This is a genomic window from Streptomyces sp. NRRL S-1022, assembly GCF_000720135.1.
Lineage (GTDB): Bacteria > Actinomycetota > Actinomycetes > Streptomycetales > Streptomycetaceae > Streptomyces.
The window spans coordinates 1-57,671 of record NZ_JOIU01000026.1; the positions used below are offsets into that span (position 1 = coordinate 1).

Here is a 57,671-nt window from a genome sequence, read left to right on the forward strand (position 1 = left end):
ACGCCCACCCCCGAGCCGACGCCGACCCCCACACCGACGCCGAAGCCGAAGCCGACACCCAAGCCGACGCCGACGCCCCGGCCGCCCAGGCCCGCTCCGGCACCCCCGGCTCCCTCCGCGCCCCGGCCGACGCCACCGCCCGCCCCACCGCCGGCGCCCGAGCCGGCCCCCACGCCGAAGCCGGTGCCCAAGCCCGTGCCGCGGCCCTCCGTGACCCCGGTGAGCTACCCGGCGTACCACCCGCACGCCGTCAGCCACCACACCCGCGGTCACACCTCGCCCGTCACCTACGTCCTGCTCATCACCATCCCCGCGATCGTCGCCGTCGCGGCGCTGCGCCCGCGCTGACGCGCCGGCCGCTCACTTCTGGAGGCACCAGTTGTCGGATTGGCTTGTTCTCGTCCTCGCGATGCTGGGGGCCTGCGGCGTGGTGGTCGTCATCACGCTGCTACGGCACCGGACGGCCGCCGAGGACGAGGATCCGAGCGAGACCCCGGACGTCATCGAGTACATGACGATGTGGATCGGCGTCATCTACGCCATCGTGCTGGGGCTGGCCATCGCGGGCGTCTGGGAGGCCCGCAACTCCGCCCAGGACTACGTGCAGACCGAGGCCCAGGCGCTGCACGAGATCTCGGAGCGGGTCCGGGTCTACCCGCCCGACATCCGCGACCGCGTCCGCGCCGACGTGGACGCCTACGTGGGCTACGTCGTGCACACCGAGTGGCGCGCGATGGCGGACAAGGAGCAGGTCACGGACCGCGGCGCCGAACTGCTGCAGACGGTGCGGGCGGACGTCACCGACTACCGGCCGCGCGACGACTTCGAGGCGCAGGCCTACCAGCCCCTCCTGGACCAGCTGGCCACCGCCGACCAGGCGCGCAACGCGCGGGCCGACGCCACCGGGGCCACCATGCCCCCGGTGGTGTGGTGGGGTCTGCTGGCCGGGGCGCTGATCACCATCGCCATGGTGTTCGCGCTCCAGATCCGGCGCACCCGGCGCGAGTTGGTGCTGGCCGGACTGTTCTCCGCGACCATCGCCTTCATGCTGTTCCTCATCTGGGACTTCGACGCGCCCTACAGCCGCGGCATCGCGGTCACCGCGGAGCCGTTCCTCAGCCTGTTCCCGGGCGCCGGCGGGTAGCCCCGGCCGGCACGGCGGCCACGACAGGCCTTCGCCCCCGCTTCCGCGAGGAACCGGGGCGAAGGCCTGTCGACGTGCGTGGGTCGGGGACGGGGGCGGATCCGGTGGCCTCGGCGGCGCACCGGGAACTCAGACGCGCTTCTCGTGCCGACGGCGCACCCAGAAGGCGCCCCCGCCGATCACGGCCGAGGCCACCAGGCCACCGCCGATGGCCATGTCGGTGGGCGTCGCGCCGCCGGTGCGGCTGCCACCGAACCCGCCGTTGACACCGCCGATCACCGTGAAGGCGTCCCGGCGGGTGATGGTGCGGCCGTCGCAGCGGACGGTCACGTCGTAGCGGCCGCGGCGGGCTTCGCGGTCGACGGTGGCGACACCCCGCGCGGTGTCGTCGCGGAACGACTCCAGCCGGGTGACACCGAAGGCGTCGGAGCTGGCCGTGCCGCTGCGGCAGCCGTTCACGATGATGGTGACGCGGCCGCCGGCGGGCACGATGTCGGGCGTGACGAAGATGTCGCGGGAGTTGCCGAAGCCCTCCCCGCGGTCCCCTTCCCCGCCGCGTCCGTCGCCGCGTCCGTCACCGCGCCCGAAGTCGTCCCCGCGGTCCCCGCGCCCGTTGTTGCCGCCCTCACCGCCACGGCCGTTGTTGCCGCCCTCACCGCCACGGCCGTTGTTGCCCCCCTCGCCCCCGCGGCCGTTGCCGAAGCCCCCGCGGCCGTTCCCGTTGAAGTTCCCGTTCCCGTTCCCGTTGAAGTTGCCGTTGCCGTTGAAGTTGCCGTTGCCGTTGCCGTTGCCGTTGAAGTTCCCGTTCCCGTTGAAGTGGCCGTTGCCGCCCACGTTGCCGGTGCCGGGGATGACGCCGCCCCCGCTGAAGGTGCCGATGTTGCCGGTACCGGGCACGATGACGGTGGTGTTGTCGCTGCTGCTCGGACCGCCCCCGTTGCCCATGCCGTCCGCGACAGCCACGGGGGCGGCGAGCCCGAGCACGGCGACCGTGGTGCACGCCGCCGCCAGGGCACGTTGGTTGCGCATGTAATCCTCCGCGGGAGGTCACCGGGTCCCGTCCCCGGTGGATCGGCGAGAAATCACCTCCCGTACAGACCCTGGGACGCGCGGAACACGCCCGCATGTCGAGAATGGTCCGTCCTGGTGATCCGACACGCCGTCGGACAACCACACAATCCGATATCGCCGCAGGTCACGGACCGTCAGAAAATTCCTGGGAACGGCAACTCGGATGGCTCACCGAGCGTGCGGGCGGCCACCCGTTCGCCGATCGCCCCGTCGCCCGTCGTCCGTGCGGGACTTAGCGTTTTCCCATGCGCGACGGGCGTGGCGGCGACCGTGTCGAGAGGGGATGGCGAATGTCTGCGTCCAAGCTGGCCGAGCTGGCCGAAGAGGAGGAGCGGCGGAGGAAGCGCGCCCCCTGGGGCGTGATAGCGCTTGTTCTGCTGACCGGTCTGGCCCTGATCCGCAACGGTTCCGGGGAGTTCGACGTCGGCCCGCCGCAGCCCGCCTCGGCGGCGGCCCCGGACAGCCGCGCCACGCTGGGCACCTTCGCGCCGGCGCCCACCGCCCTGCCGTTCTCCCCGGTGCAGCGGGTCCGCATCCCGGCGATCCGGGTGGACGCGCCCGTCGTGCAGGTCGGGCTGGACGCGGACGGCTGGGTCGCCGCGCCGCCGCCGGAGAACCCCGGCGTGGCCGGCTGGTTCACCGGCGCGGTGTCGCCGGGCGAGAAGGGCACCGCGGTCATCGTCGGCCACGTCGACAACAAGCAGGGCCCCGCCGTGTTCTACGGCCTCGGGGCACTGACGAAGGGGAACCAGGTCGAGGTCCTGCGCCAGGACGGGCGGACCGCGGTGTTCGAGATCTACGGCGTCGAGGTCTTCGCGAAGAACAACTTCCCCGGCGACCGCGTGTACGGCTCGAAGGGGACACCGGAGCTCCGGGTCATCACCTGCGGCGGCGGTTTCTCGAAGCAGAACGGCTACGAGGGGAACGTCGTCGTCTTCGCCCGCCTGGCCGCGGTGACGTGAACCGCCGCGGCCCGGCGGGACGGTGGGGTCCGGGGACCGTCAGGCGCGCCGGGGCGGCACGGTGAGGCGGTACCCGGAGTCGATCAGGTAGGGCAGCCACTCCCGGATCGCCCGGACGGTCTGCGTACGGTCGCCACCGGCGTCGTGGGAGAGCACCACGACCCCGGGGGCGGCGCCGCTCTCCACCCGGTCGACGATGGTGTCGGTGCCGGGCTCCATCCAGTCGGTGGTGTCCACGGTCCAGGCCATCGGCTCCATGCCCATCTGGGCGCCCAGCTGGAACGCGGCGCGGTTCCAGGCGCCGTAGGGTGCGCGGAACCACTGCGGGCGCTCCCCGTAGGCGTCCTCGATGGCGTCGCTGGTGCTCTCCATCTCGGCGCGGATCTCATGGCGGTCCAGTTCGGTGAGCAGCGGGTGCGTCCAGGTGTGATTGCCGACCACGTGGCCCTCGTCGGCCATCCGGGCCAGCAGCTCCCGGTTCTCCACGACGCACTCGCCGCACACGAAGAACATCGCCCGTACGCGGTACTTGGCGAGGGTGTCCAGGATGTGCGGGGTGTACTCCGGGTTCGGGCCGTCGTCGAACGTCAGCACCATGTGCCGGCCGCGTCCGGAGACCTGCAGGATGGGTTCGTCACGCACCTTCAGCCTGCGGGGCGCGGCGCGCGGCGGGCCGTATCCGGTGAGCGGCTGGAGCCGGAAGGCGGAGGGCTTGAGCGCCTGGCGGGCCTGCGGGCCGGCGACGGGGGCCGCCGCGGTCCGGGCGGTCTCCTCGCCGCCCGCCACGACGACCCCGGCGGTGCCGGCCGCTCCCAGAGCCGCGACGCCGGCGAGGAGCATCCGGCGCCGCGTGAACAACTGATCCTTCTTCATGATTCATCAGTCGCCCGACACCGCTCCGGCGCACTCCGACGGCACCGGTGCGGCGGCGGAATGCACCCGGACAGCGCAGTGGCCGCACGTCCCCGGAACACCTGTCCGGGCGCGGTCCCTTCGGCGCACGCGCGTCAGCGGCGGCGCACGAGCGGGAACGGGAGCGTCTCGCGGATCGTCAGACCGGTGAGGAACATGACGATCCGGTCCACGCCGAGGCCGAGGCCGCCGGTGGGGGGCATGGCGTAGGCGAGGGCCTGGAGGAAGTCCTCGTCCAGTTCCATGGCCTCCGGGTCGCCGCCGGCGGCCAGCAGCGACTGCTCGGTGAGCCGCCGGCGCTGTTCGACGGGGTCGGTCAGCTCCGAGTAGGCGGTGCCGAGTTCGGTGCCGAAGGCGACGAGGTCCCAGCGTTCGGCGAGCCGCGGGTCGGTGCGGTGCTGCCGGGTCAGCGGGGAGACGTCGGTCGGGAAGTCCTTGTAGAAGACGGGCGGTCCGGTCCGGTGCTCGACCAGCCGCTCGTACATCTCCAGCACCACGTCGCCGGGTCCGTCGTCGGCGGTGTACGGCACCCGGGCGCGGTCGCACAGCCGGTGCAGCCGCAGCAGTTCGGTGCCGGGGCCGATCTCCTCCCCGACCGCTTCGGAGATCGCCCCGTACACGGTCCTGACCGGCCAGGTTCCGGAGATGTCGTACTCCGTGCCGTCCTTGCGGACCACCGGGGAGCCGAGGGCGGCGGTCGCCGCGGCCTGGATCAGTTCGCGGGCGAGGTCGAGCATGACGTCGTAGTCGGCGTGGGCCTGGTAGGCCTCCAGCATGGTGAACTCGGGGTTGTGCTGGTGGGAGACGCCCTCGTTGCGGAAGGTGCGGCCCAGTTCGAAGACCTTCTCCAGGCCGCCGACGCACAGCCGCTTCAGGTACAGCTCGGGGGCGATGCGCAGGTACAGGTCGAGGTCGTAGGCGTTGATGTGGGTGGTGAAGGGGCGGGCGTTGGCACCGCCGTGGATCTGCTGGAGCACCGGGGTCTCGACCTCCAGGTAGCCGCGGTCCAGCAGGCCCTGGCGCAGGGCCTGCACGGCGGCGGAGCGGGCGCGGACGACGGCGCGGGCGTCGGGGCTGGTGATCAGGTCCAGGTGGCGGCGGCGGACCTTGGCCTCGGGGTCGGTCAGGCCGCGGCGCTTGTCGGGCAGCGGGTGCAGGCATTTGCCGGTGAGCTGCCAGGAGGTGCCGAAGACGGTGGGCTCGCCCCGGTCGGACCGGCCGGCGCGGCCGGTGACGGTGATGAGGTCGCCGATGTCGGTGTCGGCGGTGAAGCGGTCGAGGGCCGGTCCGCAGCCGTCGCGGGTGAGGGCGATCTGGTGGTCGCCGGACCAGTCGCGCAGCACGGCGAAGACGATGCCGCCGAAGTCGCGGACCAGCAGAACGCGTCCGGCGACGGTGACGTCCGCGCCCGGCGGGACGTCGGCGAGGGCGTGGGTCGGTGCGGGGACGCCGACCGGGTAGGGGTCGGTGCCGGCGGCGCGCAGCCGGTCGAGGGTGTGGTGCCGGACGCGGACCTGGTCGGGCAGGCCCGCGTCCGGGGCGGCGGGCCCGGCCTGGTCCCCTCCGTCGAGGCCGAGCGCCTGCGCGGACGGCGGGACCACCGCTCGGGCGGACCGCCGTCCGGTGCCCGGGTGCCCCTTTCCCCAGAGTTTGCGCATGCTGGGTACGGAGACGAAGCCCTCGGCGATGGCGGAGGCGAGGCCGATGCGGGCGAGGGCGGCGGTGTCGCCGTAGCAGAGGAAGCGCGGGTACCACTCGGGGCGGTACTTGGCGTTGGAGCGGTACAGCGCCTCCAGCTGCCACCAGCGGGAGAAGAACAGCAGCAGCCGGCGCCAGAGCCGCAGGACCGGTCCGGCGCCGATGCGGGCGCCCTCCTCGAAGACCGACCGGAAGGCCGCGAAGTTCAGCGAGACGCGGCGGACGCCCAGTTTCGGCGCGGCGGCGCACAGTTCGGCGACCATGAACTCCATGACGCCGTTGGGGGCGGCCCGGTCACGGCGCATCAGGTCCAGGGAGACCCCGTCGCGGCCCCAGGGCACGAAGGACAGCAGGGCGAGCAGCCGGCCGTCCTCGCCGAGGGCCTCCACGAGCAGGCAGTCGCCGTCGGCGGGGTCGCCGAGCCGGTCCAGGGCCATGGAGAAGCCGCGCTCGGTCTCGGTGTCCCGCCAGGCGTCGGCCTTGCCGACGATCTCCTCCATCTCGCGTTCGGTGAGGCTCGCGTGGCGGCGGATGCGGCAGACGGCTCCGGTACGGCGGACCCGGTGCACGGCCTGCCGGGTGACGCGCATCTCGCGGCCCCGCAGGTCGAAGGAGGCCACGTGCACGATGGCCTCGTCGCCGAGCTGGAGGGCGCCCAGGCCCGCGCGGGCGCAGGCTCGGGCGCCGGCCTCGGAGGCGCCGATCACGGCGGGCGCCCAGGCGTGCCGGCGGGCGAGGTCCAGCCAGGCGCCGATGGCGTGCGGCCAGGCCTCCGGGTCGCCCACGGGGCCCCCGCCGGCCAGGCAGACGCCGGCCTCGACGCGGTAGGTGACGGCCGCCTTGCCGCTGGGTGAGAAGACGACGGCCTTGTCGCGCCGGGTGGCGAAGTAGCCGAGGGAGTCCCGGTCGCCGTACGCCGTCAGCAGGGCGCGGATGCGGGCCTCCTCGTCGCCGTGCAGGGCGGCCTCCAGGCGCTGCGAGCGGAACAGCGCGGCGGCGGCGTTGAGCAGGGCGAGGGCGCCGAACAGGCCGAGGAGGAAGGTGATCTCGCGTGGCGGGCGGCCGGCGAAGGAGCCGGCCGAGACCAGTCCGCCGCACACCCGGTCGGCCGCCCAGGCCAGGTGCTGGCCCGCCGGGAGCGTGCCCGGGAAGAGCAGCACCAGGCCCCAGCCGAGCAGGATCGCCACGGCCAGCCCGGCCAGCAGCACGGCCAGCGCCCGCCACACGGCACCGCGGCGGGAGGCGGCGTAGAACTCACGGCGGGCCAGGACGAGCAGGAGCAGCAGCAGCGCGCACAGCACCAGGGACGGCAGTGAGGCGGCGTACAGGCCGGCGGCCGCGCCGAGCGCGTCGGTGAGGACGAGCAGGCCGAGGTAGACCACGACCAGCCACCAGGCGACCTTCTTGCGGGCGGCGGTGGCGCCGGCCAGCAGGAACAGGAAGACGGCGTAGGCGAGGTTGGCGCTGACGGGGACCAGGAGCAGGTCGAGGGTGCGGGCGACCGGGCGGAGCGGGCCGCGCAGCGGGGGGACGACCGCGAGCAGGGCGCACAGCAGGCCGAGCGCGGCGAAGAGGGTCGCGAAGGCCTCCGGGACCCAGCCGAGGCGCCCGCCGGCGGGCGGACGCGCCGGGGCCGTGGCGTCCCTGCCGGCGGCGGGCTCCGCGGTGGCGGTCATGGTTCCGACTCTAGGAAGGGGCGCTGCGGCTCGCCCGTCGAGCGGTCCGGGCAGCCGCCGCTTCTTCGGGAACGGTCGGTTCCGATAGCCTCACGGCCGTGACGGAACAGCACGAGCAGCACTCCCCCGCACACCGGTTCGAGCGGGGCACGGACGGTCCGAAGGTCATCGTGGCCGGGGTGGACGGCTCCGACTCCTCGATGCGGGCGGCCGCGTACGCGGCCGGTCTCGCCCGGCGCCAGCACGCGCTGCTGGCGGTGGTGTACGTGCAGCCGGTGCTCGCCGCCGGGGCGGCGCTCGGGGCGCCGGTGGCGGAGACCACCGACGAGATCGCCGAGGACCTGGTCGCGCAGATCAGGGAGGGTGCCGAGCGGCTCAAGGGGATATTCGAGGTGCGCTGGGAGTTCCACACCTTCCGCGGCGACCCGTACAACGGGCTGGTGAAGGCGGCGGACGAGCTGAAGGCGGACGCGGTCGTGGTGGGCGCCTCGGAGCAGGCCGGCCACCGGATCATCGGCTCGGTGGCGGTCCGCCTGGTCAAGACGGGCCGCTGGCCGGTGACGGTCGTACCGTAGGAAGCCACGGTCACGGGCGCCGGCCGGCCGCCATGCGTGGCGTCTTCCCTGCCGGCCCGTGCTGAGCCATCATGATCCGCCGTCAGCCGTTTGCCGTCGGCGAAGAGGTGAGGCGTATGGCCAAGCTCCGTGCGGGTGAGGGGATTCTCCGCCGCAAACCCATCGAGCACATCGAGGAGACCGAGGTCGGCGAGGGCACCCGGCTGGACAAGTCACTGGGGCTCTGGCAGCTGACCGCCATCGGTGTCGGCGGCATCATCGGCGCGGGCATCTTCACGCTGGCCGGCACGGTGGCGAACGGCACGGCGGGGCCCGCGGTGCTGGTGTCCTTCCTGATCGCCGGTGTCGCGAGCGCCTGTGCCGCGCTGTCGTACGCCGAGTTCGCCGGGATGATCCCGAAGGCGGGCTCGGCCTACACCTACGGGTACGCGGTGCTCGGCGAGTTCGCCGGCTGGTTCATCGGCTGGGACCTGCTGCTGGAGTACACCGCGATCGTGGCCGTGGTGGCCATCGGCATCTCCGGCTACTTCGGCTTCCTGGTCGAGGCGATGGGCGCGCACCTGCCCGCCTGGATGCTGGGGGCGCCCGGCACCGGCTCCGGGCACCGGGTCGACCTGTTCGCGGTCGTGCTGTGCCTGCTGATCGCGTGGCTGCTGACCCAGGGGATCCGCAGCGCGGCCCGCTTCGAGACGTCCGTGGTCGCGCTGAAGGTGCTGGTGGTGCTGCTGGTGATCGGCGTGGGCGTGTTCCACATCGATGCGGGCAACTACACCCCGTTCTTCCCGTTCGGCATCAGCGGGGCGTTCACGGGCGCCGCGACGGTGTTCTTCGCGGTGTTCGGCTACGACGCGATGTCGACGGCGGCCGAGGAGTCGAAGGACGCCCAGCGGCACATGCCGAAGGCGATCATCTACTCGCTGATCATCTCCATGGTGCTGTACGTGGCGGCGTGCCTGGTGCTGACCGGCATGCAGAACTACAAGGACATCGACAAGGAGAGCGGCTTCGCGACGGCGTTCAAGTCGGTGGGCCTGGGCGCGCTGGCGGACGTGATCGCGGTCGGCGCGATCATCGGCATCCTCACCGTGATGTTCACGTTCATGCTGGGCGTGACCCGGGTGTGGTTCTCGATGTCCCGGGACGGGCTGCTGCCCCGGTGGTTCGCCAAGACGCACCCGACGCGGCACGTGCCCACCCGTGTGACCTGGATCGTCGGGGTGGCCTCGGCCGCCATCGCCGGGTTCGTGCCGATCGGCGAGGCGGCCGAGCTGACGAACATCGGCATCCTGCTGGCGTTCGTGGTGGTGTGCACGGCGGTGATCGTGCTGCGCTACCGGCAGCCGGAGCTGCCGCGTTCCTTCCGGACGCCGGGGATGCCGGTGGTGCCGGCGCTGGGGGTGCTCTTCTCGATCTGGCTGATCACGTTCCTGCAGTGGCAGACGTGGGTGCGGTTCGCGGTGTGGTTCGTGATCGGCTGCGTGATCTACTTCGGCTACTCCTACCGGCGCTCGGTGCTGGCCACCGGGCAGCGCGCCGGCCGGCGCTGATCACTCCGCCATGACCAGGCCGTCCTGGGCGGCCCCCCGGCTGAGGACGACGTCCTTGATGCGGTCGCGCACCGCTTCCAGCTCGGCGCCCTGGGCGATGGCGTGGTTGAGGTCGAGGACGCGGCCGGCGTCGAGGTCGTACAGCTGCGGGACGAACTCGGCCTTGGTGACCCGCCAGGGCCCGCCCGGCCGGGCGGGCGGGGCGAAGGTGAAGCGGCCGAGGGTGGACTCGTTGCCGCGCGGGTCCTGGGCGCCGTCGCCGTTGTACATCTCGCCGGCGATCTGGTCGCCCATCCCGTAGACCACCCAGGTGCCGTTGACCTTCTCGTACGCCTGCGGGACGTGGGCGTGGGTGCCGAGGATCAGGTCGATGTCCGGGTGGCCGTCGGTGGCCGAGGCGGTGAGCCGCTGGGCGAGGGAGAGCTGGAGGCGGTCGGGCTGGTCCTGCCACTCGGTGCCCCAGTGCACGGAGAGCACGACCACGTCCGCGCCGCCCCGCCGGGCGGCGCGGGCGTCGGCGATCATCCGGTCGGCGTCGATGAGGTTCACCGCCCAGGGCTGTCCGGGCGGCATCGCGTTGCCGTTGGTGCCGAAGGTGTACGACAGGTGGGCGACCTTGGCGGAACCCGCCCGCAGGATCGTGACCGACCGGGCCTCGGTCTCGGTACGGGCGGTCCCGGAGTGCCGCAGACCGGCCTTGTCCATGGCGTCGAGGGTGCGCCGGATGCCGGCGGCGCCGTCGTCCAGGGCGTGGTTGGAGGCGGTGGAGCAGCCGTCGTAGCCGGTCGCGGCGAGGCCCGCGGCGACCTGCGGCGGGGACTTGAAGACGGGGTAGCCGGCGTAGTCGCCGTCGGCGCCGTAGACGGTCTCCATGTGACACAGCGCCAGATCGGCGCCGGAGACCACCGGTGCGACGCCGGCCAGCATGGGGCGGAAGTCGTGGCCGTTGCCGCCCGCGTCGTAGGCGGCCCGTTCGATGACGGAGGTGTGCGGCAGCACGTCGCCGGAGGCGACGAGGGTGAAGCCGGCGGGCGCGGCGGGCGCCGCGCGTCCCTGGGCACCGGTCTCCTCCCGGTGCTGGTTCTGGCAGGCCGCCCCGGCCGCGAGGACGGCGGTCAGGGCCAGAGCCACCTGCTGTCTGCGTCCGATCATCTCTTCACCCCAAGATTGTCGTATATACCGACGAACCCGTGACGGGCATATGGGTATGAATCTGATGTGCCGGATAAACAGCCCGGCTGGTGTCATTAGCCCATCCGGTGTCCCGGCACACCTCTCGGCCGACCGTTCGCCGACGCGATCGACCGCCCGTCGCACAACCGGGCCCGCCCCCTGTCCGCCGGGCCGCACCCTGCGCTGCGATACGGCCATGACGGCCGGAACCTCACTCACCCACGGGACGACGACCGCCGGGCACGAGCTGGCCGCGCTCCAGCGCGAGCACGGCGGCCCCCTGTTCGCCCTGCTGTTCAGGCTCTGCGACGGCGACCGGCAGCGCGCCGAGGACCTCGTGCAGGAGACCCTGGTGCGCGCCTGGCAGCATCCCGAGGCGCTGCACGCCGACGGCTTCGACTCGGTGCGGCCCTGGCTGCTCACCGTGGCCCGGCGGCTGGCCATCGACGCCCGGCGGGCCCGGCAGGCACGGCCGCCCGAGATCGGCGACGAGATCCCCGAGACCGCCCGGGTGACCGCCGACCACGCCGAACGGGCCGCGGCGATGCTGGACGTCCGGGAGGCTGTGAAGACACTCACGCCCGAGCACCGTGACGTCCTGGTACTCGTGTACTTCCTCGGGGCCAGTGTTGCGGAAGCGGCGCAGACCCTGGGCATTCCACCCGGTACGGTGAAATCCCGCGCGTACTACGCACTGCGCGCCCTACGCCGGGTCCTTCCGGGTTATACGGCCGACCTGCGGTGAAACCGGAGGCATGGTCAAACCTCGGTAAAGCGCCTTGCTGTGGCACCCGTTCGGGCAATGGGCTGTCCTCATCCGCGTTCCGGTCGGGGGCGGCCCCGGGTTTCGGGTGACGCGCACGTACCGGAGGAAGGCAGGAAGGGATGCTGCACAGAGGGCACGAGAGCACGGACGGCACCGGCGGCGGTGAACTGGCCGTACCCATGGCCTGGTTGTACGCCGAGTACATCGCCGACGAGCTGCTGCGCACCGGCGATCTGATGCCACCGACGTCCTTCGAGTTCCGGGCCGGCCGGGACGCGCTGGCACTGACCGTCTTCCTGTCCGACACCGACGGGGAGCTGTCCGGCATCCGGGTGATCTCCCAGCTGGAGAACTGGCTGTCGCTGACCGCCTACGACCAGCCGTGGCGGGACTGGGTGCGGGAGCGCATGGCCGAGCTGACCCGGCGGGCGGCCGGCTCGGAGGCCCCCGACCCCGACCTGGCGCTGGCGGCCGACGCCTGGCGCTGGCTGGAGGAGACCGAGCTGCTCGCCCCGGACCTGGACGCGGTGCCGGGCGGCGGGGTGTCCGGGGAGGACGACGGACCGAAGGTGTGGACACCGGCCTGGCGGCTGGGGCTGCCTCTCGGACACCTGGCGATCCACCTCTTCTGAACCTTCCGGAATTCACACCAATCCGCGGGCCGGGCCGCTCCGAATCTCTTGTCCGCGATTCTGTGCGCGGCTTGAGTGATTCGGCGGCCGGCTGCGTACGGGTGGGAGCAAGGAGTAACCCCACCCGCACCCATCGGCACGAGGATTCGGCATGAGGTCCCTGGAAAGGCATCGCGACGTCGGCGCGTACGCGCTCGGCGTGCTGGACGAGGCGGAGGCCTTCCGCTTCGAGGACCACCTCATGGAGTGCCCCCGCTGCGCGGCACACGTGACCGAATTCGGGTCCACGACCCGGCAGTTGATGCTGTACCGCCGGGCCACGCCACGCTTCGTGCACCCCATGGCACAGCCCGGCCCCCGGCTGCTGGACCGGCTGCTCGGCGAGCTGGCGCTCCGGCACCGGGCGCGGCGCCGCCGGCTGCTGTACGGACTGGCCGCCTCCGTGGTGCTGGCGGTGGCCGGCCCGGGCATCGTGGCCTTCTCCGGCCACCCGGAGCCGGCCGCGTCGCAGGTCACGGCGGCGACCGATCCGCGGACCGGGGTGTGGGCGCAGGTCACCTCCGCGGACCAGGACTGGGGCAGCGACCTGCGCCTGGAGGTCAGGGACGGCTCGGGGACGCACGCCTGCCGGCTGATCGCGGTCGGCCGCGACGGCAGCGAACAGGTGGTCGCCGGCTGGACCAACCCCGGCGACGGCAGCCGGGTCACCACCACGATGGGCGCGGCGGCCCTGCACCCGGACCAGATCGAGCGCTACGAGGTCCGCACGGCGGAGGGAAAGCGCCTGGTCACGGTCGAGGCACGGTGACGGTGCCCGGACCCGGCCGGCCGCCCGCACCGGGCCCGGCACGGCCCGCGTTCACTTCAGCAGGCGGGACAGCCGGCGGTCGGCCAGCGGCTTGCCGCCCGTCTGGCAGGTCGGGCAGTACTGGAGCGAGGAGTCGCTGAAGGAGACCTCGCGAATGGTGTCGCCGCACACCGGGCAGGGCTCGCCGGTACGGCCGTGGACGCGCAGACCGCTCTTCTTCTCCGACTTCAGCCGGCCGGCCGCCACGCCCCGGGAGCGCTCGACCGCCTCGGTGAGCGTCTCGCGCAGCGCCGTGTACAGCCGGTGGGTCTCCTGCGGGGTGAGGGACGCGGCCAGCTTGAACGGGGACATCTTCGCGGCGTGCAGGATCTCGTCGCTGTAGGCGTTGCCGACGCCCGCGATCAGCGACTGGTCGCGCAGGGCGCCCTTCAGCTGCCGCCGTTCGTCACGGAGCAGGGCGGCGAAGCGGTCCTCGTCGAAGTCGGCGGCGAGCGGGTCCGGGCCGAGGCGGGCGATGCCCGGCACCTGACCCGGGTCGCCGACGACGTACACGGCCAGCCGCTTCTGGGTGCCTGCCTCGGTGAGGTCGAAGCCCTCGCCGGTCTCCAGCGCCACGCGCAGCGCCAGCGGACCCTTGCCGGGCTTCGGCGGGCCGTCCGGCAGCCGGTCCTTCCAGTGCAGCCAGCCCGCGCGGGCCAGATGGACCACGAGGTGCAGCCCGCCGTCCGTCTCCATGTCCAGGAACTTGCCGTACCGGCGCACGGCGGTCACCGCGCCGCCCTCCACGGCGTCGACGGGCGGGTCGTACGTCTTCAGGACGCTGACGGCGACCGGCAGCACCCGCACCACCCGGCGGCCGACCAGGTGCTCGGCGAGGAAGTCCGTCAGCGCTTCTACCTCGGGCAGTTCCGGCATACGTCCAGGGTGCCATCCGGAACCGGGGACGCCCCGCGGGCCGCCCGGCCGTGCCTCACGGCAGCCGGAACTCGCACCACACCGCCTTGCCGCCGCCCCGCGCCTCCACGCCCCAGCTGTCGGCGAGCCGGTCCACGAGGAGCAGGCCGCGGCCGGACACCCGGCTCTCGCCGGCGTCCCGGCGCCGGGGCAGCGCGCTGGAGGAGTCCTCGACCTCGATGCGCACCCGGCGTCCGCCGCCGGACAGGGCCCGCAGGGTGACGATCGCGGAGCCCTCGGTGTGCATCAGCGCGTTGGTGATCAGCTCGTCGGCGGCCAGCTCGATCTCGTAGGCGCGCTCGTGGGCGCCCCAGGCACGGACCGCGGCGCGGATCATGTGCCGGGCCTGGACGAGGGCCTCCGGGTCGCCCGGGGCCACGTGCCGGCGGAGCCGACCGCCGGCGGGGGCCGTCCCGGGGACGCAGCGGCGCAGCAGGAGCAGGGCCACGTCGTCGTCGCCGCCCTGCTCCTCGGACAGCTGGATCAGCCGGTCGGCGAGGTCGCGCACCTCGTCCGGGCCGTCCGCGACGAGGGCGGCGAGGCGGCGCATGCCGTCGTCGAGATCGGTGCCGGGCTGTTCGACGAGCCCGTCGGTGCACAACAGCAGGGTGTGCCCCGGATCGAGTTCGAGGGTGGCGACCGGATACTCCAGCCGGCCGAACTCGGCGGACAGGCCGAGCGGCAGCCCGCCCTCGACGGTGATCCGGGCGCAGCTGCCGTCGCTGTGCCGGACGAGCGGGTCGATGTGCCCGGCGCGGACCACCTGGACGACCCCGGTGGACAGGTCGGCCTCGGCGTACAGGCAGGTGGCGAAGCGGTCGGTGTCGAGTTCGTGCAGGAAGGCGGAGGCGCGGGCCATCACGGTGGCCGGGGTGTGGCCCTCGGCGGCGTAGGCACGCAGCACGATGCGCAGCTGGCCCATGACGGCCGCCGCGTGCGTGTCGTGGCCCTGGACGTCGCCGATGACCGCGCCGACCCGGCCGCCGGGCAGTGGGATCAGGTCGTACCAGTCGCCGCCGATGTCCCGGCCCAGGGCCGCCGAGCGGTAGCGGACCGCGATGTCGGCGCCGCGGACGCTGGGGATGCTGCGGGGCAGCATGGCCTGCTGGAGGCCCTGGGCGAGGTCCTTCTCCTGTTCGTAGAGCATGGCCCGCATGAGGCTCTGCGCGATGCTGCTGCCGAGGGCGACCAGGACGGCGCGCTCCTCGGCGGAGAAGCCGCGCCGGTCGTCGTAGAGCAGCCCCATCGCGCCGATCGGGCGGGCCTGGGCGATCAGGGGCAGATAGGCGGCCGAGGTGATGCGCAGGTCCGTGAGGTGCGGCCAGAGGATCGGGTAGTCGGCGGCGAACTCCTCGGGGGACTCGATGAACCGGGGGCTGAGGGTGCGGACGACCTCGCTCATCGGGTACGGCTCGTCGATCCGGGTGATGCGGGTGCCGGGGACGGAGGCGCCGGCGGGTCCCTCGGCCACCAGCCGGATCCGGCCCGCCTCCACCAGGCCCATCACCAGGCTGGCCGCGCCCAGGTGGCGGACTCCGTGGGTGTCCTTGAGGACGTCGATGACGTCCTGGACGCTGCGGGCGTGGGCGAGGGCGGCGGAGATGACCTGGACGACGCTGGTCTGCTGCCGGAAGGCCTCGTCCTGGGCGGCTCGCAGGCTGCGGGCGGCGCTGTCGGCGAGTTCCTGGGTGGCGTCGCGGACGATGCCGACGACCCGGCGCGGGCGGCCGGTCTCGTCGCGCCGGATGTAGCCCTGGGTGTGGGTCCAGCGCATGCTGCCGTCGCGGCAGCGGATGCGGAAGTAGGTGCCGTAGTTCTCGCTGCCGTCCTTGATCGCGCGGGCGACGACCGCGTCCAGCCGGGCGGCCTCCGGCGGCGGCACCCGTACGGCGAGGGTTTCCGGGCGCTCGTCGTACTCCTCGGGCCGCAGGTCGAACACCTCGAAGGCCTGAGCATCCATGTGGAAGAGACCGGCGTCCAGATCCCAGTCGAAACTGCCCATGCGGTTGAGCGCGAGGACCGGGGCCGGATGTGCGGGCCAGTCCTCCGGGAGGGACAGGGCGCTCGCTCCCCGATCGGCCATGGGGCCCACACTGCCAGTATCCGGCCGATTCTTCGACTTGATCGGCGGCCTGACCGGGGGTTCAGGCGCCGGACCGGCCGACGGGACCGCCGGGGGCGGTGCCGGTCGTGCCGGGGGTGGCGGGGCCGGAGACGGCGGCGGACGGGTGGGCGCCGGCGCCGGCGGGCACGTCCTGGGCCCGGGGCGGGCCGGTGCCGCCGGAGGCGCCGGGCGAGGGGGCGAGGGAGAGGGCGGGACGGGAGGCGGGGGGCGGCGGGCCGGTCGCGGTGGCGGCCGGGTCCGGGCGGCCGGTGGGACGGTCCGGTGGCGCGGGGGCGGAGGGCGACGGCGGACTGCCGCCGGGGTCCGGGGAGGCGGGTGGGCCGCTGCCGTCGGGGCCGGGCGGCTCGGTGACCGCCGCTCCGGCGTCCGGCCGGCCGGGGTCGGCCGGATTGGTGGTGGCCCCCGGGGGCGCGGGCACGACCCGGTCGCGGCGGACGTCGGGGCCGACCCGGCGCTCGATCCAGGTGCGGGTCGCGGTGTCGACGATCGTGAGGCTGGTGACGGTGCGGGACGCCGGGGTCACCACGACCACCTGGTTCGGCCGGTAGCCGGCCCACGGGGTGCCGCGGGCACCGGCGCCGCCGCGGGTCGGCGCGGGTTCGTCGAGCGGGTTGCCGCAGGCGCAGCGCACCCGGGGCACGCCCCGGTTGTCGACGAGGACGGCGGTGCCCGCCTGGAGCACGGCCTGGTAGCGGGAGGCCGTGCGGGCGCGGTAGGCGTGGCTGGTGACGCGGGTGTCGGCGCCGAGGACCACCGGGGTCAGGCCGCGCAGGTAGTCCGGGAGCGCCGCCCGGGTGACGCCGGCCACCCCGGCGAAGGCGTCGGCCCGGGCCTCGTCCGCCGTCAGCCGGCGGATGTGCCGCTCGACGTCGCAGCCGGCCACGCGCGGGGAGCCCCGGTACAGCCCGGGTGTCGCGCCGGACAGCGTGCGCGCCGCGCGCAGCGGCGCCTCGACGTCGCCGCGCTGGACCCGGGGGGTGGCCGTGGGGGACCCGGGCCTCGGGGCGCCGGTGTCGGTGGACTCGGTGAAGGGCCCGGGCCCCCGCTCGGTGGCGGTCTGCAGAAGGACCAGCTCCCCCGCCGTGGTCTGCTTGACGCCGGTGCCCGCGCAGCCCGCGGCCAGGAGCATCACGAGGCACGCGCAGGCCGTGACGATGGATCGGGTGGGTATCCGCACCGCACACTCCGCATCACTGTGGGTGATTACGTCCTATTGTTGGCATTGCCCGGCTTTGCCTGGCAACTCGGGAACCGTCGTGACGAGCAAGGCGCCGGTGTCCCCGCTCAGGAGGCGCGCACAGCCGTGGACTGGTTCACCGCACCCGACTACTGGCTGAGCCGGCTGGTCCTCCAGCGGACCCTGGCCGCCCTGTACCTGGTCGCGTTCCTGACGGCGGCCCTGCAGTTCCGGGCCCTGCTGGGCGAGCGCGGGATGCTGCCGGTCCCCCGCTTCACCGCCCGGGTGCGGTTCCGGCGCGCCCCCAGCGTGTTCCACCTGCACTACTCCGACCGCTTCTTCGCGGCCTGCGCCTGGACGGGCTGCGCGGTGGCGGCGGCGCTGCTGGCCGGTGCGGACTCCGCGCTGCCGCTGTGGGCGGGGATCCTGCTGTGGCTGGTGCCGTGGGGGCTGTACCTGTCGATCGTCAACGTGGGCCAGACGTGGTACGCGTTCGGCTGGGAGTCGTTGCTGCTGGAGACGGGGTTCCTGGCCGCGTTCCTCGGCAACGACGAGGTGGCGCCGCCGGTGGTCGTGCTGGTCCTGCTGCGCTGGATCCTGTTCCGGGTGGAGTTCGGCGCCGGGCTGATCAAGCTGCGCGGTGACGCCTGCTGGCGGAAGCTGACCTGCCTGGACTACCACCACGAGACGCAGCCGATGCCGGGCCCGCTCAGCTGGTTCTTCCACCATCTGCCGAAGCCGCTGCACCGGGTGGAGGTGGCCGCCAACCACGTCACCCAGCTGGTCGTGCCGGTCCTGCTGTTCACCCCGCAGCCGATCGCCTCGGCCGCCGCCGCCCTGATGATCGTCACCCAGCTGTGGCTGGTGCTCTCCGGCAACTTCTCCTGGCTGAACTGGATCACCATCGTGCTGGCCCTGTCCGCGCTGCGGCTGCCGTCGACGGCGCCGTCCGTGCCGGCGGCGCCGCTGTGGTACGAGGTGCTGGTGCTCGCGGTCGCCGCGCTGCTGCTCTTCCTCAGCCACCGCCCGGTGGCGAACATGGTCTCCCGCCGCCAGGTGATGAACCGCTCCTTCGACCCGCTGCACCTGGTGAACACCTACGGCGCGTTCGGCAGCGTCAGCCGGGTGCGCTACGAGGTGGTGGTCGAGGGCACGCTGGACGACACCCCGCGCCCGGACTCCGACTGGCGGGAGTACGCGTTCAAGGGCAAGCCCGGCGATCCCCGGCGCTGGCCGCGCCAGTTCGCCCCCTACCACCTGCGACTGGACTGGCTGATGTGGTTCGCGGCGCTGTCGCCCGGTTACGCCGGGGAGTGGTTCGGCGCCCTGGTGGAACGCCTGCTGGAGAACGACCCGGACACGCTGAGGCTGCTGCGCCGCTCCCCGTTCCCGCCGGACACCCCGCCCCGCCATGTCCGGGCCCGGCTGTTCCGCTACCGGTACACGAGCTGGCGGGAGCTGCGGCAGACGGGGGCGTGCTGGGAGCGGACGTTCGTGCGGGAGTACCTGCCGCCGACGCGGCTGGCGAGGGTGACTCGGAGGCCGTAGCCCCGGGCCGCCGCGCCGGTCACGGCGGCCCCCCGCTGACGGGCTCCAGCAGGCCGGTCGCGCGCAGTTCCCGCCAGAAGGCGTCCGGGACGGGTGCCGCGAACCCGTCGGCGCAGTCGTGGACCTCGGCGGCGCTGCGGGCACCGGCCAGGACGCTCGCCACGGCCGGGTGTCCGGCGCAGAAGGCCAGGGCGGCGGCGCGCAGGGTGGTGCCGTGCCGGTCCGCCACCTCCTTGAGCCGCAGCGCGCGCTCCAGCACCTCCCGTGGCGCGCTCCTGTAGTCGTACGTCGCCTGGGGCGTCGGGTGGGCGAGCAGACCGGAGTTGAAGGCGCCGCCGATGACGACGGACACCCCGCGGCGGGCCGCCTCGGGCAGCAGTGCGGTCGCCGCGCTCCGGTCGAGGAGGGTGTAGCGGCCGGCGCAGAGCACCACGTCGACGTCGGTGTCGCGGACGAACCGGGTGAGCATCTCCGTCTGGTTCATGCCCGCGCCGATCGCGCCGACCACGCCCTGCGCGCGGAGTTCCTCCAGCGCCGGGTAGCCCTCCCGGAAGGCCTGTTCGGCGTGGTCGTCGGGGTCGTGGAGGTAGACGACGTCGGCGCGGTCGAGACCGAGGCGCTCCAGGCTCGCCTCCAGGGTGCGGCGGACGCCGTCGGCGGTGAAGTCCCAGACGCGGCGGTGGGCGGCGGGTACGGCGAAGCCGTGGGCCAGGTCGTCGCCGGTGCCGTCGGCCGGGTCCAGGCGGCGGCCGACCTTGGTGGAGACGGTGTAGGCGGCGCGGTCGTACCCGCGCAGGGCCTGGCCGAGCCGGCGTTCGGACAGGCCGAGGCCGTAGTGCGGGGCGGTGTCGAAGTAGCGGATGCCGCGCTGCCAGGCGGCGTGGACCGCCGCGTGCGCCTGCTCCTCGTCCACCGGGGTGTAGAGGTTGCCGAGGGCGGCGGCGCCGAAGCCCAGCGCGGTGACCTCGACGCCGCTGCGGCCCAGGGCGGTCACCGGTATGCCGCCGGCCGCAGCCGCAGGCCCCGCATGCGGCCGCCGACGGCGAGGGCGGTGCCGGTGGCGGCGCCGGAGAGCGGGCCGGCCAGGCGGGCGAGGGTCCGGCCGGTGCCGGACGCTCCACCGGTGACCTGGGCCCTCAGGCCCGTGAAGTCGCTCATGCGGGCTGTCCTTTCCGGGGGTCGGGGCCGGCGGCCCGGTAGGTGCCGCCGGCGAAGGCGCAGCGCGCGATCGCTCCCGGGCGCGGGGCGGCGCGGCAGCCGGGTGCCGGGGACGGCCGGGCGGTCGGGCATCGGCAGGTGCTGGAGGCCGGCCCCGCCCGCGAGCGGACGGACGGGCACCTCCCGCGGTCAGGTTCCCGCCACCGGCGGCGGCGCCTCCGGGCGCCCGCTCTGCGCCTCGGACCAGGAGCGCAGTTCGTTCGCGCCGACCTCCTCGACCACCGTCTGCAGGGCCTGCCGCGCCGCCGCGTCCCGTTCGGGCTCCGGCAGGAGCAGGTAGCGGTCGAGTGCCCGGCGCAGCGACTCCCGCGCCTGCGCGGCCAGCACCCAGCGCGAGCCGGCGCCGTACAGCTGGCGTATGCCGGTGCAGAAGACGGCACCGCCCGCGATCAGCGCGGTCAGCCAGGCGGGGGCGTGCAGACCGGCGGCGACGACGGTCACCGACGTCGTGAGGAGGGCGCCGAGCTCGGTGGCGTGGTGCAGCCGCCTGGCGCGGTCGGAGGCCCGCGCGTAGAACGACAGGTCCCTCCGGGCGAGGGCCAGCAGAGGATCCGGCTCCGCGGCCCAGGAGTTGTCGGGCACCCTTCTTCGTCGCATCGGCACATCATCGTCGCTGTGTCCGGGCCGGGGAAAGCCCGGGCGGCGGGCGGGGGCGGGTCGCGCCGGGCCCCCTTGCCCGCCGCGGTGTCACGCCCTGCGCAGCCTCAGGGTCACGAGTTCGAACGGGCGCAGCCGCACGGTGACGCGGTCGCCGTCCGGCACCGGCGGCCTGCCCTCGTCCCAGGGCCGCTCCAGCAGGTCCGTCGCCATGACCTCCGCGACCGCGAACCCGGCCGTCAGCGTGGCCCGGGCACGGCCGCCGTGGGCCTCGTGGAAGCGGACGACCACGTCCCCGCTGCCGTCGTCGGCGAGCTTCACCGCCGTCACCACCACCGCGTCGTTGTCGACCGTGACCAGCGGCGCGACCTCCCGGGCGCCGGTCAGGCGGCGTTCGGGCAGGTTGACCCGCCAGCCCTCGCGGACCGCGTCGGCGATCGAGGCGCCGGGCAGCAGGGCGTGCCGGAAGCGGTGCACGCCCTGGTCGGTCTCGGGGTCGGGGAAGCGCGGGGCGCGCAGCAGGGAGACCCGGACCGTCGTGGTGGTGCCGCGGTCGCCGTCGGCACGGACCGTACGGGTGACGTCGTGGCCGTACGTCGAGTCGTTGACGATCGCCACGCCCCAGCCGGGTTCCTCCAGGTGGACGAAGCGGTGGTTGCAGGCCTCGAACTTGGCCGACTCCCATGAGGTGTTGGTGTGGGTGGGGCGGAAGACGTGCCCGAACTGGGTCTCGGACGCGTACCGTTCGGCGTGCAGGTCGAGCGGGAAGGCCAGCTTCAGGAACTTCTCCGTCTCGTGCCAGTCGACCTCGGTGTCCAGGAGCAGCCGCCGCTCCCCCGGCGGCAGGGTCAGCAGCTGGGTGACCCGGGAGGAGCCGAAGGCCCTCACGACGCGTACCGAGGCGCCGTCCTCGCCGGCCGTGACCGACTCGGCGTCGGTGAGGTCGGTGACGGTGTTGCGGTAGAAGGAGTCGACGTCCCAGGCGTCCCACATGTTCGGGAAGTCGGGGTGCAGCTGGAGGAGGTTCGCGGCGCGGCCGGGGGCGACGGTCTCGCGGTCGGCGGCGGGGTCGTAGGCGGAGACGACCAGGCCCCGGGCGTCGACGGTGATCCGCAGCAGGCCGTTGTCCAGCGTGAACCCGCCGTCCTCGCGCGGGGTGAGCCGCGTGCGGCCCGTCACGGAGGGCGGGGCGGCACCACCCGCCGGGACGCCCTGGCCGGCGTGCGGGGCCGCGTTGAAGAGCAGCTCGGTGCCGCCCTCGCCGGCCAGGGCCCGCTGCGCCGCGCCGGTGATCCCGTCCAGCTCGGCGGCGATCCGCTCGTACGTCGCCCGCGCCTCCCGGTGCACCCACGCGATGGAGGAGCCGGGCAGGATGTCGTGGAACTGGTGCAGCAGGACCGTCTTCCAGATCCGGTCCAGCTCCTCGTAGGGGTAGCGGAATCCGGTGCGTACGGCCGCCGTGGCCGCCCACAGCTCGGCCTCGCGCAGCAGGTGCTCGCTGCGCCGGTTGCCCTGCTTGGTCTTCGCCTGGCTGGTGAGCGTGGCGCGGTGCAGTTCCAGGTACAACTCGCCGACCCAGACGGGCGGTTCGGGATACTCGGCCTCGGCCTTCTCGAAGAAGGCGCGCGGGGCCTCCCAGACCACGGTCGGGGAGCCCTCCAGGTCGCGCAGCCGGGCCGCCCTGGCGACCATCTCCCGGGTGGTGCCGCCGCCCCCGTCGCCCCAGCCGGTGGGCGCGAGGGAGTGCCGGGCCCGGCCCTTGTCCCGGAAGTTGCGTGCCGCGTGGGCGAGTTCACTGCCCTTCATCGAGCAGTTGTAGGTGTCGACGGGCGGGAAGTGGGTGAAGATCCGGGTGCCGTCGATGCCCTCCCAGTGGAAGGTGTGGTGCGGGAACCGGTTCGTCTGCGACCAGGAGATCTTCTGCGTCAGCAGCCACTTGGAGCCGGCCGCCCTGATGATCTGCGGCAGGCCCGCGGCGAAGCCGAAGGTGTCCGGCAGCCACGCCTCCTCGTTCTCGATGCCGAACTCGTCGAGGAAGAAGCGCTTGCCGTGCACGAACTGCCGGGCCATCGCCTCCGAACCGGGCATGTTGGTGTCCGACTCCACCCACATCCCGCCGGCCGGCACGAACCGGCCCTCCGCCACCGCCTTCTTCACCCGCGCCCACACCTCGGGCCGGTGCTCCTTCACCCAGGCCCACTGCTGCGCCTGGGACATGGCGAACACGAACTCCGGCTCGTCCTCGATGAGCGCGGTCATGTTGGACGTCGTACGGGCCACCTTGCGCACCGTCTCGCGCAGCGGCCACAGCCAGGCCGAGTCGATGTGCGCGTGCCCGACGGCACTGATCCGGTGCGCGGACGGCACGGCCGGGGCGGACAGCACGCCGGTCAGCCGGGCCCGCGCCCGGTCCGCCGTGCCGTTCACGTCCTGGAGGTCGACGGCGTCCAGGGCGCGTTCGACCGCGCGCAGGATGTCGTGCCGGCGCGCGGAGTCCACGGGCAGCTCGGCCATCAGCTCGCCCAGCACCTCCAGGTCGAGCACCAGCTGCCACACGGTCTCGTCGAACACGGCGAGGTCCATGCGGGTGAGCGTGTACTGCGGCTCGCTGCCGGCGGTGTCCTTGTCGCCCAGCGGGGTCGGCCGGAAGGGGTGGTAGTCGAGGACGACCGGGTTGGAGGCGGCCTCGATGTGCAGGCGCACCTCCTCGCCGCCCGCGACGGGAGCGCCGATCCGCACCCACTGGTTGCGCGGGTTGAGGCCCTTCACCGGGGTGCCGTCGGGCCGGTAGACCAGGCCCTCGCACTGGAAGCCGGGCATGTTCTCGTCGAAGCCCAGGTCCAGCAGCGCCTCGACGGTCCGGCCGGCCCACGCCTCGGGCACGGTCCCGGTCACCCGGAACCAGCTGGTGCCCCACGGGGCGCCCCACCGGGCGCCCACCTCGATCGGCCCGGGCTCGGCGGCGAGCCCCTCCGCGACCGGCACGGGCTCGCCGGGCGCGTGCCACACCTCGACCCGGAGCGGCACGGACTCGGGGTACACGGCGGGGCGGACACGTTCGTCGAGGACGCGCCTGAGGCGGGCTTCCACCAGCGTGCGGTCGTCATGCATGCGGGGTGCTCCCTGCGGGTTGCGGTGTTGACCAGGGGTGGGTGACGGTGACGGGGGCCGAGGCGTCGTAGAGCTCCCCCACCGCGCGTACTTCGAACCGTGCCACGCTCTCGCCCTGTTCGGGCCGCTGGCCGGCGACGAACCAGGCGCGCTGGCCGGTGGCGCCGAGGAAGCGGCGGGTTCCGTCGGGGAGGAGACGGTGCAGGGTGTAGTGGCGGACGGTGCCGGGGGCGGTGTTCCAGGCGAGCCGGAGGTCGCCGCCGTTCGCCGCGGTGACACGGGCGCCGGTGGGGGCGGCGGGCGGCGGCGGGGTGCCGTCGGGACGGACGGCGAGGCCGCCCAGTCGCCAGCGGACCGGGCCGTCCGCCGCGGTGAGGCGGACGCCGAGGGCGTGGACGGTACCGGACAGGCCGGTGAGCGGGACGGTCACGGTCCGCCAGCCGTCGGCCGGCCGCACTCGGCCCGCCTTGCCGACCGGGTCCACAGGCAGATACGTGTACGGCGGTGTCGCCCCCGACGCGCCCGGTTCGGCCGTCGCCACCGCCAGTTCGGCGCTCACCCTCCCAGACTCGCTCCGGAAGGTCAGGTCGACAACCGTGTTCACACCGATCGGCAGCCGGGTCGCGTACAGGTCCACCACCGCCGGCTGATCCAGACCACCGGCCACCAGCACGCTGCTCCCGCCCCGCCAGGCGTCGGCGAAGTCGAAGGCGACCGACGGCCGCTCCCCCGCCGTCCGCACCACCCAGCGCCGTGACGGCAGCCGGTCCTGGAGCCCCAGGTGGTTCCACGGCGCCGCCGAGACGACGGCCCCCTCCTCGTAGAAGCGCAGCCCGTGCCCGGTGTTGAACACGGACGCGAACGGCACCGAGGTCACCGTCGACCGGTCCGCCACGGAGACCGCCGGCGCCCGCCACGGATCACTCGGGTCCGGCCGTGCCGGGTCCAGCGACCGCCCGGTCCAGAACCGGTCGTCGGCCGCGTGGAAGTCCCCGGGGGTGCGCCGGTCGGCGGGCAGGTGGTTGCGGGTCCACTCGGGCCGGTAGAGACCGAGCGAGGTGACGTGCGGTCTGCCGGCCGGCACGATCGCGTCCCAGTCGACCGGGGTGCCCGACCCGTTCGACTCCACGTCGACGCCGGCCCACAGCCGGTAGCGGCCGCGCCCCAGCCGGTCCGCCCTCGTACCGGAGGAGGCCAGGGTGGCCGCGCTCCACCGGAAGTCCACGAACATGTCGTCGGCGGTCTGGAAGAACGCCTGGTTCTGGCTGTTCAGCGCGCCCTGCCAGCCGACCGTGCCGTTCACGGTCATCGCGTCGTACCAGGTCACCCGCTGGCCGCGGGCGGCCGCGAGGGCCTTCAGCTCCCGGACGAAGCCCAGCACGGCCGTGCCCAGCGCGGTGTTCCCGCCGCCGGTCTCGGCGTTCACGAACCAGCCGTCGAAGCCGTGGGCCGCCGCGACCGCGACGAGTTGCGCGGCGAGCGGGTGGTGCCCGGCGGCGTCCCGCTGCACCAGGTCCCGGGTCCACCGCAGCTGTCCGCCGTAGGCCGCCGGCGGCAGGAAGACGTTCCCGAGGACGGGCACGCCGTGCCGGTGGGCCGCGTCCACGACGGGCGCGTTCGGCGCGAGGATCAGCCCCTCGCCGGCCGAGCCGCCCCAGAAGACCAGCTCGTCCAGGTACGCCCAGTGGGTCAGGGCGTAGTGGTCGGCGGTGGCCGAGCCCTGGGAGGGGTTGCCCGAGGTCGGCCCGAAGGAGACGAGCGCCTGGACGCGGGCCTGGCCCGAGCGGGCGGTGGGGTTCGCCGGGGCCGGGGTGAAGCGGGGGGCGAGCGGCACGGTCGCGGCGTTGAAGGCGAGGTCGGGGTCGTCGGCCGCGCGCCAGCTCTTCAGGCTGCGCCAGGTGATGCCGGGGCCGGGGCTGCCGGCGGGCAGCGAGTCCGGGTACCAGTAGGCGGTGTACGGCGGGGTGGCGGCGGCGGCGCGCGGGGCGGCCGCCGCGGGCAGTGCGGGGGTCAGGGCGGCGGTACCGGCGGCGATCAGGACGGTGCGTCTGGTGGGGTTCACGAGCGGGTGCCTCCGTGGGGGGTGGGGAGTACCTGGCCGGGGGTGACGACGTCGGTGATGCCGCGTGCGGCGAGGTGGTCCTTGTCGTCGGCGCGCGTGTCGAGGACGGTGGTGGGGCGGGCGCCGTCGGCGACGAGCCGGAAGAAGGCGTCGAAGACGTCGCCGCCGGGCGCGCAGCGCGAGCGCCGGGCGGGCGCGGCGGGTACGACGAGGGCCGTGCCGCGCACCGCCGGGGCGCGGTGGGTCCGGCGGGCCGCTCCGGCGAGCACCCGGGCGATGTCCTTGGGCCGCCGGCCGTCGGTCAGCAGGCCGAGGGAGTATTCGAGTTCGGGGAAGTCGGCGAGGGTGCGCGGGACGTCGTGGGAGCACCACCAGGTGACGCCCCACAGGTCCGGGCAGTCCAGGACGTGGGTGAGGGTCGCCTCGGCGAAGGCGGCGGCATGCTCGGCGGGTACCAGGGGCGCGGGCGCGCCGACCTCCTGGAGCCACACCGGCCGGTGCGGTTCGTCCGCCCAGGCCTTGCTCAGCTCGACCAGGTAGGCGGCGTGGTGCTCGGCGGGCACCGAGGTACGGCCGTGCCGCTGGGCGGTGCCGTTGAAGACCCAGGAGTGCACGGCGGTGAGGTCGCCGAGCCGGGCGGAGTGGCCGGGGGTGAAGGGCTGGTCGTCCTGGTACCAGGCGGCGTCGTAGGAGGCGTGCAGGTGGAGCCGGCCGGGGGCGCCGGCGGCGCAGGCGGCGAGCATCCGGGTGAGCCAGCGTTCGGCCTGCCCGGAGGTGATCCGGTCGGGGTCCGGGTGGGGGCCGGCGGCGAACTGGTTGACCTCGTTGCCGACGGTCATGCCGAGGAAGTTGGGCCGGTCGGCGAGGGCGGCGGCGAGGGTGCGCAGGTAGGCGGCCTGGCCGTCGGTGACGTCCGGGTCGGTGAAGAGGTTGCGGCGGTGCCAGGTCCGGGTCCAGGCGGGCAGGAAGTCGAAGCTGCTCAGGTGCCCTTGGAGTCCGTCCACGTTGACGTCGAGGCCGCGTTCGGCGGCGGCGTCGGCGAGGGCCACGAGCTGGTCGACGGCGCGCGGGCGGATCAGGGTGCGGTTGGGCTGGAAGTACGGCCACAGCGGGAAGACCCGGATGTGGTCGAGGCCGAGGGCGGCGACGGCGTCGAGGTCGGCGCGCACGGAGTCCAGGTCGAAGTCGAGCCAGTGGTGGAACCACCCTTCGCTGGGCGTGTAGTTGACGCCGAAGCGCACGGCAGCGGGCATGCGGTGTCCTTGTATTCGGGGGAGGTTCAGCCCTTGACCGCGCCCTCGCCGACCCCGCGGAAGAAGTACCGCTGGAGGCAGGCGAAGAGGGCGATGAGCGGGGCCACGGCGATCACGGTCCCGGCGGCGACGAGGCGTTCGTCGTTGGCGAAGGTGCCGTGCAGGTAGTTCAGGCCGATGGTCAGGGTGAACCTGGAGGGGTCGCTCAGCACGATCAGCGGCCACAGGAAGTCGTCCCAGGCGCCCATGAAGGCGAAGACCGCGACGACCGCGAGGGTGCCCCGCACCGACGGCAGGGCCACGTGCCAGAACCGCTGCCAGACGTGGGCGCCGTCGACGTAGGCCGCCTCCTCGATCTCGTAGGGCAGGTTGCGGAAGGCGCCCCGCATCAGCAGCACGTTCATCGCGCCGACGGCGCCGGGCAGTACGACCCCGATCAGCGTGTTGTTCAGGCCGAGTTCGCGCATGGTGGTGAACTGGGCGATGACGATGCCCTCGACGGGCACGAGCATCGCCAGCACGAACACGAGGGTGGCCGCGCCCCGGCCGCGGTAGCGCAGCCGGGCCAGGGCGTACCCGGCGAGTGCGGAGCCGACGCAGTTGGTGACGACGTTGGCGGTGGCGACCTTCAGGGAGTTCAGGGCGTAGTCCCAGACCGGGATGGTGTCGGCGACCCGGGCGTAGTTGTGCAGGGTGGGGTGGCCGGGCAGGAACCGGGGCGGGGAGCTGTAGATGTCCTCGGTGGGGCCCTTGAGGGAGGTGGACAGCTGCCACAGGAACGGGCCGGCGGTCAGGGCGAGGACGGCGAGCAGCAGCAGGTAGCGCCAGGCCAGCTCGCCGGCCCGGATCCGGCGGCCGTGCCCGTCCGTGACGCGCGGCTCGCGGGCCGCGGTGGCCGGCCGCTCGGGCCGTACCCGCTCCAGGACGCTCAACGCTCCTCCTTCCGGTCGGCGCGCAGCACGAGCAGCATCAGGGCGACGGTGACGGCGAACACGACGACGGACAGGGCGGAGGCGTAGCCGACCCGGCCGGTGAGGCCGGTGCCGGTGCGCTGGACGAGCATGACGAGGGTGGTGTCCTCGCCGGCCGGGCCGCCGTCCGGGCCGGCCATCAGGTAGACCTCGGAGAACACCTTGAAGGCGGCGACGGACGACAGTGCGGCGACCAGCACCATGGTGGAGCGCACGGCGGGCACGGTGACGGAGAGGAAGCGGCGCACCGGCCCGGCGCCGTCCACGGCGGCGGCCTCGTGCAGTTCGCGCGGCACGTTCGCCAGCGCGGCCAGATAGATGATCATGTAGTAGCCGAGGCCCTTCCACACCGTGACCGCCATGGCGCTCAGCAGGAGCAGCCACTGGTCGCTCAGGAACCCGATCCGGCCGACCCCCACGGTCTCCAGCAGGGAGTTGACCAGGCCGCGCTCGTCCAGCAGCCACACCCAGATCAGCCCGACCACGACGATCGAGGCGACGACCGGGGTGTAGAAGGCGGAGCGGAAGAAGCTGATGCCGGGGATGTTCCGCTGCACCAGCAGCGCGAGCAGCAGCGGCAGGAGGACGAGGGCGGGTACGACGCCGGCGATGTACAGGGTGCTGTTGCGCAGGCCGGTCCAGAACATGTCGTCGTGGAGCAGTTCGCGGAAGTTGGCGAGGCCCACGAAGCGGCCGGGGACGAGGGTGCGGCGGTCGGTGAGGGAGTTCACCAGGGTGGAGGCGAACGGCCAGAGCACGAAGGCGCCGGTGACGAGCAGTCCGGGCGCGGCGAACAGCCAGGGGCTGGACGGCAGCTGGCGCCTGACGCGGGAGGGGGTGGCCATGGCGGGTCAGCCCTGCCGGAGCAGCCGGTCGGCGGCGTTGACAGCGTTGTCAAGGGCTTCCTTCGGGCTCTGCTTGCCCTGGAGCGCCTTGGCGACCTCGTTGCGCAGCGCGGTCTTCATCTGGTCGCTGAACAGTACGGGCGTGTAGTTGACGGCGTTCTTCAGGGACTTGGCGGCGGCCACGCGTACCCGGGTCTCGTCGGTGCCGTCCTCCTTGGTGAAGTACGGGTCGTCGAGGGAGCCGGCGGTGCTCGGGAAGATGGCGACCTTCTTGGCGAAGGACATCTGGTGCCGCGCGTCGGTGACGAAGTGCGCGAAGGCGACCGCGGCCGGGGTGTGCCTGCTGCGGGAGCTGACCATCACGCCCATCACGTACATGTTGACGTGCCCGGTGCTGGTGATCTGGTCGGTGATGCCGATGTCGCGGTACAGGCTCGGCGCGTTCTTCCTGAAGTTGCCGAGGTCCAGGGCGCTGCCGGGGTTCATGGCGACGGCGCCGGTGAGGAACTTCTTGCCGGCCGACTCCCCGGTGGCGGTCAGCGCCTGCGGGTCGAGGGCCTTGGCGTCGTACAGCTTCTTGTACCTGGTGAGCAGTTCCACGCCCTTGGGGTCGTTGAAGGCGAAGCCGGTGCCCTGTTCGTTCATCAGCGGGACGCCGTAGCGCCCGAAGTCCTCGATGGTGGGCACGTTGGCGAGGGTGGCGACCTTGCCGCCGGTCTCGCCGGCCATCCGCAGCGCGTCGGCGAAGAGTTCGTCGTACGTCTTCGGCGGCCGCTCGGGGTCGAGACCGGCCTGCCGGAACAGCGCCTTGTTGTAGAAGAGCGGGCCGGTGTTGAGGTACCAGGGGAAGGCGTACGTGCCCTTCCTGCCCGGTATGCGGTGGCCGGCCCAGGCGCCGGGCAGGTACTCGGACCGGTAGGCGCCGGCGGCCTTGTCGAGGTCGAGGGCGAGGCCGGCCTCGGCGAGCGGGGCGACCAGGTCCGGGGAGACGTTGACGACGTCGGGCAGGGTGCCGCCGGCCGCCTCGGCGCTGAGCTTGTCCGGGTAGCCCTCGGCGGGCTGGTCGACCCATTTCACATGGGTGCCCGGGTACGTGTTCTCGAAGTCGGCGATCAGGCCCTCGAAGTACGGTTTGAAGTTGGCGCGCAGGTTCCAGGTCTGGAAGGTGATGTCGCCCTCCACCTTGCCGGAGGCGTCGGTCGTACCGCCGTCGTCACCACCCGAACCGCAGGCGCTCAGCGGCAGGACGAGGGCGACGGCAGCGGCGGCGAGGGCTCTGCGGGACATGGGCACGGGGACACGGCTCCCTTGCTGTGTCGGGATGCTGGGTGGCGTCAGAGACCTTGCCCGCGGCCTTCCGAGGAAGTCAATGGATTCGCCGGGCTAAAGAAAATCGGCCTTCATTAGTGCAGGTCAGAAGCGTTTTGACGCCACGCTTGCCGCAATTCACTAATGCGCTTTAGGGTCTTGACACATCCGCGTACTCAAGCGCATTAGCACGCACTCTCCGAAGGGGAGGAAGATGCCGACCAGACGGTCCCCCGCCCGCCGGCCCACGATGAAGGACATCGCCCGGCGCGCCGGAGTCTCCGAGAGCGCGGTGTCCTTCGCGCTCAACGGCCGCCCCGGCGTCTCCGAGGCCACCCGCGCCCGCGTCCGCCGGGTCGCCGAACAGCTCGGCTGGCGCCCCAGCACGGCCGCCCGGGCGCTGTCCGGGGAGGGCGCGGCGACGGTCGGCTTCGTCCTGGCGCGTCCCGCCCACACGCTGGGCGTCGACTCGTTCTTCCTCCAGCTCGTCTCCGGCATCCAGGAGGTCCTGGCCGAACGGCACCTGGGCCTGCTGTTCCAGGTGGCGCAGGACGTGACCGACGAGTGCGCGGTGTACCGGCGCTGGTGGGCGGAGCACCGGGTGGACGGCGTCCTGGTGGCCGACCCGCGGGCCGACGACCCGCGCCCCGGCCTGCTGGACGAACTCGGCCTGCCCGCCGTGGTGATCGGCGGCGCGCCGGACGAACGCCATCCCGGCCTGTCCACCGTCTGGGCGGACGACGCGGGTGCGATGGCCTCGGTCGTGGACGAGCTGACCGCCCTCGGCCACCGGCGGATCGTGCACATCGCCGGCCTGCCCGACCTCGCCCACACCCGGCGCCGGACCGCGACCCTGCGCGCGGAGGCGGAGCGGCGCGGCCTGACCGAGGTCCGCTCGGTGACCACGGACTACTCCGACACCCAGGGCGCGGCCGTGACCCGCCGGGTGCTGAACTCCCCTGCTCCGCCGACCGCGTTGATCTACGACAACGACGTGATGGCGGTGGCCGGGGTCTCGGCGGCGGCCGGACTGGGCTGCCGTGTACCGGAGGACGTTTCCGTCGTCTCCTGGGAGGACTCGGCGCTGTGCCGCATGGTCACCCCGCGGCTGTCCGCCCTGTCCCGCGACAGCGCCGAGTTCGGCCGCACGGCCGCCCGCGAACTGCTCTCCCTGCTCGACGGCGCCCCGGCACGGGCGGTGGGGGTCCCGGTGCCACGGCTGACGGGGCGGGGCAGCACCGCGGCCGTCCGCGCCCCGGGCGGCAGGGTGCCCTGACCGGCCGCCGGTCCCGGTTCACCGGGCGGATCCCCTCGACGTACTCCCTCCCACCGTGCAGAGTTCTCCTACCCGCCGTCCGTACCGTTGAGTAGCGAGGAGTGCCCGTGAGCAGCTGGGCCGGCCGGAGTGCCGTCGAGATCGCCGCCGCCGTCCGTGAGAAGCGGGTGACACCCCGGGAGGTGGTGGCCGGGCAGCTCGCCCGCATCGAGCGGCTCGACGGCCGGATCGGGGCGTTCCGGAAGGTCCGGGCGGAGGCGGCGCTCGCCGAGGCCGACGAGCTGGCCTCCCGCGCCGACCTGGCCGGACTGCCGCTGGCCGGAGTGCCGTTGGCGGTCAAGGACAACCTCGCGGTGCGCGGTGAGGCGGCCCGCAACGGCTCGGCCGCCACCCCGGAGGTCCCGGCCGCCGAGGACCATGTGACGGTGGCCCGGCTGCGGGCGGCCGGTGCGGTGGTCGTCGGCCTGACGAACGTGCCCGAGCTGTGCGTCTTCGGCACCACGGAGGGCCCGTACGGCATCGCCCGCAACCCCTGGGACCTCGCCCGCACGGCCGGCGGCTCCTCCGGCGGCAGCGCGGCGGCGGTCGCCGCGGGGCTGGTGCCGCTCGCGCTCGGCAACGACGGCATGGGCTCGCTGCGCATCCCCGCCGCGAACTGCGGGCTCGTCACGCTGAAACCGGGGCACGGGGTGGTGCCGGCCGGGATCGGCAACGGAGACTGGTTCGGGATGTCGGAGAACGGCCCGCTGGCCACGACGGTCGCGGACCTGCGGCTGATGCTGGCGGTCCTCGCGGACGGGGGGTGCGAGCGCCGGGAGGAGCGGCCCCGCCTCCGCATCGCCGCCGCGGTGCGCAGTCCGCTCGCCGGGGTGAGCGTGAGCCGGCCGTATACGACCGCGGTCCGGCAGGCGGCCGGGGTGCTGGCCCGGGCCGGGCACCAGGTGCGGCGGGCCGAGCCGCCGTACCCGCTCTCGCTCGGCGTGACCGCGCTCCGGCACTGGACGGCGGGCACGGCGGTGGACGCCGAGGGCCTGGACCGGGCGCGGCTGGCCCGCCGGACCCGGGTGCACGCGGCCGTGGGCCGCCCGTTCGTCCGGCGGGTCCGCACCGGTGCGGACCGTGAACGGCTGCGCGCCCGGCTGACGCCGTTCTTCACCGAGTACGACGTGCTGCTCACCCCCGCGCTGGCCCGCCGCTCCCCGCGGGCCGGCGCCTGGCACGAACGCGGCTGGCTGCCCAACGTGCTGGCCAACACGGCCTATTCGCCCTTCACCCCGCCGTGGAACCTGACCGGCTGGCCCGCCATGTCCGTCCCGGCCGGCGCCCTGCCCTCGGGCGCCCCGTGCGCCGTACAGCTCGTGGGGCGGCCGGGTACGGAGGACCTGCTGCTCGGTCTGGCGGAGGAGCTGGAGGAGTTGAGCCCGTGGCAGCGGACGGCCCCCGTGGCCGGGTGAGGCGGGAGTCGGTGGCGGCCACGCGGGGCGGGGGGGTGCGGGTCTGCACCGCCGGAGCAGCGTGCGGCGGTCGCGGCGGGCCGGCCCCGGAGGTCAGTCCACGCTGGGCAGGATGTGCGGCTCGGCGAGGTCGTCCTCGTACCCCGCGAGTCGGATCGGGGCGGACCGGGCCCACACGTCGAGACTGCCGAGTTCTCCGGGCCGCCGGCCCGAGCGCTCCGTGTGTTCCTCGGGGCGCTGTTCGCGCTTCGTCTTCTCCGGTGTCACCGCGCACTCCTTATGTGTCGGGTCACCCTCGGGGGCGTACCGGACAGCCTGCGCTCCGGAGCTCGACGCCCGCTCGGGTCTGGATGGAAGGCCAGTTCGGACGCGGTGGCGCCGGTGTCTCGGTCGGAGCAGGCCGTTGTCGACCGGCTCGCCCCAGGACGGACGATGGGTGTGGGTGGGACCCCGTACTGCTGTCCGTCCCCTCCAGGTTAGCCAGATGAGCGGGCATCCGCTCGATAGGGAATGCAAACAAGCGGTAACCGATGCGCGTCCGCCGGCCGCCCAATACCCCCCCCATACGGGGCTGTTTGAAACAAGACGCTCACCCGGACGACCCGGCGAATCACCCATCTGGCCTATGGTGGCGGACACCTGTGCACCCGGTGACGCGGCGCCGGATCACCACTTGCCGGGCGCGTAGTCCTTCAGGAAGACGCCGTACAGGTCCTCGCCCTCCTCGCCGCGCACGACCGGGTCGTAGACGCGGGCGGCGCCGTCGACCAGGTCGAGCGGTGCGTGGAAGCCGGCCTCGGCGAGGCGCAGCTTGTCGTAGTGCGGGCGCTCGTCGGTGATCCAGCCGGTGTCCACCGAGGTCATGAGGATGGCGTCGGCCTCGAACATCTCCTGGGCGCTGGTCCGCGTCACCATGTTCATCGCGGCCTTGGCGGCGTTGGTGTTGGGGTGGCCCGCGCCCTTGTAACCGCGGCTGAAGACGCCTTCCATGGCCGAGACGTTCACGACGTACGCCCGTCCGCTGGCCGCCTTCCGCGCGGCGTCGGCCATCGCCGGGCGGAGCTTGCTGATGAGGATGAACGGCGACGTGTAGTTGCACAGCTGGGTTTCCAGCAGCTCCACCGGAGAGATCTGGTCGATCGTCTGCACCCAGGTGTTGCTGTCGACGACGTCGGGCAGCAGGCCGCCCGCGTCGATGGCGGTGCCGTCGAGGTGCCGGGCGACGCTGGCGTTGCCCGCGACCAGGGCGAGATCGGCGACCTTCTGGGCGTCGAGGCTGCTGGTGCCGAGGGGCAGCGCGGCCAGGCCGTCGACGGCGCCGGAGTTGAAGGCGCCGATCACGTGGTGGGCGGGCAGCTCCCCGGCGGGCAGCGGGGCGCTCTCGCCCTCGACCAGGGCGGCGTAGGCCGACGGCAGGCGGCGCACGGTCTGCGTGGCGTTGTTGATCAGGATGTCCAGCGGGCCCGCCTCGGCGACCTGCTCGGCCAGCGCGACGGTCTGGGCCGGGTCGCGCAGGTCGATGCCGACGACCTCCAAGCGGTGCATCCAGTCCGCCGAGTCCTCCATCGCCTTGAAGCGGCGGATGGCGTCCTTGGGGAACCGCGTGGTGATCGTCGTGTGCGCGCCGTCGCGCAGCAGGCGCAGCGCGATGTACATGCCGATCTTGGCCCGGCCGCCGGTGAGCAGGGCGCGCTTGCCGGTGAGGTCGGCGCGCGCGTCCCGCTTGCCGCGGTTGAGGCGGGCGCAGTCCGGACAGAGCTGGTGGTAGAAGTAGTCGACTTCCACGTACCGCGTCTTGCAGGTGTAGCAGGAGCGCGGACGCTGGAGTATCCCCGCGATCTTGCCGGTGTCGACCTTGGAGGAGGGCAGGATGCCCTCGGTCTCGTCGTCGATGCGCTCGGCGGAACCGGTGGCGGTGGCCTCCGTCACGGCGCGGTCGTGCGCGGTCTTGGCGGCCCGGCGCTCCTGGCGGCGGCGCTGCTTCACCGTCCGGTAGATGTGCGAGGTGGCCCGGCGGACCGCGATCGCGTCGGGGTGGTCGACGTCGATCCGGTCCAGCTCCTCCAGCACGCTCAGGCATACGGCCAGCCGCTCGGGGTCGATGCCGGGCCCGTGGACCAGCTCGTCCACGGAGGCGTCCGTGGGCATGTCCATGGACGCCGAGCCGTCCTCTGTCACCGTCATCGCGCTGCCGCTTCCCTGATCACCCGCGCAGCGCTCCGACTCGCGCCCGCTTTCGAACAGCGGATTTTACGGAGCGCCGGGCCGTGGCACCAAACCGCTCCGCCCGCCCGCCCCCGCACCCGGGGCCACCCGGCCGCTCCCACGCGTCGCCGGGGCGGTCCGCCGGACCCCGGCCGCCCGCCCGCGGCGGGCCCCGCACCGACGGCCGGCCCGCACCGCCACCCGCGTGCAGCACGCGGGTGCGGTGCCGTACCGGTGGCGGTGCCGTACGGGCGGCGCGGGGCGGGAACCTCCCTGAGCCCCCGGCCACCCTCGGGGGGGCCGGGGTCAGTGGTCGCAGACCGCCAGCAGCGTCTCCACCTCGGCCGAGACCGCGTGCGCGAACCGGTCGAGGTCCGGCACCGCCGCCGCGTCGGCGACCAGTCCGTAGTGCACCCGCCCGCGGTACGTGGAGATCGCCACCGCCAGCGCCTGCCCGGGCGCGAGCGGGGCCAGCGGGTACATCTCGGTCAGCCCGTGCCCGCCGAGCCGGAGCCCGAGCCCGGGCAGCGGCACGCTGGTGACCAGGATGTCGAACCACAGCCGGGCCGCCTGCCCGACCAGCGGCCCGGCGAGCCGGTGGCCGAGCGCCGGAACGTGGTCGGCGAGCAGCGCCACCGCGCCGGCGCCCCGGTCGGGTCCCGCGTCCTTGTTCCGCACCATCGCCGTCCGCACGGTCTCCAGCCGGCCGAGCGGGTCGGGCTCGTGCACCGGAAGCCGTATCAAGTACCCGGAGAGCCGGTTGCCCGGTGGCTGGGCGGTGTGCGGGCGGCGCCGGGAGACGGGGATCAGCGCGCGGGGGGCGACGCCCTTGCTGCCGTCGCCGCGCTCGTCCAGCCAGCGCCGCAGCGCGCCGGCGACGACGGCGATGAGGACGTCGTTGACCGTGCCGCCGGCGCTCTTGCGCACCCGGTGCACGTCGTCGATGTCGACGACGACGCCGGCGGTCCGGCGGGTGCCGCTGGGCGCGCAGGTCAGCGCGGCGGTCGGGCGCATGCCGAGCGTGGACCGGGCGAGCGAGGCACCGATGTCCAGGGCCCGGCCCACGTCGGACAGCGCGCCCCTGACCAGCCCGGGCACCAGCGCGGGCAGCCGGCGCACGTCGGAGAGCAGGTCGCGGGGCGGCTCGACGGCGCGGGGCGCGCGCTCGGGCAGGTCGACGGGGTCCAGGACGCCGGCGGCGAGCTTCAGCGCCCGCAGCCCGTCGGCGAGGGCGTGGTGGAACTTGAAGAGCACGGCGAAGGACACCCCGTCCTCGCCGGGCAGCACGTGCGCCTCCCACGGCGGCCGGCCGCGTTCCAGCGGGCGCTCCATCAGCCGGCCGGCAGCCGCGTGGAAGTCGCCGGTCGGGGCGTGCAGCCGTACGTGGTTCAGCGGGTCGAAGTCCGGGTCGCTCTCGCGGGTCGCGCCGCCGAAGGCGAGCGGCTGCCAGGTGTCGCGGATGCGCATGCGCAGGCCGGGTACGGCGGCGGCGCGGGCGGCGAGCAGGTCGGCGGCGTGGGCGCCGGCGGTGGGCGAGTGCGCGGCGAAGACGCCGAGCGCCCCGAGGTGCATCGGGTGCCGGTCGGACTCCATGTTCCAGAAGGCCAGGTCGAGCGGAGCGAGCAGGTCGGAAGTCAAGGGCTTGCCTCACGCGTGCGGAGACGGGCGGATCAGCAGTCAATCCCGGTTGAACGATTACGGTCAAGTACGATCAGACTACGCTCAGTTAACACCAGGTTAAGTCCCGCCCCCGGTGAGGGCGGCGGGACTCGGGAGACACCTGAGGTCACCTCAGAACGGGCGGCGCCGCTTCGGGTGACGTACCCCACTCCGACGGGCGCGGGCCGACCGTGAACGCCAGCGAGCGCACGGAGCGCAGCGCACGGGTGGTCAGGTAGGTCCGGCCGTGCGGTGCCCCGTCCGTGCGCACGGCCTGGACGTAGCGGTCGGCGGCCGAGGTGCCGGGCGCGGTCACCGTCAGCCGGCCGCCGGGCCAGTAGCGGCGGTCCAGGGCCAGGTCGACGCGCTCGAAGACCGGCGTGGTCAGACCCCAGGTGTCGTAGCCGGGCTGGACCGGGAAGATCCCGATGGACGACAGGACGTTCCAGGCGGACATGGTGCCGAGGTCGTCGTTGCCGGTCATGCCGGTGGGGCTGTCGGTGAACAGGGTCAGCGCCGCGTGCACCACGTCCGTGGTCTTCCAGGGCTGGCCGGTGGACAGGTAGGTGTAGGGCGCGATGAGGTCCGGCTCGTTCATCGGGTTGTAGACGGCGGCGTTGTAGTACGCGTACGGGTCGCCGTGCACCCACACCTGGCGGGCGGTGCGCTCCGGGTCGGCCAGCAGCCGGTCGTAGGCGAAGAAGGTGTCCAGCCGGGCGTTGGCCGCACGCGTGCCGCCGATCAGACCGACCATGCCGGGGACGTCCTGCGGGACCAGCCACTGGTACTGCCAAGCCGAGCCCTCGTGGAAGCCCGTGCCGCGGGCCGGGTCGGCCGGGCCGGTGAAGGCGCCGGCGGCGTCGCGGGCGCGGAAGAAGCCGGTGCCCGGGTCGAAGACGTTGCGGTAGTTGCGCGAGCGGGCGGCGTAGCGGGCCGCGTCGTCGGCGTGCCCGAGGCCGCGGGCCATCTGGGCGAGCATCGCGTCGGCGAGCGCGTACTCCAGGGTGACGGAGGCGCCGTGGTGGTAGTCGGAGTCGCCCATCTTGGCCGGCGGCCGGTCCTGGACGAAGGGCGCGAAGCCGTGCGCGATGTACTCGGCGTTGGCCTCCCGGCCGATGCCCGGGTAGCCGGCGGGCGGCACCCCGTCGGCGTTCTTCCTCAGCGCGCGGTAGGCCCGCCCCTCGAAGCCCTTCAGCAGCCCCATCCGGTAGGCGGTGGTCAGGAACGGAGTGACCGGGTCGCCGCTCATGACGTTCGTCTCGACGGGGCCGTAGCCCCACTTGGGCAGCCAGCCGCCGTCCTCGTCGACGGCGACCACCGACCGCGCCATGTCCCGGGCCTCGCGCGGGGCGAGCAGGGCGAGCAGCTGGGCCTGGGTGCGGTAGGTGTCCCACAGCGACCAGTTCTGGTAGTACGTGAAGCCCCGGGCGCGGTGGGTACGGCGGTCCCAGCCGAAGTAGCGGCCGTCGGCGTCGCTGCCGGTGTTGGGTGCGAGGTACGACCGGTACAGCGAGGAGTAGAAGGTGCGGCGCAGCGCGGGCGTGCCGCCCCGCACCCGGACGGCGGCGAGCCGGGCCTCCCACTCCTCGCGGGCCCGGTGCCGTACGGCGTCGAAGGACCGGCCGCCCTCGGCGCGCAGGTTGCCGGCGGCGCCGCGCGCGTCGACGTACGACAGGGCGGTGGTCGCCTCGACCGTGCGGTCCGTGGTGGTGTCGAACCGGACGTAGGCGCCGCCGGACCCGCTGCGGGCGCCCGGGGTGACGGTCCCGCCGTCCCAGGTGCCGTACGCGGTGAAAGGCCGGCTGAAGCGGGTGATCGTGTAGACCGTGTAGGGGCCGGTGTCCCGGCAGAAGCCGTGGCCGGTGATCTCGGTGCGCACGGTGCGGTCGTCCAGGATCCGCACCGAGCTGCTCACCGGCTTGTGCAGCGACTGGGCCGCGTTCAGCAGGACGTTGGCCCGGCCGGTGGCCGGGAAGGTGTAGCGCTGCACGCCGGTGCGGGCGGTCGCGGTCAGTTCGGCGCGGATGCCGGAGGCGAGGCCGACCCGGTAGTAGCCGGGGCTCGCCTCCTCGTCGTCGTGCGAGAAGGCCGCCGCGTACCGGGCGTAGTCCGTCTGTGTGACGTCACCGGTGGTGGGCAGCACCGGCAGGTCGCCGCCGATCCGGCAGCCCACGCCCGACAGGTGGACCAGGGAGAAGCCGCGGATACGGTTCTGCGTGTAGTCGTAGCCGGTGTTGTGCCCGGTGTCCGGGGAGAGTTGCACCATGCCGAAGGGCACGGTCGCGCCGGGAAAGGTGTTGCCCTCGTTCTGGGTCCCGATGAACGGGTTGACCAGGTCGGTGAGGTGGCCGTCGGTCCGCTCGGCGGCTCGTGCGGCGGGGGTGGCGATCAGCGCGGACGCTGCCATCACCCCGGCCAGGCACAGCCGCGTGCGCCGGGTCCCTCTCATGTCGGATGACCTCCGCAGGTTGGACATCGTTGTCTGCATCCTGGACGGCGGAGGCCGAAAACCCGGGCATTCGTGGATATTTCCATGAAACGCGTCGCGCGGGCGCGAGGGACGTGGCGTCACCCCGGCGCCCGCTACGGCACCCGCTGCCCCTTGCCCAACGCGATGACACCGCCCTTGGAGACGGTGTACAGCTCCGCGTCACGCTCCGGGTTGACGCCGATCGTCGCGCCCGGCGGCACCTCGACGTTCTTGTCCAGCACGGCACCGCGCACGACCGCGCCCCGGCCGATGTGCACGTTGTCGTGCAGCACCGAACCCTGCACGACCGCGCCCGGGTCGACCCGTACGCCCGGCGAGAGCACGGACCGGGTGACCTGGCCGCGGATCAGGCAGCCCGCGCTGATGATGGACTCGCTCGCGATGCCGCCCGCGTTGAACCGCGCCGGGGACAGCTGGTAGGAGTGCGTGTAGATGGGCCACTGGCGGTTGTACAGGTTGAACGCGGGCCGCTCGGCGATCAGGTCCATGTGCGCTTCGTAGTAGGCGTCGAGGGTGCCCACGTCCCGCCAGTAGCCCTGGTCGCGGCTGGTCTCGCCGGGCACGTGGTTGGCGCTGAAGTCGTACAGCTGTGCCTCGCCGCGCCCGGTCAGCTGGGGCAGGATCGAGCCGCCCATGTCGTGCACGGACCCGCTGTCCTCGGCGTCCCGGTGCAGCGCCTCGATCAGCACCTTGGTGGTGAAGACGTAGTTGCCCATCGAGGCGAAGACCGTCTCCGGGTCGTCCGGCAGACCCGGCGGATCGGCGGGCTTCTCCAGGAAGCGCTCGACGGTACGGCCGTCCGGGCCCGGCCTGATCACCCCGAAGGACGAGGACTGCGCGCGCGGCACCCGGATGCCGGCCACCGTCACCCCCGCGCCGCCCTCGATGTGCTGCGCGACCATCTGCCGCGGGTCCATGCGGTACACGTGGTCGGCGCCGAACACGGCCACGTACTCCGGCTGTTCGTCGTGGACCAGGTTGAGTGACTGCAGGATGGCGTCGGCGCTGCCCAGGTACCAGCGCGGTCCGAGGCGCTGCTGGGCCGGGACCGGGGTGACGTAGTTGCCGAGCAGGCTGGACATCCGCCAGGTGGTGGTGATGTGCCGGTCCAGCGAGTGCGACTTGTACTGGGTGAGCACGCAGATGCGCAGCACGTCGGCGTTGACGAGGTTGGACAGGACGAAGTCGACGAGCCGGTAGGTGCCGCCGAAGGTGACGGCCGGCTTGGCGCGGTCAGCGGTCAGCGGCATCAGCCGCTTGCCCTCGCCGCCCGCCAGCACGATCCCTAGTACGGAAGGCCCTCCACGACGCATGGCCTGCTCCCCTCACCGTGGTTGACACCATGGTTGCCCCGAGCAGACCGGACTAAGCCTGCTTGACGATCTCCTCGTACAGCCCCGCCGTGCGGCGGGCCACCGCGTCCCAACCGAACTCCCGCACCGCGCGCTCCCGTCCGGCCTCCCCCATCCGCCGGGCCGCCTCCGGATCGCCGAGGACGGTGTCCAGCGCCCGGCCGAGCGCGGACTCGAAGCCGTCGTCCACGTCGGCCAGGAGACCGGTGCGGCCGTCGTCGACGACCTCGGGGATACCGCCCACCCGGGACGCGACGACCGGCGTGCCGCAGGCCATCGCCTCCAGGTTGACGATGCCGAGCGGCTCGTACACCGAGGGACAGGCGAACACCGCCGCGTGCGTGAGGAGCTGGACGACCTCCGCGCGCGGCAGCATCTGCGGGATCCAGAACACGCCCGCCCGCACCCGGTGCAGTTCCTCGAACAAATCCCGGAACTCCCGCTCGATCTCCGGGGTGTCGGGCGCGCCCGCGCACAGCACGACCTGGGCACCGGGGTCGATGTCCCGTACGGCGCGCAGCAGATGGGGCACGCCCTTCTGCCGGGTGATCCGGCCGACGAACAGGACGTACGGGCGGGCGGGGTCGATGCCGTGCCGGGTGAGCGCGTCGGTGCCGTGGTCGGGGCGGTACAGCCGGGTGTCGATGCCGTTGTGCACGACGTGGACCCGGGCCGGGTCCAGCGCCGGGTAGCAGGCGAGGACGTCCTCCCGCATGGCTCCGGAGACGGCGATCACCGCGTCGGCGGCCTCGATCGCGGTCCGCTCGGACCAGCCCGACAGGGCGTATCCGCCGCCGAGTTGCTCGGCCTTCCAGGGGCGCAGCGGCTCCAGCGAGTGGGCGGTGACCACGTGCGGGACGCCGTACAGGAGCTTGGCCAGGTGCCCGGCCAGATTGGCGTACCAGGTGTGGGAGTGGACGAGTTCGCGGCCTTGGAGGGCGGCGGCCATGGCGAGGTCCACCGAGAAGGTGCGCAGCGCGTCGTTGGATCCGTCGAGGACGGACCAGGGGCGGTGGCGTACGACGCCGACCCCGCGCCCCTCGCCCCAGCAGTGCACCTCCAGGTCCACCAGGGCCGCCAACTCGCGGGCGAGGAACTCCACATGGACACCGGCGCCGCCGTACACATCCGGGGGGTACTCCCGGGTCAGCAGTCCCACTCGCACCCGGCAACCCCCTGGTCTCGGTGGTACGTCCCCCTCATGGTCACCCAGATGCGCCGCCCGGGGAAGAGCGCGGGGAGGTATGCGGGGAAGAGCGCAGGGGTGGGCGCGGGGAAGCAGGCGGGGCGGAGCTCGGCGGCCGGGTGAGGCAGCAGTCGCCGCAGAGCCCGCCGCCGGGGATCCGGTAGTACAGGCAGCAGCTGCGGCGCCGGAAGGCCGTACCGGTACGGGTGCCGGTGGCGTCCAGCAGGGGGTGGGCGAAGAGTTCCCCGGCGAGCGCGCGGGTGCGGGCCGCAACGTCGGTACGGCCGTGGGCGCGGGCCCAGCGGCTCAGTTCCCGGGCGGTCGCGGCGAGCGCGGAGCCGGCGTTGCCCCACAGCAGGCCGGCCGCGACGCCGTAGCGCGCCCGCAAAGTCGCCGCCAGGGGCTCCAGATGGCCGTGCAGCACGGTCGCGGCGAGTGTGGCCGCGTCCCCGGGCAGCGAGTGCGGCCCGGCGAGCCACAGGTCGTCGGGGGCGGTGGCGCGGGCGTCCCAGCGCAGCAGGCGCGGGTCCAGGTCGGGCACCCGGCCGTACAGGACGGCGCAGCCGAGGGCCGCCGACCACAGCCGGGCGGCCAGGCCCTGCTGGGCGAGGGATGCGGCGACGCGCGGCTCGGCGGTCCGCAGGCGTTCGCCGACGACGGCGACCCGCAGGGCCACCGGATCCCGCCCGGGTCCGGCCGTGCCGCCCGCGTAGCCGTCCGCCAGGGCCGGCAGCCGCCACGGCTCGCCGCCCGCCGAACCCGGCAGCGTGCGCAGCACGAAGAAGCCGCCCAGCGGGCGGAGCGCGGCGAGTTCGGGGTCGAGGTCCACGACAGGTACTGGTACCAGGCCCGTCACCGGGGCGCACGGGCGGGGGTGCGGGCGGGGCGCGCACCCCGCGTCACCCGACCAGGGGATGATCACCCGGGCGGTGTACTCCATCGGCAGTAGGACCCATTGCGTGCTCAGGGACGACGACGGGAGGCGCGCGGGCGGGCAGAGTGTGGGCCATGGAAGCCGACCGCACGCCGCACCGCAGCGAGCACGCCCGGGGCGCACAGAGGAGACACCGATGAGCGCCCTGGCGTTGGCCGTGCTCCTGTCGGTCGTCTCCGCCCTCGCCTACGCGGGCGGAGCGATCGTGCAGGAGCAGGTCGCGCTGTCCGCCGCCGGCGGCGGGTACCTCCCGCTGCGCCGGCCCGGCTGGTGGGGCGCGCTCGGACTCAACGGCCTCGGCGGCGTGCTGCACGTCGTGGCGCTGGCCTGCGGGCCGCTCAGCCTGGTCCAGCCGCTCGGCGCGCTGACCATCGTCTTCGCGCTGCCCATGGCGGCCCTCTGCGTCGGCCGCCGGGCCGGCTCGACCGCGTGGCGCGGTGCCCTCATGGCCACGGCGGGCCTGGCCGGCCTGCTGTCCCTGGTCGGCTCCTCCGCCACGCACTCCCTCGCCCCGGCCCAGCGGCTGGCGGTCGCGCTGGTCACCGGCGCGGCCGTGGCGGCGCTGATGTGCGCCGGCCTGGCCGCGCACCGGCACCCCGCGGTGCGCAGCGTGCTGCTCGCCACCGCCTCCGGCATCGCCTTCGGCATGTCGTCGGTGTTCACCAAGACCGTGGCCGTCGACTGGACCCACGGCATCGGCCTGGGCGGGCTGTCCTCGCTCACGGTCATCGGGCTGTTCACCCTGGCCGGCGTCCTGCTGTCCCAGGCCGCCTACCGGGGCGGCGGCCTCGCCGCCCCGCTGGCCACCCTGACGGTGGTCAACCCGGTGCTGGCCGCCGCGGTCGGCATCCTCATGTTCGGCGAGACGTTCCGCTACGACACCACGGGCACCGCGCTCGCCCTGGGCTGCGCGGTGGTGGCGGCGGGCGGGCTGATCATGCTGACGACGGAGCGGATGGAGCGCGCGGCGGCCACCTCCGACGAAGCACCCGCCGTCCGTCATCCGGCCTCCGCGGGGGCACGCCCCGCGGTGCCGCGGCAGCGCGGGACCGCGGGCATGGGACCGGGCACGGCCACAGCCGCGGGGCCCGGCGCGGCAACCGTCCCAGCCGTCCCGCCCGCCGGGAGAGCCGTGACCGGTGCCGGACCGGACGGACCGGTGCCGGGCGGGCTGCCGCTGCCGGGCCCGTCCGGGAACGGAGCGGACACCGACGGCACCGGACCGCCGGCCGGCGGCGCGCTCCCCGCGTCGTACACCGTGCCGGCCCAGGGCGTCCCCGTGCCGCTGCCGGTCCCGGACCGGCGGCGCAGCCGCGTCAGATCCTGACGCCGCCGGCCCGCAGGTAGGCGAGCGGATCGATGTCCGAGCCGAACGCCGGCCCCGTGCGCACCTCGAAGTGCAGGTGCGGGCCCGTGACGTTCCCGGTGGCGCCGGAGCGGCCGATGCGCTGGCCGGCGGTGACGGTCTGGCCGGTCCGCACGGAGATGGCCGACAGGTGGGCGTACTGCGTGTAGCGGCCGTCGGCGTGCCGGAGCACCACCTGGTAGCCGTACGAGCCGCCCCAGCCGGCCGCCACGACCCGCCCGGCCGCAGCCGCGTGCACGGACGTGCCGGTCGGCACCAGGAAGTCGACGCCGGTGTGGTAGCCCTTCGACCAGTGGGAGCCCGCCACGTGGTAGCCGGTGCCGACGGACGCGGTCACCGGGGCGACGAGGGCGTGCCGCGCCGGGGGCGTCGTGCGGTGCGTGGTGGGGTGCTCCGAAGGCGTCTTCCGCTTCGGGGACTTGGGGGGCGCGGGGCGGGTGGCGGTGCCGTGCACGCTGAGCCGCTGCCCCGGCATGATCAGGTCGGGATCGGCGCCGATGGCGGTGCGGTTGCCCGCGTACAGCGCGTGCCAGCCGCCCGGCACGTGGTGGTCGCCGGCGATGCCGGAGAGGGTGTCGCCGTGCACCACCGTGTACATCTCGGCGCGGCCGGCCCGGGACTGCGGGGTGATCTGCGGCTGGACGTCCTTGACGGAGCCGGAGCGTGCGGAGCCGGGCTTCGAGCCGGTCCTCGCGGGATGCGTGGAGCTGCTCTCCGTGTGCACGTCGGGGGTGGCTCCGCCCCGGGTGAGCCCCGCCTGTACCGAGCACACCGGCCAGGCGCCCGGTCCCTGCCCGTCCAGGACCTTCTCGGCGACGGCGATCTGCTCGGCCCGGGTGGCCCGGTCGGCGCGCGGCGCGTACCGGGCGCCGCCGTAGGCCTCCCAGGTGGACTGGGTGAACTGCAGCCCGCCGTAGTAGCCGTTGCCGGTGTTGATGCTCCAGTTGCCGCTGGACTCGCAGGCGGCGACCTTGTTCCAGGTGGCCGCGTCGGCGGCGTTCGCGGTGCCGGCGGCGACCAGCGGGAGCGCCAGGCCGGCGCCGCCGGCCGTGACGGTGAGTGAGGCGCGGTTGATCCTGTTCGGCTGGTACCGGCGGTGCCGGCCGCGTACGGCCATGTCCGATGTCCCCTCGGCATGCGTCAGGAGCGGCAAAAGTAAGCGCCACGAACAGGCCATGACAAGACTGGAAACCGGCCTGCCCGCGGCCCAAGTGGCCGGGAACGGACCCTGCTTGACCGGACGGGCCGGTGAGTGAGGCGGAAGGCACCCCCCGCGCGTACACATGCGTGGCGGGTCGGATGTGCGTTCGCCGAAGCGGCACGTCAGGATGGGCAAGGCCCCGTACTGACGGAGCCGTAGTACACGAGGCAACCAGGGAGCAGGCGGTATGAGCACTTCAGCGCAGATCGGTGTCACGGGCCTCGCGGTCATGGGCCGCAACCTCGCCCGGAACTTCGCGCGCAACGGCTACACGGTCGCCGTGCACAACCGTACGGCGTCGCGGACGAAGGCGCTGGTGGAGGAGTTCGGGCACGAGGGCGACTTCGTCGCGGCCGAGACCGCGGACGAGTTCGTGGCGGCCCTGGAACGCCCGCGCCGACTGGTCATCATGGTCAAGGCGGGCGAGCCCACGGACGCGGTGATCGAGGAGTTCGCCCCGCTGCTGGAGCCCGGCGACATGATCATCGACGGTGGCAACGCGCACTTCGCGGACACCCGGCGGCGCGAGCGGGAGCTGCGCGAGCGGGGCATCCACTTCGTCGGCACGGGCATCTCCGGCGGCGAGGAGGGCGCGTTGCACGGCCCGAGCATCATGCCGGGCGGTTCGAAGGAGTCGTACGAGTCGCTGGGCCCGATGCTGGAGAAGATCTCCGCGAAGGCCGCCGACGGCGCGCCGTGCGTGACGCACGTGGGTCCCGACGGCGCCGGGCACTTCGTGAAGATGGTCCACAACGGCATCGAGTACGCCGACATGCAGCTGATCGGTGAGGCGTACCAGTTGCTGCGCGACGTCGCCGGGTACACGCCGGCGCAGATCGCGGACATCTTCCGCACCTGGAACACCGGCCGGCTGGACTCGTACCTGATCGAGATCACCGCCGAGGTGCTGTCCCACGTGGACGAGGCCACCGGCAAGCCGTTCGTGGACGTGGTGGTGGACCAGGCCGAGCAGAAGGGCACCGGCCGCTGGACCGTGCAGATCGCGCTGGACCTGGGCGTTCCGGTGTCCGGCATCGCCGAGGCGGTCTTCGCCCGCTCCCTGTCGGGCCACGCGGCCCTGCGGGACGCCTCCCGCGGTCTGGCCGGCCCGAAGCCGTCCCCGCTGGGCGAGTCGGAGGCCGCCGCCTTCGCCGACCGGGTGGAGCAGGCGCTGTACGCGTCCAAGATCGTGTCGTACACGCAGGGCTTCCACGAGATCGCGGCCGGCAGCGAGGAGTACGGCTGGGACATCGACCTCGGCGCGGTCTCCGCGATCTGGCGGGGCGGCTGCATCATCCGGGCCGCGTTCCTGGACCGCATCCGCGCCGCGTACGACGCCCGCGCCGACCTGCCCAGCCTGCTGTCCGACGAGACCTTCGCGCGGGAGATCGCCGAGGCCCAGGACGACTGGCGCGAGGTCCTGATCGCCGCGACCCGGCAGGGCGTACCGACGCCCGGCTTCGCGGCGGCCCTGGCGTACTACGACGCACTGCGGGCCGAGCGGCTGCCGGCGGCGCTGACCCAGGGCCAGCGCGACTTCTTCGGCGCCCACACGTACCGCCGGGTGGACCGGGACGGCTCCTTCCACACGCTGTGGGGCGGGGACCGGTCGGAGGTGTCCGCGTAGGACGTGACCGTCGGCGGGGCGCGGGTGCGGGTGGTGCCGGGGCGCGGATGATGTGCGTTCCACGCGGCGCCCCGGGCCCCCGGCGCGCGAGTGGCCCGCACCGAACACGCGGCGCCCCGCACCCCACGGCGCCGTCTCGGCGCCGTCTCGAGGCCGAGGAGCGTGGGGCGGGACCGGTCGGAGGTGTCCGCGTAGGACGTGACCGCCGGCGGGGCGCGGGTGCGGGTGATGCCGGGGCGCGAGTGATGGGCGCTGCACGCGGCGCCCTGCGCCCCTCGGCGCCGTCTCGGGGCCGACGGCCGGGCCTGGGCGCGGTCCGCCGCCTCCAGGTGAGGGGCGGACCGGTTCCAGGCCGGGTGCGGCTCTCGGACGCCTGTGGTGTCAGGTGAGGGGCGGGCCCGGTTCCGGGTTGGGTACGGGCTCGGGGCCCGGCGGGACCGGGGACGGGGACGGCTCCGGGGGGCCCGGGTGGGGCGGGGCCGGAGGCGGGGTCGGGTCGGGACCCGGCGCGGGCGGAGTGGGCTGCGGGGCCGGCTCCGGCTGCGGGACCGGGCTGGGGTACGGATCCGGCGGGGTCGGTGTCGGGCCCGGACCCGGTGTCGGGCCCGGCGGGACCGGGTCGGGGTGCGGGTTCGTCATGATGTCCTCCGGGCAGTCACGGCACGTCGCCTCTGGACTACTCCCCCGCCTACCCGTCGCCCGCCCGACCACTCACCCGACGGCAGCACCGAACGGGGCCAAGTGGGTGGCCGACGGGAGGACAGGGACCGGCCGTCGTCCGGAAGGACGCGCGCGCGGCCGGTTCCCGACCGCCACCACACTCGGATCGCCCGGCGAAGCCGCTTCGAACGCCGACCGCCCCTCACGACCCGACCGGGCGGGCCGCCGCCGGCCCCTCCGCATCCCCGGTCCGGTCCCCCGGTCAGGCCCCCACGGCCTGGGGGCTGCGCTGCTGGTCCGAACCGGGCACCGGCTCGGAGGGGTCCGCGCCGAGGGACACGATCCGGTTGTCGGCGTCGACGTGTACGACCCGGGGCCGCAGCTCGCGCGCTTCCTCATCGGTGACCTGCGCGTAGCTGATGATGATCACAAGATCCCCGGGCTGCACGAGATGGGCCGCGGCCCCGTTGATCCCGATGACCCCGGACCCCCGCTCCCCCTCGATGGTGTACGTCTCCAGCCGGGCCCCGTTGGTCACGTCGACGATGTGCACCAACTCACCCGGCAGCAGGTCGGCCGCGTCGAGCAGGTCGGCGTCGATGGTCACGGATCCCACGTAGTGCAGGTCGGCCTGGGTGACGGTGGCGCGGTGGATCTTGGACTTGAACAGAGTACGCAGCACTTTGGACTCCTGGAGGACGGCTCCCTGCCTGCTTTGTGCAGGTCAAGGGCGGTCTTCACTGTACCCCTGACACGCACCGGACTCGATGGCTGTGAGCAACATCGCTTGTCGTTGGGGAGAGGGGTCCCAGCCTGGGCTTCCGCACCACCCAGGCTGTTGTGGCACCACCGGCCAGGAACCTGTTCGAGAGCCTCTCAGGATGTCGGGGAACTGATGCTGACCTACCTGACGCGGTGCCAGGTACGCGCTTTGGTCGAGCATGGAGCCACTCTCCGCATCGACCTTGAAGCAGCCGCTCGTGAGATGGGCGATGAGGTCTTGTGCGGAGGAAGGGCCCCCGCGGTAGGCGGGTGGTGTTGGCTGGTCGGAGTCGGGGGCACCTGTGTCGGGGGTATGCCGAACGGCGTCGGACGCTGCCTGGCCTGCCTCCACGCCGCACGCCCACAGCAGCAGTGGTGTGGGCGTGCGCGGCCCGGGCCGAATCGAGGGTTGTCAGTCGGCGACCCTGCCGAAGAGGTGGTTGGCAGCAGCGTCCGAGTCGTTGCCGTAGAAGAAAGGTTCGGGTCGGTACTGATCAGGACGGCAGGTCACCCAGGTCACCATTCGATCGCTGCTCCCAGGTCGCGTCAGGGCAGCCTCACAGAAAGCTCCGGAAGGCAAGCCGCCCGGTCCTGCTCGAAGTGACTGTCTCTGCCGCCTTGCCGCACCAGTCGTCCCATCCGAGCGGCTTCGGCTCTGGGCATGAGAGCCCACGTACCGTCGCTGCGGCGCACGGGGGCGGAGTGCCATGGCGTGGTCCACGCGTCCGGGGCGTCGAGGAGGCGGAGGCCGAATTTCGGGGCGCCTACGGGCTGGGGATGGATGGAGAGGCGTACGGCGCCGGGGTGGTGTTCGGCGATCAGGGTGCCCCAGGCGCGGCTGCGCTGGATGACGCCGTAGGCCCGTTGCCGGCATGCGCGTTGGAGTGCGGAGCGGGTGCCGGTCCAGTCGGCGGTGTCCTCGACGAGGAAGCGGGTGATGCCCCGGTAGAGGGCGAGGGCCTGGTCGTCGGCGCGGATCTCGGCGCGGAGGGCCTCCAGGGTGGGGGCGTAGCGCTCGTGGATGCGGGTGCGTTTCGTGTCGTGCGGGAGGTCGCCGAGGACGTCGCGCAGGTCGAAGACGGACAGGCTGTGCAGGCCCATCCGTCCTATCTGTATGCGTAGGTCGTCGGCGTAGGCGTCGATGTGGTCGTCGGGGACACCGATGAGGTCGCCGAAGACGTGGCCGTCGGAGCAGATGATCACGCGGGCGCCGGGCGGGTAGATCCGCTCGATCTCGCTGCACAGGGTGTTCAGGAAGGTCAGGGAGAGGCGCTCACCCTGGTCGGGGAGGTGGCCGAGGACCTTTGCGGGGTTGGGGGACTTGCAGGGGAAGCCGGGCAGGGTGAAGACGACGGGGGCGTTGTCGCGTACGAAGGCGGTGATGCGGCGCAGCTGATGCGGGAACGCCTGCGCGGGAGCCGGGGCGGGGCCGGTCGTGCGGTGGTGGGGCAGGAGCAGGTTCAGGATCGCGGTGGCGATGCTCGTGGGGAGGGTGTCCGGCGCGGTCGTCAAGGGCATGTCGTTCCTCCTGGGCTACGAGGGCGTGCGAGGGCACGTCGACATGGCGCCGTGGCGGGAGGGGAAGCCAGGCGCCTGAGGTCAGTGGGCGTGTCGGCCGGGGCCGGGTCGGCTGGTGTGGCCGGACCCGGTCAGCGGTACGTCGGTGTCAGAGGCGGCGGTCGTAGCCGACGGGGAGGTGATTGGTGCCGCGGCCGAGGACGGCCGGGATCCACTCGATGTCCTCGTCCCTGACGGCCAGTTGGAGGCCGGGCAGGCGGGCGAGGAGGGTACCGAGGGCGATCTGGAGTTCGGCGCGGGCCAAGGCTGCGCCGGGGCAGAAGTGGATGCCGTGGCCGAAGGCGAGGTGGGGGTTGGGCGAGCGGTCGAAGTCGAGGGTGTCCGGGGCGGGGAAGCGGCGCGGGTCGCGGTTGGCGGCGCACAGGGAGACGATCACCGAGTCGCCGCCGGGTACGCGCGTGCCGCGCAGGTCGCTGTCCTTGTCGAAGAAGCGCCAGGTGGTGAGCTCGAAGGCGCTGTCATAGCGCAGAAGTTCCTCGACGGCGGGGGGCAGTAGATCCGGGTTGTCGCGCAGGCGGCCCAGTTCGGCTGGGTGGCGGAAGAGGGCGATCAGGGCGGTGGTGATCTGGTTGGTGACCGGCTCCTGGCCCGCGACCAGGAGCTGGAAGATCATCGAGTCCAGCTCCTCCTGCGACAGTTCACGGCGGTCACGGGCCACGACGAGGCGACTGAGCAGGTCGTCGTCCCAGTGTTCCCGCTTGTGGGTAACGACGTCGGCGATGTAGCTCTGCAGGCCGTGCAGGCGGGCCTCGTAGAGGGGTCGGCCGGGGTCGGTGGGGCCGACCGGCTGGACGACCCTGCCCCAGTCGCGGTCGAAGCGGGCCGCGAGTTCCCGCGGGAGGCCTATGACTTCGGCGAGGACCTTGAAGGGGAAGTGGGCGGCGAAGCCGGTGACGAGGTCCGCGGGGCCGTGCTCCGGCAGTGCGTCGACGAGGGCGTCGGCCAGTTCCTGGAAGCGGGGGCGGAGCTGCTCGATGCGGCGCGGGGTGAAGGCGTCCGTCACGAAGCGGCGCATCGGGGTGTGCTTGGGCGGGTCCTGGTGCAGGAGGTGGACCTGGAGCTGGGAGTGCTGCGGCTCGGGCATGATCGAGGCGCGGGCGCGCCAGCGGTCGTTGCCGCGGTCGTGGTTCTTGCCGAGGCGGTCGTCGTTCAGCGCGGCGTGGGCGGCGTCGTAGCCGGTGACGAGCCACGCTTGGACGCCGCTGGGGAAGAGGACCCGGTGGACGGGGCCGGCCTCGCGCATCTGCTCGTACAGGGGGTAGGGGTTGCTCTTGTAGGGGCAGCCCATCAGCGGCACCGGATCGGGCAAGGTGTCCGGATCTGCGACTGGCTGCTGTTTCCGGAGGGTCATGGTCAGGCTCCTCAGAGGGCGAGTTCGGGCCGGTAGTGGTCCAGCCAGAGGGCGAGGTCGACGACGCGTTCGAGGCGCAGGCGGTGGCCCCACTCCAGCCGGTCGGGCGGCGTGTCCAGGCAGGGTTTGATGCGGGTCTCGTCGGCGAGGGCGCGGACCTGTTCGGTGGCGAGCGCGTCGCGGGCCAGCTGCTGCAGGCCGCGGTTGTAGTCGGGGTGGTGGGTGGCCGGGTAGTGGTTCTTGGGGCGGTGCAGCACCGAGTCCGGAGCAAGACCGGAGCCCATCGCGCGCAGCAGGCTCTTCTCCCGTCCGTCGAAGCTCTTCAGCACCCAGGGGGTGGTGAAGGCGTACTCGACGAGCCGGTGGTCGCAGTACGGGACGCGGACCTCCAGGCCCTGCGCCATGCTGAGACGGTCCTTGCGGTGCAGGAGCTGGCGCAGCCAGCGGGTCAGGGACAGGTGCTGCATCTCGCGTTGGCGGTGTTCGGCGGGACTCTCGCCGTCGGCGTGCGGTACGGCGGCCAGGGCGGCGCGGTAGGTGTCGTCACGGAACTCGCCTATGCGCAGGTCGAGTTCGGGGTTCAGCGGCATGGCGGCCTCGTCGCCCGTCACCAGCAGCCACGGGAAGGTTTCCGCTGCCAGGGCCTTCGGGTTGTGGAACCACGGGTAGCCGCCGAAGACCTCGTCGGCCGCCTCGCCGGAGAGGGCGACGGTGGAGTGCCGGCGGATCTCGCCGAAGAGCAGGTACAGCGAGGTGTCCATGTCGCCGACGCCGATGGGTGAGTCACGAGCCACGACGACGGCCTTGCGGTGCTCGGGGTCGAGCAGGGCGCGCGGGTCGAGGACGACAGTGCTGTGGTCGGTACCGATGAAGGCGCCGGCCTCGATGGCGTAGGGCGTGTCGTGGCCGGTGCGCAGGACGTCGCCGGTGAACCGTTCCGCCTGGTCACTGTAGTCGACGGCGTAGGAGCGGACGCGGGCGTCCGGTCCTTCGCGAAGACGGAGTTCGTCGGCGAGCAGGGCGGTCAGGACGGTGGAGTCGATGCCACCGGAGAGCAGGCTGCACAGGGGGACGTCCGCTTCGAGCTGGCTGCGGGCCGCGGCACCGACCAGGGTGCGGACCCGCTGGATGGCCGTGTCCTGGTCGTCGGTGTGGCCGGTGGCCTCCAACTGCCAGTAGCGGCGTTCACGGATGCCGCCGCGGTCCAGGACGAGCACACCGCCCGGCTCGACCTCCCTGACTGCGGACCACACGGTCGGACCGGTGTTGAACAGCAGGCTGTACGCCTCCCGCAGCCCGTCCGCGTCCACCCGGGGCCGTATCTCCGGATGGACGAACAGGGCCTTGGGCTCGGAGGCGAAGGCGAGGCCGCCGTCGACCGTGGCCCAGAACAGGGGCTTCACCCCGAGCCGGTCGCGGACCAGGAGCAGCCGCTGGGCGCGTTCGTCCCAGACGGCGAAGGCGAACATGCCCTCCAGGTGCTCGGCTACCGCCTCGCCCCACTCGGCGTACGCCCGCAGCACCACCTCGGTGTCGCTGCGCGTGCGGAACGCATGTCCCCGGGCGCGCAGTTCGGTGCGCAGCGCGTGGTGGTTGTAGACCTCGCCGCTGTAGCTGAGCACGAGGTCCGGCTCGTCGGGCCGGTCGGTCATCGGCTGTACGCCGCCTTCGAGGTCGATGACGGCCAGGCGTCGGTGACCGATCGCGGCCCGCTCGCCGAGCCAGACGCCTCCGGCGTCGGGGCCCCGCGGGGTGAGGGTGGCGGTCATGGCCTCGATGACCGGGGCCTGGGTGCGGGCGTCACTGTGGAAGGACGCCCAGCCGGTGATTCCGCACATGGGGAGGACTCCTCGGTCAGGGGTGGTGTGCGGCGGGAGCCGCGTCGGTGGACTTCTCTTGCAGGAGCGCCGGCCTGCGTCCGTGCAGTGCGAGCAGGGGTACGGCGACGCAGACGGCGACTGCCGCCAGGGTCAGCCCGGCTGTCACGCCGTCGTCGCCTCCGGCCAGGCCCCAGGCGGCGGTGGCCTGGGCCGGGCCGAGCGTGAAGCCGAGGCTGCGGGCCAGTTGGACGGAGGAGCCCACTGTTGCCGCGTGGTCCGGTGGGGCCGCGCCCATGACGAGGGCCTGGGTGGGGCCGCCGTTCAACCCCATGCCGACCCCGGCCAGAGCCAGCCGCCAGGCCACGTCCAGCGGCGACCAGTCACCCCCCAGCGGAACGAGGAGGAGCAGACCGGCGGCCGTGAGGGCGGCGCCGATGACTGCCACCGGCCGAGCGCCCCACCGGTCGGCGAGGCGACCACCGAGCGGTCCGGCCAGCCCCATGCCGAGCGGGAAGGCGAGCACGGTCAGCCCGGTCGTGGTGGCGCTGACACCGTCGTCGCGCTGGAGGTGCAGGGCGACGACGTAGTGCATGGCCGCGAACCCGGCGGCCAGCGCCAGCACCGCCGTGTGCGCCCGGAACAGCCCCGTCGTCCGCAGTACGCCGACCACCGGGCGACCACCCGGTCCCCGCAGCCACCACCACAACGGCGGTACGGCGGCGAGCGCGAGCACCAGCCACCCCGGGCTTCCCGACGCCAGGGTCAGCGCCAGCAGCAGGGCGGTCACCCCGGAACCCACCAGCAGCACATCCGCCGCCGACCGCCGGTCGGGCAGGCGCAGGCCCCCGTCCCTCGGCATCGCCCTCCCCCACTCTCGGCTTCGCCCGAGCGGGAGGACCCCCATCGCCACGACCAGGGCGAGCAGGCAGAAAGGGATCTTGACCAGGAAGACGGCGCGCCAGCCCAGGTGGTCCAGCAGCAGTCCGCCCACCGCCGGACCGGTCACCGCGCCCAGCGGGCCCAGCGTCGCGGGCACACTCATGGCCCGCCCGCGCAGTTCCGGCCGTACCGAACGCAGGGCGAGAACCGGCATCAGCACGAAGAGCACGGCCCCGAACGCGCCCTGGGCGAGGCGGGCGGCGATCAGCCAGGCCGCCCAGGGCGCGGCGGCCGCCAGCGTGCTGCACAGACCGAAGCCCGCGGTCGCGACCAGCAGGGCGGAGCGCATTCCGACTCCGTCCAGCCATCGGCCGACAGGCAACAGCAATGCCACCACAGGCAGTTGATAACCCAGGACCGCCCACTGGGCGGTCGCGGCGGAGACGTGCAGACCGTCGGCGATGTCCGCCAGGGCCACGTTGACGATGTTCATGTCGAGCATGGCCACGAACGACAGCAGGCCGGCCACCGCGACGAGCAGCCAGCGGTCGTCGCCGCCGACGGGTATGTGGCCGGGCTGTTGAGAACCGGGACTGTGGCCTGTCACCGTTGCCGCCCCTCACGGTCGTGGATGGGCTGCCGGACGGCAGCCTCGTCCCACAAGTCGGGCGGGATCGCACAAGAGTTCCCGGGCGCGTCCAAAAAATCATGGTGGGCAGGCTGGAATTGCCCGCGCCGATCAGTTTCGGCGGCCGCCGCGTGCCGGCTTGCCCGACCCGGCCGACTCCACCAACAGGTACGGCAGCGCGCAGAGGACCAGCCCGGCGGCACAGCCGACAGCCGCGCCGAACGCTCCATCGACGACGGATCCGGGCCGGCCGTACCCGGCTACGAGGACGGCCACGGTGACCGCGAGCAACGGCCGGGTTCCCCCGTGGATCCGCGCCCAGCCGCGCCGGATCGTCCTGGGCTCAGGATCCCAAGGCAAGACGACGGCGTCGGCCCGAACATCCGCGTTCGGGCGTCCGTACGCCACGCCGAAGTGCGAGCATCAGGGAAGAGGTCTCCGAGGTACCCGGGGTGAGCGAGATCGTGGTCGACCTCGGTGCCGACGCCGTCACCGTGCACGGCACGGACCTTGAAGACGAGCGGCTGCGCGCGGCGATCGTCGAATCCGGGTACGACATCGCCGACTCGATCGCCGCCTGATCCCGGCAGACGGCCGAGCGGGCAGGACGCGACCGTCGTCCTGCCCGAGCCCGTTCATCAGCCCGTTCATCCCCGGGTGGGCGTCTGAAGCGGCACGGCTGTCAGTGCCTCGTCCGCCGCCGTCCGGTGGTCGAAGGCGATGAGCGGCTCACCGGTCAGGGGATGGTCGACAACCGCCGCTCGGACCCCGAAGACCTCCGCCATCAGCGCGGGCGTGAGGACTTCCCGCGGCGGGCCGGAGACGACGACCGCTCCATCATGCAGGACGTGGAGACGGTCGCAGACGGAGGCCGCGGCATTCAGGTCATGCAGCGACACCAGGGTCGTACGGCGCTGGGCACGCAGGAGGGCGAGCAGTTCGACCTGGTGGCGGATGTCGAGGTGGTTGGTCGGTTCGTCCAGCACCAGGACGTCCGGGTTCTGCGCGAACGTCCGTGCCAGCAGGACACGTTGGCGCTCACCGCCGGACAGGGCCGTGAACCGGCGTCGGCCCTGTTCCGCCATGCCGACGTCGGTGAGCGCCTGCGCGACGATGTCCCGGTCGGCTGCATCCTCCCCGGCGAAGGCCCGCTTGTAGGGCGTACGGCCCATCGCGACGACCTCGCGCACGGTCAGCTCGAAGTCGCTCCCGCGCTCCTGCGGCAGGGCCGCCACGTGCCGCGCCGACTGGAGCGGGGTCGTCTCCCGCAGGTCAGTGCCGGCCAGGAGGACCCGCCCGGCGGTGGGCTTCAGGTGCCGGTAGACGGTGCGCAGGAGCGTGGACTTGCCGCTGCCGTTCGGGCCCACCAGGCCCGTGATCTCGCCCTCCGCGGCGACGAGATGGGCGCCCGCGACCACCGTGCGGCCGGCGTAGGCGACGTGCAGATCCTCGATGTCGATCCTCAACTTCCGCTCCCCAGAGGCCGGTCCAGCAGATACAGCAGGGCCGGAGCCCCGAGCAGCGAGGTGACCACGCCCACCGGCAGCTCCTGCGAGTCCATCGCCGTACGGCACACGATGTCGACCACGACCAGCAGCAGAGCGCCGGACAACGCGGAGATCGGCAGGAGGCGTCGGTGGTCGCCCCCCACGACCAGACGGCAGGCATGCGGCACCATCAACGCTACGAACGCGATAGCACCGGAGACCGCCACCAGGACACCGGTCAGCACACTGGTGACGGTGAACAGTTCCCGGCGCAGCCGGGCGGCGTCGATGCCAAGCCCGGCGGCCGTCTCGTCACCCATCAGCAGGGCGTTCAGGCCCCGGGCGCGTGCCTGGAGCCACAGCAGAGCGACGGGTACGGCGACGGCGGGTACCGCGAGCAGTTCCCACGTCGCTCCGCTGAGACTGCCCATGAGCCAGAACAGGACGCTGTGGGTCTGCTGTTCGTCCCCGGCCTGCAGCACCAGGTAGCTGGTGAACCCGGAGAGGAACTGGCCGATCGCGACCCCGGCCAGCACCAGCCGCAGCGGCGCGAACCCGCCACCGCGCCGGGCCACCGCCCACACCAGCGCGAACGTCGCCAGCGCGCCGACGAAAGCCGCCCCGGACAGCCCCAGGCCCAGCGCCCCGCCCGCCCCGAGGCCGAGGACGATCGCGGCAACCGCGCCCAGGGAGGCGCCGTTGGAGATGCCCAGCAGGTACGGGTCGGCAAGCGGGTTGCGCACCAGCGCCTGGACGGCCGTACCGACGACACCGAGGCCGGCGCCGACGAGGGCGGCGAGCACGGCACGGGGAAATCGGAGCTGCCAGACGATGAGGTCGTCCGTGCCGGGGCGCGGAGCCTCACCGGACAGCCGCCGCCACACCACGCTCCACACCTCGCCGGGCGGGATCGACGTCGAGCCCCAGGCCACGGCGGCCGTCAGCGCGGCCAGCAGTGCCACGGCCAGGACCGCCGCCAGCGGACCGGCGGCCAGGCTGCCGCGCGCCTCCGCAGCCACGGTCTTACGGCGCACCAGTGTGAAGGCCACGATCAGGCGACCTTGCCCGGGTAGAGGGTCTTGGCGATGGCCTCGACCGTGTCGGCGTTCTCGACTCCCGCGATGGTGGTCTGCTCGGAGCCGATGCGCAGGAAGTGGCCCTCCTCGACCGCCTTCAGCCCCTTGGTGGCGGGGTTCGACTTCAGCCACTGCTCGGCCTCGTCGAACGCCTTCCTGTTCGCCGCCTCGCTGCCGCGGTTGCGGACGCCCAGCTGGATCCAGTCGGGATTCTTCGCGATGACGTCCTCCCAGCCGGCCTGCTTGTAGTCGCCGTCGCAGTCGGCGAAGACGTTGCGGGCTCCGGCCAGGGTGATCACGGCGTTGGCGATCTGGCGGTTGCAGGTGACGGAGGGCTGCTTCGTACCGGCGTCGTAGTCGAAGAAGAAGTACGTCGGCCGGTTGGTCTCCGCCGTACCGCCGACCGCCTTCTGGACGGCAGCCACCTCCGCCTTCATCCCTGCGACAAGTTTCTGCGCCTGCGCGCTCGTGCCGGTGACCGCGCCGAGGGAGGTGATGTCGGCCTCGACGGCGGACAGGTCGGTCACTGGGCTCTTGCTCTGGGCA

46 protein-coding genes (1 of these 46 running past the window's edge) are annotated in these 57,671 nt (G+C 73.4%); 14 read left to right on the forward strand and 32 right to left on the reverse strand.

Annotated features, from left to right (window positions below; all coding sequences use genetic code 11):
• The first annotated feature begins 183 nt into the window (after nucleotides 1–183).
• A complete protein-coding gene (locus IG05_RS48030; RefSeq protein WP_158839056.1) occupies nucleotides 184–348 on the forward strand; it encodes a hypothetical protein in 165 nt (54 codons plus the stop codon).
• Nucleotides 349–379: 31 nt separating this feature from the next.
• The gene (locus tag IG05_RS0131565) at nucleotides 380–1,144 is read left to right on the forward strand and encodes a DUF4239 domain-containing protein (protein ID WP_030347462.1); all 765 of its coding nucleotides are present in this window, start codon (nucleotides 380–382) and stop codon (nucleotides 1,142–1,144) included.
• Nucleotides 1,145–1,273: 129 nt separating this feature from the next.
• Here IG05_RS0131565 and IG05_RS0131570 read toward each other — a convergent pair whose 3' ends face one another.
• Nucleotides 1,274–2,173: a hypothetical protein gene (locus tag IG05_RS0131570; protein WP_030347463.1), complete on the reverse strand. Its 900-nt coding sequence runs from the start codon at nucleotides 2,171–2,173 to the stop codon at nucleotides 1,274–1,276.
• 332 nt (nucleotides 2,174–2,505) lie between these two features.
• On the opposite strand from IG05_RS0131570, the gene IG05_RS0131575 reads away from it, so the two are divergent.
• Nucleotides 2,506–3,177: a class F sortase gene (locus IG05_RS0131575; protein ID WP_030347464.1), complete on the forward strand. Its 672-nt coding sequence runs from the start codon at nucleotides 2,506–2,508 to the stop codon at nucleotides 3,175–3,177.
• A 39-nt stretch (nucleotides 3,178–3,216) separates the two neighbouring features.
• Here the strand turns inward: IG05_RS0131575 and IG05_RS0131580 are convergent, their stop codons facing one another.
• Together IG05_RS0131580 and lysX are read right to left on the reverse strand one after the other, a co-directional pair.
• Complete coding sequence (locus tag IG05_RS0131580) at nucleotides 3,217–4,050, reverse strand: polysaccharide deacetylase family protein (RefSeq protein ID WP_030347465.1); 834 nt, start codon at nucleotides 4,048–4,050, stop codon at nucleotides 3,217–3,219.
• Between the two features lie 134 nt (nucleotides 4,051–4,184).
• Nucleotides 4,185–7,463, reverse strand: coding sequence for a bifunctional lysylphosphatidylglycerol synthetase/lysine--tRNA ligase LysX (lysX, locus tag IG05_RS0131585; protein ID WP_030347466.1), 3,279 nt, complete (start codon nucleotides 7,461–7,463; stop codon nucleotides 4,185–4,187).
• 98 nt (nucleotides 7,464–7,561) lie between these two features.
• On the opposite strand from lysX, the gene IG05_RS0131590 reads away from it, so the two are divergent.
• Both IG05_RS0131590 and IG05_RS0131595 read left to right on the forward strand, forming a co-directional pair.
• A complete protein-coding gene (locus tag IG05_RS0131590; RefSeq protein ID WP_030347467.1) occupies nucleotides 7,562–8,038 on the forward strand; it encodes a universal stress protein in 477 nt (158 codons plus the stop codon).
• A gap of 116 nt (nucleotides 8,039–8,154) precedes the next feature.
• A complete protein-coding gene (locus IG05_RS0131595) occupies nucleotides 8,155–9,585 on the forward strand; it encodes an amino acid permease (protein WP_030347468.1) in 1,431 nt (476 codons plus the stop codon).
• Here the strand turns inward: IG05_RS0131595 and IG05_RS0131600 are convergent, their stop codons facing one another.
• Nucleotides 9,586–10,737 carry a CapA family protein gene (locus tag IG05_RS0131600; protein ID WP_030347469.1) on the reverse strand — a complete coding sequence of 384 codons (1,152 nt, stop codon included), beginning with the start codon at nucleotides 10,735–10,737 and terminating at the stop codon, nucleotides 9,586–9,588. It abuts the gene before it with no gap.
• Nucleotides 10,738–10,954: 217 nt separating this feature from the next.
• Here IG05_RS0131600 and IG05_RS0131605 point away from each other — a divergent pair, with 217 nt between their 5' ends.
• The 3 genes from IG05_RS0131605 (at nucleotide 10,955) to IG05_RS0131615 (ending at nucleotide 12,964) form a co-directional block, all read left to right on the forward strand.
• Nucleotides 10,955–11,503: a sigma-70 family RNA polymerase sigma factor gene (locus tag IG05_RS0131605; RefSeq protein WP_030347470.1), complete on the forward strand. Its 549-nt coding sequence runs from the start codon at nucleotides 10,955–10,957 to the stop codon at nucleotides 11,501–11,503.
• Between the two features lie 140 nt (nucleotides 11,504–11,643).
• Nucleotides 11,644–12,156: a hypothetical protein gene (locus IG05_RS0131610; protein WP_030347471.1), complete on the forward strand. Its 513-nt coding sequence runs from the start codon at nucleotides 11,644–11,646 to the stop codon at nucleotides 12,154–12,156.
• Nucleotides 12,157–12,307: 151 nt separating this feature from the next.
• The gene (locus tag IG05_RS0131615; RefSeq protein WP_030347472.1) at nucleotides 12,308–12,964 is read left to right on the forward strand and encodes a zf-HC2 domain-containing protein; all 657 of its coding nucleotides are present in this window, start codon (nucleotides 12,308–12,310) and stop codon (nucleotides 12,962–12,964) included.
• A 51-nt stretch (nucleotides 12,965–13,015) separates the two neighbouring features.
• Here IG05_RS0131615 and IG05_RS0131620 read toward each other — a convergent pair whose 3' ends face one another.
• The 3 genes from IG05_RS0131620 to IG05_RS42655 form a co-directional block, all read right to left on the reverse strand.
• The gene (locus IG05_RS0131620) at nucleotides 13,016–13,879 is read right to left on the reverse strand and encodes an Fpg/Nei family DNA glycosylase (protein ID WP_030347473.1); all 864 of its coding nucleotides are present in this window, start codon (nucleotides 13,877–13,879) and stop codon (nucleotides 13,016–13,018) included.
• 55 nt (nucleotides 13,880–13,934) lie between these two features.
• A complete protein-coding gene (locus IG05_RS0131625; RefSeq protein WP_030347474.1) occupies nucleotides 13,935–16,001 on the reverse strand; it encodes a SpoIIE family protein phosphatase in 2,067 nt (688 codons plus the stop codon).
• 61 nt (nucleotides 16,002–16,062) lie between these two features.
• The gene (locus IG05_RS42655) at nucleotides 16,063–17,220 is read right to left on the reverse strand and encodes a DUF6777 domain-containing protein (RefSeq protein ID WP_078894627.1); all 1,158 of its coding nucleotides are present in this window, start codon (nucleotides 17,218–17,220) and stop codon (nucleotides 16,063–16,065) included.
• Between the two features lie 126 nt (nucleotides 17,221–17,346).
• Here IG05_RS42655 and IG05_RS0131635 point away from each other — a divergent pair, with 126 nt between their 5' ends.
• Nucleotides 17,347–18,768, forward strand: coding sequence for a lipase maturation factor family protein (locus IG05_RS0131635; protein WP_030347476.1), 1,422 nt, complete (start codon nucleotides 17,347–17,349; stop codon nucleotides 18,766–18,768).
• A gap of 19 nt (nucleotides 18,769–18,787) precedes the next feature.
• Here the strand turns inward: IG05_RS0131635 and IG05_RS0131640 are convergent, their stop codons facing one another.
• From IG05_RS0131640 to IG05_RS0131680, 9 genes are all read right to left on the reverse strand, one after another.
• A complete protein-coding gene (locus tag IG05_RS0131640; RefSeq protein ID WP_030347477.1) occupies nucleotides 18,788–19,762 on the reverse strand; it encodes an aldo/keto reductase in 975 nt (324 codons plus the stop codon).
• Entirely contained in the window at nucleotides 19,759–19,926 is a 168-nt protein-coding gene (locus IG05_RS50710; protein WP_420707644.1) for a hypothetical protein, read from the reverse strand. The genes IG05_RS0131640 and IG05_RS50710 overlap by 4 nt, the downstream gene beginning before the upstream one ends.
• Nucleotides 19,927–20,115: 189 nt before the next feature.
• Nucleotides 20,116–20,583 (reverse strand): DUF4231 domain-containing protein, encoded by a 468-nt coding sequence (locus IG05_RS0131650; protein WP_051790458.1) that lies wholly within the window; start codon nucleotides 20,581–20,583, stop codon nucleotides 20,116–20,118.
• 90 nt (nucleotides 20,584–20,673) lie between these two features.
• The gene (locus IG05_RS0131655; protein WP_030347479.1) at nucleotides 20,674–23,694 is read right to left on the reverse strand and encodes an alpha-mannosidase; all 3,021 of its coding nucleotides are present in this window, start codon (nucleotides 23,692–23,694) and stop codon (nucleotides 20,674–20,676) included.
• The gene (locus IG05_RS0131660) at nucleotides 23,687–25,756 is read right to left on the reverse strand and encodes an endo-beta-N-acetylglucosaminidase (RefSeq protein WP_051790461.1); all 2,070 of its coding nucleotides are present in this window, start codon (nucleotides 25,754–25,756) and stop codon (nucleotides 23,687–23,689) included. The genes IG05_RS0131655 and IG05_RS0131660 overlap by 8 nt, the downstream gene beginning before the upstream one ends.
• Complete coding sequence (locus tag IG05_RS0131665; protein ID WP_030347481.1) at nucleotides 25,753–27,009, reverse strand: glycoside hydrolase 5 family protein; 1,257 nt, start codon at nucleotides 27,007–27,009, stop codon at nucleotides 25,753–25,755. Before IG05_RS0131665 ends, IG05_RS0131660 begins: the two co-directional genes overlap by 4 nt.
• Before the next feature lie 26 nt (nucleotides 27,010–27,035).
• Nucleotides 27,036–27,941, reverse strand: a complete 906-nt coding sequence (locus IG05_RS0131670) for a carbohydrate ABC transporter permease (RefSeq protein WP_030347482.1) — start codon at nucleotides 27,939–27,941, stop codon at nucleotides 27,036–27,038.
• A complete protein-coding gene (locus IG05_RS0131675; RefSeq protein ID WP_030347483.1) occupies nucleotides 27,938–28,825 on the reverse strand; it encodes a carbohydrate ABC transporter permease in 888 nt (295 codons plus the stop codon). The genes IG05_RS0131670 and IG05_RS0131675 overlap by 4 nt, the downstream gene beginning before the upstream one ends.
• Nucleotides 28,826–28,831: 6 nt before the next feature.
• Nucleotides 28,832–30,118 carry an ABC transporter substrate-binding protein gene (locus IG05_RS0131680; protein WP_030347484.1) on the reverse strand — a complete coding sequence of 429 codons (1,287 nt, stop codon included), beginning with the start codon at nucleotides 30,116–30,118 and terminating at the stop codon, nucleotides 28,832–28,834.
• 229 nt (nucleotides 30,119–30,347) lie between these two features.
• On the opposite strand from IG05_RS0131680, the gene IG05_RS0131685 reads away from it, so the two are divergent.
• The gene (locus IG05_RS0131685; RefSeq protein ID WP_030347485.1) at nucleotides 30,348–31,409 is read left to right on the forward strand and encodes a LacI family DNA-binding transcriptional regulator; all 1,062 of its coding nucleotides are present in this window, start codon (nucleotides 30,348–30,350) and stop codon (nucleotides 31,407–31,409) included.
• A gap of 107 nt (nucleotides 31,410–31,516) precedes the next feature.
• Nucleotides 31,517–32,863: an amidase gene (locus IG05_RS0131690; RefSeq protein ID WP_030347486.1), complete on the forward strand. Its 1,347-nt coding sequence runs from the start codon at nucleotides 31,517–31,519 to the stop codon at nucleotides 32,861–32,863.
• A 93-nt stretch (nucleotides 32,864–32,956) separates the two neighbouring features.
• On the opposite strand, the gene IG05_RS47205 is transcribed toward IG05_RS0131690, so the two are convergent.
• The 7 genes from IG05_RS47205 to IG05_RS0131725 form a co-directional block, all read right to left on the reverse strand.
• Nucleotides 32,957–33,130: a hypothetical protein gene (locus IG05_RS47205; RefSeq protein WP_107051458.1), complete on the reverse strand. Its 174-nt coding sequence runs from the start codon at nucleotides 33,128–33,130 to the stop codon at nucleotides 32,957–32,959.
• Between the two features lie 399 nt (nucleotides 33,131–33,529).
• Entirely contained in the window at nucleotides 33,530–35,047 is a 1,518-nt protein-coding gene (locus tag IG05_RS0131700) for an SDR family NAD(P)-dependent oxidoreductase (protein ID WP_030347487.1), read from the reverse strand.
• Nucleotides 35,048–35,374: 327 nt separating this feature from the next.
• Complete coding sequence (locus IG05_RS0131705) at nucleotides 35,375–36,706, reverse strand: wax ester/triacylglycerol synthase family O-acyltransferase (protein ID WP_030347488.1); 1,332 nt, start codon at nucleotides 36,704–36,706, stop codon at nucleotides 35,375–35,377.
• 148 nt (nucleotides 36,707–36,854) lie between these two features.
• Complete coding sequence (locus IG05_RS0131710; RefSeq protein WP_030347489.1) at nucleotides 36,855–39,176, reverse strand: GH92 family glycosyl hydrolase; 2,322 nt, start codon at nucleotides 39,174–39,176, stop codon at nucleotides 36,855–36,857.
• A gap of 134 nt (nucleotides 39,177–39,310) precedes the next feature.
• Nucleotides 39,311–40,531: a glucose-1-phosphate adenylyltransferase gene (gene glgC / locus IG05_RS0131715; protein WP_030347490.1), complete on the reverse strand. Its 1,221-nt coding sequence runs from the start codon at nucleotides 40,529–40,531 to the stop codon at nucleotides 39,311–39,313.
• 52 nt (nucleotides 40,532–40,583) lie between these two features.
• Nucleotides 40,584–41,735 (reverse strand): glycogen synthase, encoded by a 1,152-nt coding sequence (gene glgA, locus IG05_RS0131720; protein ID WP_030347491.1) that lies wholly within the window; start codon nucleotides 41,733–41,735, stop codon nucleotides 40,584–40,586.
• A gap of 40 nt (nucleotides 41,736–41,775) precedes the next feature.
• Nucleotides 41,776–42,585: a (2Fe-2S)-binding protein gene (locus IG05_RS0131725; RefSeq protein ID WP_078894629.1), complete on the reverse strand. Its 810-nt coding sequence runs from the start codon at nucleotides 42,583–42,585 to the stop codon at nucleotides 41,776–41,778.
• A gap of 241 nt (nucleotides 42,586–42,826) precedes the next feature.
• Between IG05_RS0131725 and IG05_RS0131730 the strand changes: the two genes are divergently transcribed.
• Complete coding sequence (locus IG05_RS0131730; protein WP_030347493.1) at nucleotides 42,827–44,017, forward strand: DMT family transporter; 1,191 nt, start codon at nucleotides 42,827–42,829, stop codon at nucleotides 44,015–44,017.
• On the opposite strand, the gene IG05_RS0131735 is transcribed toward IG05_RS0131730, so the two are convergent.
• Nucleotides 44,007–45,173, reverse strand: coding sequence for a transglycosylase family protein (locus tag IG05_RS0131735; protein WP_030347494.1), 1,167 nt, complete (start codon nucleotides 45,171–45,173; stop codon nucleotides 44,007–44,009). The two genes, IG05_RS0131730 and IG05_RS0131735, sit on opposite strands and share 11 nt — an antisense overlap.
• 271 nt (nucleotides 45,174–45,444) lie before the next feature.
• Between IG05_RS0131735 and gndA the strand changes: the two genes are divergently transcribed.
• The gene (gene gndA / locus IG05_RS0131740; protein WP_030347495.1) at nucleotides 45,445–46,884 is read left to right on the forward strand and encodes an NADP-dependent phosphogluconate dehydrogenase; all 1,440 of its coding nucleotides are present in this window, start codon (nucleotides 45,445–45,447) and stop codon (nucleotides 46,882–46,884) included.
• Nucleotides 46,885–47,806: 922 nt separating this feature from the next.
• Here gndA and panD read toward each other — a convergent pair.
• The 5 genes from panD to IG05_RS0131770 form a co-directional block, all read right to left on the reverse strand.
• Nucleotides 47,807–48,226: an aspartate 1-decarboxylase gene (gene panD, locus IG05_RS0131745; protein ID WP_030347496.1), complete on the reverse strand. Its 420-nt coding sequence runs from the start codon at nucleotides 48,224–48,226 to the stop codon at nucleotides 47,807–47,809.
• Nucleotides 48,227–48,852: 626 nt separating this feature from the next.
• Nucleotides 48,853–49,824 carry an L-tyrosine/L-tryptophan isonitrile synthase family protein gene (locus tag IG05_RS0131750; RefSeq protein WP_030347497.1) on the reverse strand — a complete coding sequence of 324 codons (972 nt, stop codon included), beginning with the start codon at nucleotides 49,822–49,824 and terminating at the stop codon, nucleotides 48,853–48,855.
• A gap of 148 nt (nucleotides 49,825–49,972) precedes the next feature.
• Nucleotides 49,973–51,235 carry a cytochrome P450 family protein gene (locus IG05_RS0131760; RefSeq protein WP_030347498.1) on the reverse strand — a complete coding sequence of 421 codons (1,263 nt, stop codon included), beginning with the start codon at nucleotides 51,233–51,235 and terminating at the stop codon, nucleotides 49,973–49,975.
• A gap of 11 nt (nucleotides 51,236–51,246) precedes the next feature.
• Nucleotides 51,247–53,073, reverse strand: coding sequence for an asparagine synthase (glutamine-hydrolyzing) (asnB, locus tag IG05_RS0131765; protein ID WP_030347499.1), 1,827 nt, complete (start codon nucleotides 53,071–53,073; stop codon nucleotides 51,247–51,249).
• A gap of 16 nt (nucleotides 53,074–53,089) precedes the next feature.
• Complete coding sequence (locus IG05_RS0131770) at nucleotides 53,090–54,541, reverse strand: MFS transporter (RefSeq protein ID WP_030347500.1); 1,452 nt, start codon at nucleotides 54,539–54,541, stop codon at nucleotides 53,090–53,092.
• A gap of 443 nt (nucleotides 54,542–54,984) precedes the next feature.
• Between IG05_RS0131770 and IG05_RS42660 the strand changes: the two genes are divergently transcribed.
• A complete protein-coding gene (locus IG05_RS42660; protein ID WP_051790464.1) occupies nucleotides 54,985–55,143 on the forward strand; it encodes a cation transporter in 159 nt (52 codons plus the stop codon).
• Between the two features lie 66 nt (nucleotides 55,144–55,209).
• Here IG05_RS42660 and IG05_RS0131785 read toward each other — a convergent pair whose 3' ends face one another.
• The 3 genes in view from IG05_RS0131785 to IG05_RS0131795 are tightly spaced (at most 2 nt apart) and all read right to left on the reverse strand, a layout consistent with a single transcriptional unit that may run on beyond the window.
• Nucleotides 55,210–56,028 carry an ABC transporter ATP-binding protein gene (locus IG05_RS0131785; RefSeq protein WP_030347503.1) on the reverse strand — a complete coding sequence of 273 codons (819 nt, stop codon included), beginning with the start codon at nucleotides 56,026–56,028 and terminating at the stop codon, nucleotides 55,210–55,212.
• On the reverse strand, nucleotides 56,025–57,098 hold the full coding sequence (locus tag IG05_RS0131790; protein ID WP_107051459.1) for a FecCD family ABC transporter permease: 1,074 nt from the start codon (nucleotides 57,096–57,098) through the stop codon (nucleotides 56,025–56,027). The genes IG05_RS0131785 and IG05_RS0131790 overlap by 4 nt, the downstream gene beginning before the upstream one ends.
• A gap of 2 nt (nucleotides 57,099–57,100) precedes the next feature.
• A protein-coding gene (locus IG05_RS0131795) for an ABC transporter substrate-binding protein (RefSeq protein ID WP_030347505.1) crosses the window boundary here: on the reverse strand, nucleotides 57,101–57,671 show its 3' portion. 509 nt of this gene lie beyond the right edge of the window; the window shows 571 of its 1,080 coding nt (coding positions 510–1,080); its start codon lies off the right edge, out of view; the stop codon is at nucleotides 57,101–57,103.

Coding starts and splice junctions, on each gene's coding strand:
- IG05_RS0131575 (WP_030347464.1), top strand. CDS start 2,506: ATGTCTGCGTCCAAGCTGGCCGAGCTGGCCGAAGAGGAGGAGCGGCGG.
- IG05_RS0131615 (WP_030347472.1), top strand. CDS start 12,308: ATGAGGTCCCTGGAAAGGCATCGCGACGTCGGCGCGTACGCGCTCGGC.
- IG05_RS0131665 (WP_030347481.1), bottom strand. CDS start 27,009: ATGCCCGCTGCCGTGCGCTTCGGCGTCAACTACACGCCCAGCGAAGGG.
- IG05_RS0131650 (WP_051790458.1), bottom strand. CDS start 20,583: ATGCGACGAAGAAGGGTGCCCGACAACTCCTGGGCCGCGGAGCCGGAT.
- IG05_RS0131580 (WP_030347465.1), bottom strand. CDS start 4,050: ATGAAGAAGGATCAGTTGTTCACGCGGCGCCGGATGCTCCTCGCCGGC.
- IG05_RS0131570 (WP_030347463.1), bottom strand. CDS start 2,173: ATGCGCAACCAACGTGCCCTGGCGGCGGCGTGCACCACGGTCGCCGTG.
- IG05_RS0131595 (WP_030347468.1), top strand. CDS start 8,155: ATGGCCAAGCTCCGTGCGGGTGAGGGGATTCTCCGCCGCAAACCCATC.
- glgC (WP_030347490.1), bottom strand. CDS start 40,531: ATGCGTCGTGGAGGGCCTTCCGTACTAGGGATCGTGCTGGCGGGCGGC.
- IG05_RS0131625 (WP_030347474.1), bottom strand. CDS start 16,001: ATGGCCGATCGGGGAGCGAGCGCCCTGTCCCTCCCGGAGGACTGGCCC.
- IG05_RS0131605 (WP_030347470.1), top strand. CDS start 10,955: ATGACGGCCGGAACCTCACTCACCCACGGGACGACGACCGCCGGGCAC.
- IG05_RS50710 (WP_420707644.1), bottom strand. CDS start 19,926: ATGAGCGACTTCACGGGCCTGAGGGCCCAGGTCACCGGTGGAGCGTCC.
- IG05_RS0131710 (WP_030347489.1), bottom strand. CDS start 39,176: ATGAGAGGGACCCGGCGCACGCGGCTGTGCCTGGCCGGGGTGATGGCA.
- IG05_RS0131685 (WP_030347485.1), top strand. CDS start 30,348: ATGCCGACCAGACGGTCCCCCGCCCGCCGGCCCACGATGAAGGACATC.
- IG05_RS0131600 (WP_030347469.1), bottom strand. CDS start 10,737: ATGATCGGACGCAGACAGCAGGTGGCTCTGGCCCTGACCGCCGTCCTC.
- IG05_RS0131735 (WP_030347494.1), bottom strand. CDS start 45,173: ATGGCCGTACGCGGCCGGCACCGCCGGTACCAGCCGAACAGGATCAAC.
- IG05_RS0131760 (WP_030347498.1), bottom strand. CDS start 51,235: ATGACCCTCCGGAAACAGCAGCCAGTCGCAGATCCGGACACCTTGCCC.
- IG05_RS0131750 (WP_030347497.1), bottom strand. CDS start 49,824: ATGCCCTTGACGACCGCGCCGGACACCCTCCCCACGAGCATCGCCACC.
- IG05_RS0131610 (WP_030347471.1), top strand. CDS start 11,644: ATGCTGCACAGAGGGCACGAGAGCACGGACGGCACCGGCGGCGGTGAA.
- gndA (WP_030347495.1), top strand. CDS start 45,445: ATGAGCACTTCAGCGCAGATCGGTGTCACGGGCCTCGCGGTCATGGGC.
- IG05_RS0131675 (WP_030347483.1), bottom strand. CDS start 28,825: ATGGCCACCCCCTCCCGCGTCAGGCGCCAGCTGCCGTCCAGCCCCTGG.
- asnB (WP_030347499.1), bottom strand. CDS start 53,073: ATGTGCGGAATCACCGGCTGGGCGTCCTTCCACAGTGACGCCCGCACC.
- IG05_RS0131655 (WP_030347479.1), bottom strand. CDS start 23,694: ATGCATGACGACCGCACGCTGGTGGAAGCCCGCCTCAGGCGCGTCCTC.
- IG05_RS0131730 (WP_030347493.1), top strand. CDS start 42,827: ATGAGCGCCCTGGCGTTGGCCGTGCTCCTGTCGGTCGTCTCCGCCCTC.
- lysX (WP_030347466.1), bottom strand. CDS start 7,463: ATGACCGCCACCGCGGAGCCCGCCGCCGGCAGGGACGCCACGGCCCCG.
- IG05_RS0131620 (WP_030347473.1), bottom strand. CDS start 13,879: ATGCCGGAACTGCCCGAGGTAGAAGCGCTGACGGACTTCCTCGCCGAG.
- IG05_RS0131700 (WP_030347487.1), bottom strand. CDS start 35,047: ATGACGGTGACAGAGGACGGCTCGGCGTCCATGGACATGCCCACGGAC.